Source organism: Psychrobacillus sp. INOP01, assembly GCF_018140925.1.
Classification (GTDB): Bacteria; Bacillota; Bacilli; order Bacillales_A; family Planococcaceae; genus Psychrobacillus.
In genome coordinates this window covers 4209239-4266909 of record NZ_CP073315.1, presented here as the reverse complement: position 1 = coordinate 4266909, position 57671 = coordinate 4209239, and the positions used below count along the sequence as shown (strand labels likewise).

The window sequence follows — 57671 nt, the reverse complement described above, 5'->3', positions numbered from 1 at the left end:
CTCTCCTTCTAATTTTCAGGGGGACACCCATTAACTTAATATATTTCCTTTGCATTAGAAGGTAAATTTCTAATATGTTTAAGATATATAGTCATGTTTCTATCATCATCTATTGGATAAGTAAAATTAAAATGTTCAGCAACTTCTTGAGCTAAGATTCTAAATAGTTCACAAGTAACAAATATCGATTCCCACATATTTGTATAATCAGAATTAGAATAAGTTTTTTTGTACATATTCCAATATAATTCTGGAAGATATTTCTTAAAATACTTTCCTAACTTTCCTGTTGAAACCTGAAAATCTTGTTGTATTCCAATCCACCAAGAAACCATTTTATCCAAAGAATCTCTCGTTGTATATTCAAACATTAGTTTTGCATACGGTAGTTCATCACGCCAAATTCCCTTAGCAACGTTTTGTAAACACCACCAAAAATTGTTTGTGTAACTATTATATTCATCTTTAGATGGCATTTTGATATGGTAATCAATATCGGTAGGATATGGGATTGTTGGCAAGAGTTCATCTTTGTTCATTAAGGGAAGCGTGAGCTTATCTATTCCATACTCTTCAAGCATAATCTCTTTTGTTTGAATACGAAGGTCTATACGATTTCCATCTGTAAAAAGCATTAAAAACCCATAAGACCTATCAACATCGAAATCAATTTCCCTGCCAAAATCATTTTTGTCAGGTTCTTGTATCATGATTAAATCTCCAAAATCGTTAATCCATGTCTTATCATCTATAAAAGATGCTGTTTCTGTTACAACATACACAATATCATAATCTTGAAAAATATCTTTTGTAACCTTTGTATTAGTTTTTGAACCATTCATATAGACTGCTCGGATTCTTTCATCTCTTTGTGCAAAGCTTAATATTAAATCCATCATTTCATTTTCATTTCTCAATGCTATTCACCCCGCAAAATAAAATATCCTATTACATTTCTTGTTAAACAAAACTGCTTCGTAAGCTCGATAAGGAAAAAGGCTTTACTCTTCTTGAAGTAAAGCACCTCGTTAGTTGAATAACGTTAATTCATTGACCTTGCAATTTCTAACATTTGTTCTTTCGATAATCTGGAACTATTCATTTCTACAGAAGTACCATCTTGAACCCAATTAAGTAAGCCACCAGTGATGGTGTCTCCATTTTTATCAACTTCGCCACTTTCTTCCCACTCCTGAAAATAACCTTTGTTTCCGTTTATATCAACTTGCTGACGATAAGGAAAATCGTCATCGGATAGTCGAAATCCTTTTCTCAAATCAATAGCGACCATCAACTTTGTGTCCTTGCTGTCCATATAATGTAGCATTATCCAAGGGGATGTTTTGGTATCTAATGTCCAATCATCAGGAATCCTTTTTGGAGTTAAAACGGCAAAGCCAACTTCTTTCTGTATTTCGGATATAGTTTTGCTATTGTGATTATACTTTATTTCTTTAGCCATAATTATCATTGGGTAACAATTTAGCAGGATTAGGACAGTTACTAAACGTATCAAAAATACCAATTTTCTACCTCAATTCTATTTGAAACTTCAGGTATTAGTATTCCCTACTTTTCACTTCTTATTAAACAATCCTGCTCCTATAGTTCAATAAGAATAAAGGCTTACTCCTTCTTGAAGTAAAGCACCCGTTAGTTTAAGTAGAATGCTTCACAAACTTTGGTTATCCCCACCAAACCTGTCATTTCCTTTTGATTTTAAGGGTTTTAGCGAATACATAACCTGTTAATCCTAGTGATGCACTAATAACATAGCATTTATAGTTATCTTTTTGTAATTCTTGTTCGAGTTCATTCGTGTTACCGTACCAGATCGACCAAGCATATAATTTAAAGTTCTCAAATTGTTCTCTGTTCTCTACAAAAAATGTATTCAAATCAGCTTCATCAATATCAAACAAAATACTTCCCGCCATTACATGATGGAAATCATGTGCTAAGTAATTCTCGAATGAAACAGTTACAATTTCATCTGTCACTGTTTCGATATCTAAAATTAATTCATTTTCTAGAAAACTTACTGAGTACCCCATTATCACACCATCGTGAATAGATATTGTAATGCCCATCACCCCCATAAAATGCTTTGTTGTTTGAATAAGAAATAATAATTGCCTATAGCAACCCCACTGATATTTTACTAAAGCACCCGTTAGTTGAAGAAAAAAAGTAACGCTTATTCAACAATTTCTCCCTTTAACGGAATAATCACCAATCCTTATCTAGCTTTATTAATAAGCTCTCTATATTGCATATCTCCATAGCCTACTGTTGGGAACAGAGCTAATAATCTCTTGATTAATTCGGAAGTTGATAAATTCTTATTTTTTTTAATATATTTCACTACTGTATTATCTTCTTTTAGCATATCTAAATATATGACTATTCCTTGATACATAACCGGAAGTAGTTCATTTGATGGCTTAATATGATTGACCAATACTTCTTTATATACAGAATGATAATGTCCTAATTTAAGTTCGGTTTGATTAACTTTAAATTCATCCTCTCTGAAACTATTTAAGAACACTTTCCCCTGATAACCTGACTGTTCAAGATAGGAAAGTATGGTAAGTAGGTTCATTTGACAAAACATGTCTTCACCAAACCATAAAACGATACATTCATACTCCTTGTTAAAAAGATTGGTTAAAGGATCTATAACCTTTTCTATATATTCATCTACTGATTCTTGATGACCAGAAGCACGTGTGTATATATATTCTTCATCAAATACTCGATCTGTAGTCGTGTTCACACACATTGCTTCATTGAATGGAGCATAATCTGAAGCCCCCATTAGTCTGTCATCTTTAAACTCCTTAAACATAACTTGACCATTCAAGATGTGAAGCACGTCTTTGTCAAACAACTCACTCATTTCACTTTTTAACTTTTCAACCTCAATTTTTCTTGAAATATTCATTTCATACCACTCCCCATTTTTATTAATAAAGAGTTTAACAACTGACTGGACAGGCAACTTGTTAAGTTGGAATTCTCTTGGATTGATACCAAAAATTCTTTTAAAAGCTCTGCTATATGCTTCTTGAGAAGAATAATCGTAATCAAAAGCCACATCAATAATCTTCTTGTTATTTGCCAGGTCTTCCGTAGACAAATACAATCTTCTAAGAAGAATATACCGTCTAATACTTATACCTGTTATCTGGTGAAATTTAAATGAACAATAATAAGGGGAATATCCCATATAATTAGATAGTTCATCTAATGAAAATTGATTTTTTAAATTAGCTTCAATCCAATCAACCATGAGCTGTATCTGTTCATTCATTTGTCTCACTCCTATATAAAAATTATAAGAGATACTAATTTCTTATTTTTGATATTTCTTGTGTTCTATAAAAATTAACCTTTAAAAACATTCTTAAATAATTTTTCTAACTATGCTAAATATAACTTTAACCAATATTATTATTTTAAAAAATCAATTCTACTATCCTGCCTCGTTAGTACAATAAGAAAAAGCTACCCTTATAGGCAGCCCTTGTTTAACTAAAGCACCCGTTAGTTGAAGTACAAATATTTACACTGATTGTCAGTGGACTGCTATTGGGTAAGTACCTTACAAGCGATAAGAATAAAAATCCACGAGTTTACAAATTCGTGGATTTTATTTTTTTATATGAAAAATAATTGTATATAAAATCGAATATTGATACGAAATAGGCTGAACCAGCAAATAAGAATATAGGGGAATCATAAGGGTCGCTAATAAAGCCTTGTAAATCAATAAAGTCTTGTAATTCTAGATAAAGTAACCAAAGTGTTGTTATGACAAAAAGAGAAATATCGTAAGCGATACTTAGTGGGCGTTTAATCTTTTTTAGAGCGAAAATAAAAACGACAATTCTAAAAAAAACAAATAGGAATAAACAAATTTGATAAGCGAATGTAACATAAATGATTGATGGCTGTATTGATTCTGGTATCGTCAGCATCAGCATAAACCCCTTTGAATAAATTTATTAATAGTTTATCGATTGGAGTTGTTATAAAGTAGGAAACGAAATTATGATTCTATAATTGTTATATAATACAAAAAGGTATGATTTTTATATTGCATACGAATTAGACGAGCAAAAAGAATCATTATTGAACTAACCTGCTTCGTTAGTTCAATAAGAAAAAGCACCCTTACAGGCAGCCACTTGTTTGCTAAAGCACTCGTTAGCTTAAAAAATAAATACTGCAATTGCTTTAAGAAACAAAATTATATCATCAGGAGAAAAGGCACAAATGCGTGTCTTATTTCTTCTTCACCTTCTGCTTTTTCAAGCTTTCTCCTATAACCTTTCCAAGCAGAAAAAACGCTAAAAAGTCATTAATCCTTCTTGGTTCAATGCAACACCATTATGTAAATAATTTAATTACAGCAACCAAAATTAGAATTATAGAAATAGTTATGAATATATAACCATATTTTGCTTTTTTGTCTTTTTTAAATTCATCTAATCCTGACAGAAACATCGAAGTACCTAATGACAACATCATAAATGGTATTAACTCAAGCGGAGTTATTAAATCTAAAAATCCAAAAACTACAGCACATATTAATAACGGTATTCTTAATCTGTTTAGCATTATTCGCCTCTCTTTTTAACGTTATTGTTAGATTCAAAATGGTGGTATAAGAATCAATACTTTTCGTTATTTAGTATATAAATACCTCTTTACTTGTACCATTCTTCATTACTTTCATTATTTCCTTCTTAAACTAACCTGCCGCTTTTGTTCAATAAGAAAAAAAAGCTTTACTCCTTCTTGAAGTAAAGCACCCGTTAGTTTAATAAGAGAGACCAAAGTTTTTAATTGAAGGTCACTCTCTTTTCATTTTACATCAACATCAAAAACAAAAGTCTCTTTTCCTTTATCCCATATTACTTTAAGTTCATAAATATAGTACCCTTCTTTAAATGGCATTGTTATTTCATAATCTTTCATTTCAACATTTTCAATTGTACCATCTTCATTAAGTTTAGTTATTGTTATGGAAGAAGGATTCTTTTCAATTTCAAATTTTAATATATCGCTTTTTTCTACTTCTAAAGTTTTAAAATCATCGGCTAATTTATATATATCACTAGAACTAATATCTTTTATTTCAACATTATCTTCTTTCCATTCAAAATCATTAGGCATCATAGTATATTTTTCGCCGTTCACAATAACTTTGCCTTCTGGTTGAATAATAGTACCTTTTGGAAATCCATTGCATCCTGTCAAAATAATAGCTATTAACGTTAATATAATAAATTTTTTCATTGTAATTTTCTCCTTCTTTGTGAAATTACAAATAACGTCTTATTGAACTAAAGCACCCGTTAGTTGAATAAGAAAGGCAATTGGCGTTTCTTTTTATTGTCTAGCAAAATCGGCAAAGGCAGATAAAAATACCGTTTTTGTTTGGACAATAAGTTCTATTGGTTTTTGAATATTCTTTTCTTGACTTGGATTTACTGGAGTTATCCCTTTATACCAAGTTCTACCAGTACGGGATGTTTTAATTTCTTCGTCACCTTCAAAGTAAATCTCTGAAACATTTATTGCTTTGTAGTAATCAATTAATTCCTTCTCACTGAGGTTGGATGACAACTTCATGTAGGCAACCGCAGTTATATAATTTCCATTAGCTAGTGGTGTTCCACCATAAGAGCTTCCATAATCATAACCTTTTTGAATAACTTCTGTTTCTGGAGGTAAAGGATAAGAGTAGAGTTTATCTGCAAAATCCTTCGTTTCCCGCTTATCCTTTTCAAAAAACCATAAAGACAGCCCTATTAGTAGAAGAATTGATAAAAAGAATATACTCATTTTTTTTGTTCTTTTTGTCATATAATTTCCCCTTTTTAAATGAATATGGCTTTATCTAACAAGAAAAAAAGCTTTACTCTTTTTGAGTAAAGTACCCGTTAGCTTTATAGATTCAACAAAAAAGCTGTAATCCATCTTGAAGTGATATCAAAAATAGTTAATCTATATAGATGAACGTTTCTATTTCCTTAACTTTTTTCCCGTCTAATTGGTGCGTGAACCCGAATGTTTCGCCCTTTCCGTCGTGATTTATTACAATGTCGATATCGTGAACTAGTTCTGTGAAATACCTAAAAGCTTTTTTTAATTCGTCATAGGTTTCCACCGTTTCAATCCCTTGCTCTTCTGCTACCGAAATAGAATAATCAAGATTACCCATCAAAGTTTGAAGCACCTCCAAATTATCAAAGTCTTTTTGAAGGTCGTCACCTTGAATCCGAAAATATTTCAACTCATTTCTGAGGCGTCTTGCCCTCGGGTAATATTCTTTCACGTCGGTTGTTTTGCCAATATCTTCAGCGTGATAGGCAATCCAAGCTTCCAACGTTGGTTCTATTCCATAACTGTTGAAGCCTTCTGGCGTTGAAACGTCTTTCCAGGTCTTCGGGTCGTTGACTTCGGCTTCTGTTTTTACTGGTTCAACTTTCGTTTCTTCTGTTTTAGCTTGTTCAACCTTCGTTTCTTCCTTCGTACACCCTGTTAATATTCCACTTACCAATAATCCTGTAAATGCTAATTTTATTAGCTTCATTATTCTCCCCCCCTGTAATTGAAAATCCTTATACTTGAAATCATCTATTAATTATTTATATTTTACCATAAAAATCCCAATTCTTTTCTTCAACTAAACTGCCGCGTTAGTAAAAATACACCCTATGTCTATAATTCTATTAAATTGGCAATAATCCTTTTAACATTACTATTTTAGGGGGAATGGGGAATTGTTACTGTCAAAAGCATGGTCTTCGTTTGAAGCGGATAAGCGAATAGAGGGTTTTTCACCACAAACGTTAAAGGCCTACCAGGTACAGTCCTTGCTACTAATTGGTTATTTTAAGGATGTAGAAATGAGTTTGCTGGATACAAATCGACTAAAGGAATATCTTGCTATATCCGGCAAGCATTTAAAACCAGCTAGTCTTGCACATCGTATCCGATTTATGAAGTCATTTTTTCGTTGGTCCCATGAAGAAGGCTACCTGAGTAAGAATCCAACTTCCAAAATTAAAGGACCTAAAGTGGGTAAGCGGATACCCAAGTATTTAACCGAACGGGAGATTGAACACCTTCGTGAATCCTGTCATTCCCCAATGGAAAAAGCAATTTTTGAATTCATGTTTTCTACCGGTTGTCGAATTGGAGAAATAGTTGCGTTAGAAAAGAACCATATTAATTGGTCCAATCAATCCGCAATCATTAGAGGAAAAGGCGATAAGGAAAGAGAAGTTTATTTTAATACACGTTGTGACATATGGCTTAAACGCTATATGGAAAGTCGTACTGACCATAATTCAGCCATCTTTGTAACAGCAAGACAGCCACACAAAATGAGTGTCGCCCAAATGCGATACATCATCAAGCGGATCTCCAATCGTGCGGAAATTAATAAAGAGATTCATCCACACCAACTTAGACATAGCTACGCAACCCATTTGATGAATAATGGAGCTCCTATTGAAGTCATACAAAGTCTTATGGGGCATGAGAAGAGTGAAACCACCAAGATCTATGCTCAGTTGAGCGGAAGATTAAGAAAAGAGTATTATCAGAAGTACTTTTAAATGAATAAGGAGCAACGTTTTAAAAGACGTTGCTCTATTTTACTAAAGCACCCGTTAGTTGAATAAGATTTGTTAGCATATAATATATTGTGGTATAGTAAACTTTAGAAAATCTATTACTAATTTATAATATATATATTGCCCACATTATAAAGAAAGGGAGTGTCCATACCATGAAAAAGAAAATACTTGTGTTTTTATCTATGGGTTATGGGTACTCGACTGCTGTTTTCTATTAATTAGATAATAATTGGTGAGCTCTGTCTAAATAATAAGAAAATAAGCAGAAAATTTATAGTGAGTGAGGTATTATTATGGAAAAAATTATTAGAAATAACCCTGAGTTCATGCCCAAACCAGTAGGAAACTACAGTCATGTCACTAGAGTACCAAAAGGTGCTGGTTTAATAGTAACATCGGGTCAAGTAGGGACAGATATGAACGGCAACGTCCCTCAAAATCTAAACGACCAAATAACTAATACTTTTGCTAACATGAAAAAGGTTCTTCAATCAGAGGGGTTATCACAAGATAGCGTCATTAAAGTTAATATTTGGGCGACTGAAGAAATAGACTGGGATTATCTATACCTTAAATGGGATGAATTTTTTGAGGATGAATACCCTTCAATGACAATTGCATATATTTCAGCATTAGGCTTGCCTGAATTGAAGATAGAAATAGAATTATGGTGTGCTGAAGTTTAAATTTAAGAAAGGAACAGTTTTTTACTGTTCCTTTTTTAATACTCTTTTAGTGCATCCACCCATTTGAGCTAACCTGCTGCGTTAGTTCAATAAGAAAAAGCTACCCATACAGGCAGCCCCTTGTTTAACTAAAGCACCCGTTAGTTGAATAAGAAAATTTTTTATTCGGGTCGGATACGTCTTAGGACTTCATCCACCGCCCAAAAGAAAAATGAAGTCATAATTCCAGCAATAAAATTTAGTTCCCCTTCTCCTACCCAATAGTTATTAAAGTTTGAAAAGAAATCACTTGATTCAAAGATTATGCCATAGACAAATGCAAAAGAAATAACAAAAAACAAATGAATTAGTAGTGCTAAAATCACTCTTTTAAATCCTTTGAATCGTTTGGATAAATAATCAGATAAAAAAGTTACAGGAACACCATAAATTAATATAATCGGTGAAAATAGTAAGCTATAAATCCCAATCATAGGTATCAATTCAAATGGTCTTTCCCATTCGCCGAAAATAAAAATTAAGATGAAAGTAATCGACAAAATTGTTGCAAAGAAAAAAGTTATAGCTTTCCTTTTAATCAACCATTCTCCCCCTTTTAGTACAATAACTTTGTTATACTAACCTGTTGCATTACTTCAACTAACGGGTGCTTTACTCCTTCTTGAAGTAAAGCACCCGTTAGTTTAATAAGGTTTAACTATATTTAGTTCTAAATCGGTACGATATAGCATTGTCTCAACCCAATTATGAAACATTTCATAGTCTTCTTGGTCTGTTTGAACATTACCTAAGAATACGCCCTTAAATTTATTACAAAAAAAATCATTAAAGAACACATCTATAATTTTATTTAAAAGTTTGTAACACAGTACCTTGACCATTATCTGATTCAACTTCAGCGAATGCTCCATTTATAAAAGTCATTTGTGGTGGAACATGACCGCAATCAATATCGTACAAAATAGGAATTTGAAGCTCTTTAGAAAGTTCTTTATAAACATCTTCAACTGTATAATTTGTAACAGCTGGATTTGCTGGACTTCTCCCAAACATAATGCCACTACAATCCTCAAACCAACCTGCTAATTTCATTTGCACGAGGGTCCTACGCAATTCAGTTGTCGATAACTGCAAATTTTCGAGATACCAAATAACAGAATCTCCTTCAATATAATTCTCTTTAAAATTTTGTACATTCCCATATGGTGTACCAATCAGATGCCTAATTATATCAATACAACCACCAAGTAATCGCCCCTGTATCTTAACTTTTTCGTTTACAGTTGATTTCCAGTAAGTTTGTTCTGTTAGATTGAAAATATAAGGAGTAGGGTTATCAGGTTGCCATTCTTTTTGATATTTTTCTGATGAATGTTGGAGAATTGATTCATTCATTTTGGTAGACAATACTGTTCGCCACATTGCTGTCGTATCATCAGAATACTCTCCTCTTAAATCCACTAAGTTGGTTCCGTGTGCTGTAGCAGTACCCGTTTTCAATGTAATTGCTAACAGTAGCAGACTTATATCAGAATAACCTAATATCCACTTACTTTTTATATTTTCAAAGTCAATATATTCAAGTGTCTCAATAAGTAGCTCTCCGCCCCAAGGAGGAATAATAAGTTGAATATTATCACTAAGCATCATTTTATTGAACTCTTCTGCACGCTTTTTAGCAGATGCAGACTTTTCCTTATCTTGTGTCCATGCAGTTTCTCCGCAGATGAAGTTAAAACCTTTCTTTTCCACACTTTTGAATGCAGATTTCAACAAGTGATGTAATTCACTTGGGACTCCAGATGATGGTGCAGTTACTCCTATTGTTGCACCTTTTTCTAAGATTGGATATTTTATCATGCTTAGCCACTCTCCCAACGCTTTTTGTAAAAATAACATTTTATATGTTATTAAAAAACACTTCTTTTATTACACTAACCTCCTTTTTCATAAAAAAAGCCGTATACTGTTCTATCTCAATTCGAGATGAAAATTCAAGCCTGATTAAACATTTATTTGCTAAAGTCCCATCGGGAACCTCTATAGTTTTTGACTATGCAGATGATACACTCTATGAAGAAAAAAGCATGTCTAATAGAGTTGGAAATATGGTTAAAATGGCTTCAGCAAGTGGCGAATCGATGAAATCCAGTTTCACAAATAACGAAATTCAAACCATGTTAGAAGAATCAGGTTTGCTTATTTATGAACATTTGACACCTAATGCAATACAGGAACTTTTCTTTAGAGATCGTACAGATTATTTATGTGCTTTTGAGACAGTCCATTTTATCCATGCTGTAAAGAGGTAATATATAATTTTAAATACTTTTCATTGTCTGGATTATTGAGCGGTATTTTTTGTTTTTCTTATTGAACTAAACTGCTGCGTTAGTTCAATAAGAAAAAAGGCTATACCCCTTCTTGAAGTAAAGCGCCCGTTAGTTGAATATAAACTTTTGTAAGTATTCTTGTATTACTGGTAAATCGGGTGGGCTAATGTTGGACGGAAGTTCGTTGAAGCGAAAGAAATGTAATTCTTGAACTTCACTATCCTCTTTTTTTAATACTCCTTCATAATCATCATTACATATGTAAGCTGTTACCACATTATAAACCTCATCACCATGCGGATATTTATAGTAGAACTTTTCGCCAGAATAGACATTGAATAACGTTAATTTATTTGCAACCAAACCTGTTTCTTCAAGTAATTCTCTTTTAGCTGCTTGTTCTAAAGATTCCCCCATTTCTAAAGAACCACCAGCTAATCCCCAACAATTATTATCCTTACGAAGTTGCAAGAGTAGACTATTTTCTTTATTTATTACAATGACACAGGCACCAACCATAATAAGCGGACGACTACCTACTAACTTTCTTAAATCCATAATATAGTCCATATAAACCTCCAAAACTAAGTTTTCACATTAATTTCGCATTTTAATTATATCTCTATCCCTTATTCAACTAAACTGCCGGGTTAGTCAAAACACCCCCTATGTCTATAATTCTATTAAGTTGGCAATAATCCTTTTAATATTACTATTTTAGGGGGAATGGAATTGTTACTATCAAAAGCATGGGCTTCGTTTGAAGCGGATAAGCGAATAGAGGGCTTTTCGCCACAAACGTTGAGGGCCTACCGATTACAGTCTTTGCTACTAATTGGTTATTTTAAGGATATAGAGATGAAATTGCTGGATACAAATCAACTGATGGAATATCTCGCTATATCCGGCAAGCATTTAAAACCGGCCAGTCTTGCACATCGTATCCGCTTTTTGAAGTCATTTTTTCGTTGGTCTCATGAAGAAGGTTTCCTAAGTAAGAATCCAACTTCCAAAATTAAAGAACCCAAAGTAGGTAAGCGAATTCCCAAGTATCTAACCGAACGGGAGATTGAACACCTTCGTGAATCGTGTCATTCCCCAATGGAAAAAGCGATTTTTGAATTCATGTTTTCTACCGGTTGTCGAATTGGAGAAATAGTTGCGTTAGAAAAGAACCATATTAATTGGTCCAATCAATCCGCGGTCGTTAGAGGAAAAGGCGATAAGGAAAGAGAAGTTTATTTTAATACACGTTGTGACATATGGCTCAAACGGTATATGGAAAGCCGTAAAGACCATATTTCAGCAATCTTTGTAACAGCAAGACAGCCACATAAAATGAGTGTCGCCCAAATGCGATACATCATCAAGCGAATCTCCAATCGTGCGGAAATTAATAAAGAGATTCATCCGCACCAACTTAGACACAGCTATGGAACTCATTTGATGAATAATGGAGCTCCTATTGAAGTCATACAAAGTCTATCGGACATGAGAAAAGTGAAACCACCAAGATCTATGCTCAGTTAAGCGGAAGGTTAAGGAAAGAGTATTATCAGAAGTACTTTTAAATGTAAAGGAGCAATGTCTTAAAAGACGTTGCTCTACTTGACTAAAGCACCCGTTAGTTGAAAAAGAATTTTTTAGTCAGAGATAATGATTACATTTTCTGCAACTTGCTTTTGGTCAGTAGAATTTGGTTTTTCAACTAAATCAAAGGATACTTTTTGACCTTGTTTAAGGAATCTGAATCCATTTGGAAGTCTTTCTTTATCAGGTAAAATCGAACTAAAATGAACAAAAACATGATTTCCATCCTCACCGTCAAGCATAATACGACCATACCCCTTTTCTTCTTTAAACCATTTAACAATTCCCTCTCGTTTCATATCTGTTCGACCTCCAATTCATTTTTTTACTCAACTAACCTGCACCGTTAGTTCAATAAGAAAAAGCACCCTTACAGGCAGCCACTTGTTTGCTAAAGCACTCGTTAGCTTAAAAAATAAATACTGCAATTGCTATAAGAAACAAAATTATATCATCAGGAGAAAAGGCACAAATGCGTGTCTTATTTCTTCTTCACCTTCTGCTTTTTCAAGCTTTCTCCTATAACCTTTCCAAGCAGAAAAAACGCTAAAAAGTCATTAATCCTTCTTGGTTCAATGCAACACCATTATGTAAATAATTTAATTACAGCAACCAAAATTAGAATTATAGAAATAGTTATGAATATATAACCATATTTTGCTTTTTTGTCTTTTTTAAATTCATCTAATCCTGACAGAAACATCGAAGTACCTGACAACATCATAAATGGTATTAACTCAAGCGGAGTTATTAAATCTAAAAATCCAAAAACTACAGCACATATTAATAACGGTATTCTTAATCTGTTTAGCATTATTCGCCTCTCTTTTTAACGTTATTGTTAGATTCAAAATGGTGGTATAAGAATCAATACTTTTCGTTATTTAGTATATAAATACCTCTTTACTTGTACCATTCTTCATTACTTTCATTATTTCCTTCTTAAACTAACCTGCCGCTTTAGTTCAATAAGAAAAAAAGGCTTTACTCCTTCTTGAAGTAAAGCACCCGTTAGTTGAAGAAGAAACTTACTTTTCATTTTTATTATTGACTATAAATTTCCAAAATAGTAATTCTATTTGGTTCTTATCTAGGTTAACGAAAATGCCCTTGCTAGTCCAAATATATAAAAAAAGCTCTCCATTAAGGAAAGCCTTTTTAATTTGTAATCAAATTTTATTCTCTTGAAGAAATTTTTTATTTAATATGTTCTGTCATAGTAACAAATCACATTAGTATTTTGATAAAATATCAGTCAATACATTTCCATCTATATTACCACCGGATAAAACAAGAGCAATGTTTTTCCCTCCAATTCGCTCTCTATAATCCATAACGGCAGCTACCGTAGTGCAGCTACCTGCTTCCACAATATACTTCTCCTTTTTTGCCATGAAACTAACTGCTTTAGCAATAGATTCTTCTGATACAGCTATAAAATCATCAACGTAATCTTTGGCCAAATCAAAGCTGAGTTTACCGATCCCTCCAACAAGAGCATCACATAATGATTCCTCGCTGTGAAATTCTTCATAAAAAATATTGTCTTCGTAAGATTTTATCATAGCAGGACATGCCTCTGTTTGTACTCCTATGATACGAATCTCTGGTTTTATAGTTTTAGCGGCAACAGCTATTCCTGTAATTAGCCCACCTCCCCCTATCGGCACTACGATGGTATCAATGTCACTATTTTGCTCAAGAAGTTCAATCGCAACTGTACCCTGACCACCATAAATTTGAGGATCACTATAGTAAGCATCAATATAAATTAATTTATGTTCTTTTATAAATTCCATCCCTAATGAATGAGCTTCATCATAATTATTTCCTAATAGTATTACTTCACCTCCAAAATATTGAATTTTGTCTATTTTGCTTTGTGGGGTACTTTTAGGAACAATGATTTTCACATTATTTATTCCAAGAATCGAAGCTGCATAACTTACGGAACTTCCATGGTTGCCTGAAGAAATTGCAGCAACACCATGACTCATTTCCTCCTTAGTTAAAGTCATCATTTTATTTAATGCTCCTCGGATTTTGAAGCTTTTTACTCTTTGTAAAGATTCGAGTTTAAAGAAATATTTTTTACTTTCATCTCCCAAGTAAAAAGATTCCTCAAGTGGTGTTTTTGTCACATTATTTTTGATACGTTCATAAGCGTCTTTAACATGATTATAATTAAAACTCAGCAATTATATTCCACCTTCTAAATTTCTGATTTTATCCCAAAACCTTTTTCTTCGGCTGTCTGTAGTGCAATTTTTGCTGTATAGAGATCTAAAAGTGCCATTCCTGTAGCATCAAATACAGTTACTTGTTCATCGTTGGACCTTCCCTTAATTTTCCTCAATATTAAATCACCAATCTCCCCAGTGATATTACTCTCCGTAATTATGCCTTGCTTAAGAGGTAGTTCAATTTCACCAACTTGTACACAATGTTCCATATCATCTACATAAATGCTAGCTTTTGACATGATTTCAGATTCTATTTCTTGTTTACCTACCATATCCGCCCCTATGCATGAAATATGCGTTCCTTTTTGTACCCAGTTATTTTTTATTAACGGTACTCTTGAAGACGTCACAGTGATGATGATGTCACTGTTTTTTACAGCACTTTCTAAACATTCAACTTCTTCAAATATTATTGTTTCTGTATCGATTCCAAATTCTTGTTGTAGTCGTTGTGAAATACTGCTAATAAAACTTTCTAGTTTAATTTTATTTCTTGCTGATATCATTACTTTTTTTAGATTTGGCAATGCTGTCAGTGTAGCTGCAATTTGAAAAATTGCCTGGTTTCCGGCTCCAAGAACTAATAGATTCTTAGAATTTTTTCTAGCTAAGTATTTAGCTCCTATAGCACCAGACGCTCCAGTTCGTATTCCTGTAATGAACGCAGCATCCGTTATCCCTAAAGGTTTCCCTGTTTCAGCATCAAATACGACAATCAAACCTATTAAAGTTGGTATGCCCTTTTCTTCATTCTCACCAAACCATGTTACTGTCTTATGTCCAAACAGCTTTTCACTCTTTAAATAACCTGATTTAATGTCCATATCTGCCTTACCCGGTTCAAAATCATAAAAAATGGTTGGCCATGTTTCAGTTTTACTCTCACTTTTAGATTTGTAAACTGTCTCAACTAAATCAATCACTTGGTTAACTTTTAATACTTGTTTAACGATATCATTACTCAAAACTCTAAATTCAAACATTGACTTTACCTCCTTATACTTGTCTAAATAACAATGGTTATAAAAAACAAAAAGCATTGAATCTCACCCCGCCTATAAATAGGCCCTAATGGGAATGAGACTCAATGCTTTATTAAATGTTTTTACCCGGGGATAAAAACAGCACCATGTTATTTTATTTACATTAATAATAACATAAAAAAGTCCAATGTAAATATTTATTCTTATTGAACTAACCTGCTGCGTTAGTTGAACAAGAAAAAGAACAATTAGATGCTATTTCCTCGAACAGTATTTTAAAAAACTATCCAAATTCTTTTAATTAGAATGCATAATATATTATTGCCACAGTTAGAGTTCTTCTCGACAAATAAGCCCTGATACAGGGTTTAACAGCCCCTACAAATTTTTATTTACAAGTTGAAAACAAAGGAGTATTATTACTCTCAGTTTCATATTTCTACATCGCTTAATCCATTTGGAACGGGGGACCCATGTAATCGTGGCTACTCTTGCCGCTTGGGGTGAATCCTACGTTTGTAGGTAGGGCTACTCTTTTAGCCCGAACCCGACAGCTAACCTCGTAAGCGTTATAAGAGAGGAATTTGAACTAGTGAGAATGCAATTAAGTCCACTAGGCTATTTCCCGATGCCTTGTGGACTTTTTTTGTCTTTTTTTATAGTTCAGCATCACATTAAGAGTTATCTTTTCGATAACTCAGAGAAGAAAGAAGTGGAATACATGTTATCGGCAGTAAAAAGGTTTTTAATAGGTCGTCCTTTAAAGTCATCGGAACTTTGCGAACAAAAGCTTAACAAAACGAAAGCTTTGGCAATCCTTTCTTCAGATGCCTTATCGTCGGTTGCCTATGGTCCAGAACAGATTCTACTTGTGTTGGTTTCAGTGAGCACAATCGCATTTTGGTATTCAATTCCGATTGCAGTAGGTGTCCTTGTTCTATTAATGGCCCTTATTTTATCGTATAGACAAATCATTTTTGCTTATCCTCGAGGTGGCGGTGCCTATATTGTGGCGAAAGAAAACCTTGGAGAGAATGCGGGATTAATCGCAGGCGGTTCTTTGTTGGTGGATTATATTTTGACTGTTGCTGTGAGTGTCTCTGCCGGAACTGATGCCATTACATCTGCGATTCCAAGCTTACACGGTCATAATGTGATCATTGCAAGTATTCTGGTCATATTCGTTACCATTTTAAATTTGAGAGGCATTACCGAGTCTGCTTCGATTCTCGCTTACCCAGTCTATTTGTTTGTGGTAGCTTTGTTTATCCTAATCGGTGTAGGACTTTTCCATATTATCACTGGAAGTGTTTCATCTGAGTTACACGCACCACTCGGAACTCCTGTAGCGGGTATCACTTTATTTTTATTACTTAGAGCTTTTGCTTCTGGTAGTTCAGCTCTAACTGGTGTTGAAGCTATCTCTAATTCAATACCAAACTTCAAAAATCCTGCAGCTAAAAATGCAGCTAAAACCTTAATGATGATGGGTTCATTACTCGCCTTGTTATTTGTGGGAATTGTCTTTTTAGCCTATTACTATGGAATTACACCTAAAGGTGAAGAAACTGTTATTTCACAAATGGCTTCTGAGATTTTCGGAAGAAACTATATGTACTATTTTATACAGGGAACGACTGCCATGATTCTTGTGCTCGCAGCAAATACTGGATATTCCGCATTCCCACTTTTAGCGTTCAGTCTTTCCAATGACAAATATATTCCTAGTATGTTTAAGATGAGAGGCGACAGATTAGGTTATTCTAATGGGATTATTACGCTTGGGATTACTTCCATTCTTCTCATTATTGTATTCCAAGGGCAAACGGAACAACTTATCCCACTTTATGCTGTCGGGGTATTTATACCTTTTACGTTATCACAAACCGGAATGTTGGTTAAATGGATGAGAGAAAAACCGAAGGGCTGGGTCATCAAATTAATAACTAATTTTGTTGGGGCATTCATCAGTCTTGCAGTAATGATGATATTCTTTATCACAAAATTTGGACAGGTCTGGGCGGTTCTAGTCTTTTTACCATTACTTATTTTACTTTTTCATAAAATAAAAAAACACTATGTTTCTGTAGGCCAACAATTAAATGTATCTACTTGTGAACCTCCTTTAACAATTAAAGGGAACGTTATTATTGTTCCAGTAGCGGGTATCACGCATGTTGTAGAGAATTCATTAAACTATGCCAAATCACTTAATCCCGCCAAAATCATTGCCGTATATGTGGCTTTTGAACGGAAAGATGAACGTATATTTGAAGAAAAGTGGAATAAATGGCAGCCTAATATTCGGTTGGTAACATTACATTCCCAATATAGAAGTATTACTCAACCTTTAGCAAAATTTATCAGTACCGTGGAGTATAAAGCCAATGAATCAGACTATCGTGTGTCTGTCTTGATTCCTCAGTTTATTCCCAAAAAAGGATGGCATAATATCCTTCATAACCAGTCTAGTTTACTAATCAGAGCAATCTTGCTTTACCGTAGAGATGTCGTGGTAATTACAGTACCTTATCATTTTAAGAAGTGATTAAATAAGTTGTTTATAATCTATCTCTGGGAGTGTTCATATGCAGGTAATTAAGAAGAAAAGAAAATCAGTTTCACCCCCTGTAGTTATTGCGGGAAGTTTCTTGTTATTAATTATTTTTGGGACACTTTGTTTAAAACTCCCGTTCGCAACTACCACACCCATGGTTATGTTTGTTGGACGTATTGGTCCTTTAACTTTATTTTTCTTGTTAATGAAACCTAAAAAAGTTCACCATCGCTATCCATACGATCAAGTATTTACAGGATAAGTAGAGAGAGGAGTGGAAGAAATGACAAAAAAGGATAAGCAGTTCGCTGTTATTGGCTTGGGCAGATTTGGAGGTAGTATTTGCCGAGAATTGCATACGCTCGGTCATGATGTGCTTGCCATTGACCATGATATCGAAAGGGTGGAGGAATTTGTTCCGTACTCCACCCACGCAATACAAGGGAACGCTACGGAGGAAGTGTTCTTAAAATCAATCGGTATCCGAAATTTCGACCATGTTATTGTCGCGATTGGAGAGGATATACAAGCTAGTGTCCTCACGACGCTCAATCTAAAGGAATTTGGCGTCAAAACAGTTTGGGCAAAAGCCCAGAATGTGTACCATCAAAAGTTGTTAGATAAAATCGGTGCCGATCGTGTCATACATCCAGAAGTGGATATGGGGATTCGAATCGCCCAATCCATGTCATCGGACCATTTACTTGATTATATTAATTTATTTGAGGAATATAGTGTCGTAGAAATTCGTGTCAATCAGCATATGCATAATCGGACTTTACTAGATTTGAATATTCGTGCAAAATTCAATGTCACCATTTTGGTCATTAAAAGAGAAAATGAGATTAATGTATCTCCTCTACCAAGTGATGTCATCTACTCAGGTGATATATTAGTAGCAATGGGTCTAAATTCAAACTTAAAACGATTGGAAGATAAGTTGTTGTAATTATTTCTTTATTAGGAAGTCAATGATAAGTACCAAAATAACCGAAAAAAGATGGAAATATTACGCTGAACTTGAGTTCAGCGTTTCTATTGTTTAATAATTGAAATCTGGTATACCCTCCTTCAACTAAATTTATTAAAAATAGTTTGAAAAAAACTTTACAAACCTTATTTCACGACAAACAAAAAGAAGCCATTTTAAAAGGATAAATCAAAATGACTTCTTAAATGTTATTAGTTATTTCGTTTTTATAAAAAAGTAAGTTCAATTTTTTAATGTGCCTTCTTCAACTAAAGCACCCGTTAGTTTAAGTACATTCCTTCACAAACTGTTTTATTCACTCTTGCTTACTGAGTTATTAAAAATGCTTAGCATGAGTGTTAAACCTGCAACAATTTCAATCAAATTTGAGCTTAAAACTTTTAGTAACCAAATACCACCTATTGAAAAAGAAATTGGGAAAGTTGCTGATAATGGCATAATTAACGATAAGAGAAAACAAGGAATGAATACGCAAATTAGTAAAGGTAGATTTATTGTAATTGACCATTTTTTTATAAAAATAAGTGATAGATAGATACCCCATATAAAGAGAACAATAAAACTAGTCCAATAAATCATAAAATCATATCGAAATGTGAGCTATTTTTAATTTGATTTTTAATATCAAAACTGATGTTTATTAATAAAAATAATCCAATAACCCAAATTAATTTCCATATATAAGTTGACCACTTTTTCATGAAAAACACCCCCTTGGTGTTTTAATTTTATAATTGTTAATACGTTCCAAAATAATCCTCCTAAATAAATTAGACTTCTTCAACTAAACTGTTGCTTTAGTTGAAGAAAGAAAAAGGCTTTACTCCTAAAAAGGTTTCACTCCTTCTTGAAGTAAAGCACCCGTTAGTTGAATAAAAAAAATCAGAACTGGTATTTCTGTCTCTGGGTCTGGGAAGTAATCCTTCGCTAGATTACTGCGTAGTAGTTTCTTGAAAACGCTTTACCTGTGTGTCACAATCAATAAGGGATACATAAGCAGAATTTCCCATTTGTCGTATACATCTACCTTTGCCACAGCGTGGAAGAAAAGTTCAAACTCATTAAATGAAATTACACAATTACAATCAAGGAGGATATAACATGAGGACTATGAAACTTGGAAAAAGTACTTTAGAGGTGCCGGTTGTTTCAGTCGGCTGTATGCGCATTAATTCTCTGAAAAAGGCCGAGGCTGAGCACTTTGTCCAATCAGCGCTTGAATTAGGTGCAAATTTCTTCGACCATGCTGATATTTATGGGAGTGGAACATGCGAGGAAATATTTGCTGAAGCCATCCATATGAACGATGATATTCGTGAAAAGATTATTTTACAATCTAAGTGCGGTATTCGAGAAGGAATGTTCGACTTTTCAAAAGAACATATTATAGAATCAGTTGACGGAAGCTTAAAGAGATTGAATACAGATTACCTAGATATTCTGCTGCTACACCGTCCTGATACTTTGGTAGAACCAGAAGAAGTGGCGGAGGCTTTCGATATTCTTGAAAGTTCAGGAAAAGTTCGTCACTTTGGTGTTTCCAATCAGAATCCAATGCAGATCGAATTACTTAAGAAGTCGGTGAAGCAAACAATCGTTGCTAATCAACTTCAATTAAGTATTACCAATGCAAACATGATCTCTAATGGATTTAATGTGAACATGGAAAATGATTCTGCTGTGAACAGAGATGGTAACATACTTGATTATTGCAGACTGAACGATATTACCATTCAGCCATGGTCCCCTTTCCAATACGGGCTCTTTGAGGGAGTATTCCTAGGTAATGACAAGTTTCCTGAATTGAATCAAAAGATTGATGAAGTCGCGAACAAATATGAAGTAAGCAACACAACCATCGCTATCGCGTGGCTATTGCGTCATCCAGCAAACATGCAACCGGTTATCGGTACGATGAATGAAGGCCGTTTTAAGGATTGCTGTAAGGCAAGTGATATCCTTCTTACTCGTGAGGAGTGGTATGGCATCTATCGTGCTGCAGGAAATGTACTGCCTTAATTGCTTTTTTCTATAATTTATTCAAATGTAAATAAAGAATCCAAAACAGGTCCTATAAAACCAAGCACCCTAAAGTCATTGTTGGCAAAGGGTGCTTGGTTTTTCAATCGACATGTTGGTCTTGTTTAACTAAGCACCCGTTAGTTGCATAAGAAAAATACCTATAGTCATACCGGACAAGTTCACACTCATAAACTTACTCTGTAGATATTAACAGAGAGAGGTCTTCCATCTTATGCCTGAAAAGATAAAATTACAAAAATTCGTGGATGAACTGCCTATTCCAAACATGTTATCTCCTAAGAAGAGAAGTTATAATATTTCATATTACGAAGTGACAATGGAGGAGTTTTCTCAGAAGCTACACAGGGACCTCGGACCAACACGTTTATGGGGTTATGAAGGAACATTTCCAGGTCCTACGTTCGAAGTGATGAATAATGAAACAGTGTTTGTTAAATGGATTAATAATCTGCCCAATAAGCACTTTCTTCCCATCGATACAACCATTCATGGTTCCGAAATAACTCTTCCAGAGGGTAGAAGCGTTGTACATTTACACGGAGGAAGGACACCTTCCCATAGTGATGGTTACCCCGAAGCATGGTTCACGAGAAATTTTGAACAAACGGGACCTTTGTTTGAAAGAAAAATATATACTTATCCGAACATTGAACGAGCAACTACACTATGGTATCACGACCACACGATGGGAATTACCAGATTAAACGTTTATGCGGGACTCGCGGGCTTCTATCTCATTCGCGACTTTCATGAACAATCACTTAATCTTCCGAAAGGAAAATATGAAATTCCTCTTTTAATTGTGGACCGCTCGTTCAACCCAGACGGTTCACTTTACTACCCCAGCAAACCAGATCAAAACGACATAGGTCTTCCTCATCCTTCTCTTGCCCCACCTTTTGATGCATATACGATTCTTGTAAACGGGAAGGTTTATCCATTTTTAGACGTTGAACCAAGAAAATACCGATTTCGAATTTTAAATGCATCCAATAGTCGAATCCTTACATTAAAAATGGACTCTAATCAGTCTTTGTATCAAATTGGCACGGATGGGGGCTTTCTTGAGACAAGAGTATTACTAAATGAATTTATACTTATGAGTGCCGAGCGTATAGATGTGATAATTGATTTTTCTCAAAACTACGGACAGACCATAATTCTCAAAAATGTCACTAAGAGTGCATCCCCCGAAACAACAGATGTCATGCAATTCAGAGTAACTGTTCCGTTAAAAAGTACAGATACCAGCTCTCTTCCTTTCTATTTAGGGCCGATAAAACGACTTCCAAGAAGTATGGCAAAGAGAACAAGAGATTTAACACTCGTCAGAACCAAGGATCAATATGGTCGTTCCTTGAATTTATTGGACGGTAAAATGTGAATAGACAGAGTTTCCGAAAGAATTGAAGTAGACACCGTTGAAATTTGGCGAATTATTAATATAATCGATGATGATCCTCATCCTATCCATATCCATTTGGTTGACTTTCAAATTCTTGAACGACAACAACAAGTTCAAATAAAATCATCAAAAATCAATAATACTAAATAAAATTGCTAGAAATAATGACGTTTTCACCTTACTTTGTTTAGCTATGAAAAATTGCGAGATACAAAGAACAATTCCTATTACAATCAACAGATTATCCACAATCTTCACCTCACTTATTCGATTTAATTAAAATCGACTTTTATTACGGTTTAACACGAAACTATAACTTCCTTGTTCACCTCTTCTGCTGCTTATAAGAAAAAAGGCTTTACTCCTTCTTGAAGTAAAGCACCCGTCAGTTTAAGTACAAACCTTCACAATATCTATAAAGTAATAATACACTTGTTGAGTTTGTTACTCTTTTTCCTTTTTTGACAGTATATATAGCCATACAAATATTACTGCAATGATTGAAGTGATAATAGAATATCTAAAAATATGAAAGAAAAACTCTGAATAAGGCGTTACAACATATGAAGTCATCCCCTCAAAATCAGTTGTGCTTTCTTCTCTTTTCATAAAGACTACTTATAAGAAGAAAGATAAAACCAATGAATATATCCCTGTTTTTACTAAGATTTTTTCCATTTAAAATCCCCCTAAAATGTAACGTTCTTAGCTCAATAGAGGAAGCTGAACAAAAACATTTGAGTTATTATTTATTTTACCATATTCATCCTAATGTACCTTATTCAACTAAACTGCGGCTTTAGTTTAAATAAGAAAAAAGGCTTTACTCCTTCTTGAAGTAAAGCACCCGTTAGTGAAAAATCTTAATTCTGGCTGACTATTCAGTGGCATTCTTTAAAATCTCAAAGAAGTCGCTATCATTTTCGATTGTATAGTATTCGTACGTATCAATGAACATTAGTAATTTTTTATCCGATTCAACCCACATTGCTTATCCAGTATTTAATGTAATATTGATTCGGTAATCATAATCAATTGCACCATTTGTTACTTTTTTAAATTTCGCATTTTTGTCATTGTATTAATATATGAACATTTTTATTTTAATAACTGCCTGTGTAGGGTAGCGAATTAGCTATCCGTAAGAACTAGAAATAGTCTAGACTATAAATCATGAGTAACTCCATATTGTTATCGAATAAAGGGGGGTTCTTCTATGGCTAAGCCTTTCTTCTAATGAGTGCTTCAGATAAAATATAATACGCCAATGGCTATTCCTAAAAGCCCGACACCTAAATAAATAAGTGATTCAATATTCCTGTCTTTACTTTCTTTTCGTCTACGCTCTTCTTTCAATATGGGATACTCTTTTTCGAAATTTTTCATTATTTTTCCTCCTTTGTCTTTTATCCCTAATACGATTGTATCTAAAATAAGTTCCGATTAAGCTGATTATTCTGTACCTTATTATAATTGAAAATAGCTGCTACAGTATGCTTTTAATAAAAGGCTTTATTAAAGATAAAGGTTAATTTAAAATGCACATATAAAATGAGCTGGGATATTTTCTCCAAGCTCATTTTATTTTGATGTCCTTTTTTACTAAAGCACCCGTTAGTGAAATAAGAAAGATTGAGTTGTAAATGAATTACAATAGAAACATCCAAGTTATACTAAACATGATATAGGTAGCTGAAATAGTCATCCAAAATGTATTTTTAGAGGTACTAGCATTACTATCACTACTAACTTTTTTGATTAATGCTACTAAATTTAAGCAAAATACTATTGCTAAAATTGGATTTAAAAAAAGTCCTGCTTGAATTAAAAATTCCATATTGTCACCCCTCATTTGTAAAAGAAAATACTCAAGAACTACACTAATATTGACTAATTCGTCATTCTTCTAATAATACCCTCTAATTGAACTAAACTGCTACGTTAGTTCAATTAGAAAAAAGGCGTTACTCCTTCTTGAAGTAAAGCACCCGTTAGTTGAATATTGCACTTTAATTCTCCTCAGAATATTCTTGTGTGTAATACTCGACACCTTCTGGGTCCTGGATAATTCTTAATCCTATCTTTTCAAACTCTAACTTAATATTTTCTTCAAGAGTTATATAGTATTTAGAACCAACTGTCTTAATCGTAGCGTCTTTATAAATTTTATTAAATTGTTGGTTAAGTGGAATATTTTCTTTTTCAAGAACCTTATCAATATTGCTTTTTTTGTCACTCTGTCCCCTAAGAACATGGCTATCAATCATTATTCCCTCATCTAATAAAACAATGATTTGACCAGCTTTATTTTTAAACCCTGAGTTTTCAAAATCTGAGACATATGCTTTTAATTCATCATTCTTGGAACTATCAGTACAAGCAACTAAAAGTAAAGCTGAGAAAAACAATAACATTATCTTTATCTTTTTCATCACGATTCCTCCCTTTAAAGTATATACGGATTAAAAAACGGAAAGGTTTCAAAAAATTGGGAATTATATGAAATCTGTTCTCGAACTAAGAATTATGAAATACCGCTTATTCAACTAACCTGCCGCGTTAGTTTAAGTACATTTCTTCACAATCTTTTTAGTGATATTAACATGAATATCCAATAAAAAAATTATCTCACCTCTTAGAAATCTATAGAGGATAGGATTTTAAATCAAACTTTATTATAAATGAACAACATTTAAGCAAAAGACCAGGGCTCACTGCATTAATGAGTACCTGGTTTTAATTTACGAAAAAATCTTCAAATAATGGTCACTTATAGCGAAACAATAATATTTTATTGTTTTACGATAAAAAAACATTGACTAAGGGTGTATCATCCGTTATTCTAACATTAGAAAGTTGAGAAGGCGGTGAATCATTGAAACAGAAGGAATTAGCAATAGGTTAAAGTGTATAAGTGTTTTAGCAATGACAGAAGGCGTTTTATATGTTATCGCATTACATTCTGTATTTATTAGTGGCAAATACAACACTAATCTATTAATGATTCTTTTGCTATTCTATTTTTTGCAATTGTTATTTCTGTATTTACTTCTTTACTTTCATATTGCGTAAAGCAAGTGATATAAAGCAGGATAACGAATTAACGATTTGAGGTGTAACATGGTTATCATAGTTAATCTTGATGTAATGCTGGCAAAGAGGAAAATGAGTGTTACTGAATTATCGGAAAAACTGGGTATCACAATGGCAAACGTCTCAATTTTAAAAAATGTAAAAGCAAAAGCTGTCAAATTTTCAACATTAGAAAAAATATGTGAAGTATTAGACTGTCAGCCAGGTGATATCTTGGAATATAAAAAATGATTAAACTAACTTTTATGGAGGAAAAATGATATGAAGAAAAAATATTTTATCGCATCAACACCAATTTTTTTAGGAGTAATCTGCTTTATTGCAAAGGCTATCATTGGAAGTAATGTAGCACCAGATGGTACCTTAGAAGAGCCCTTCTTCTTAATCCCAATTGGATTCTTATTGTTCTTCTTAGGGATTGTTTCTTTAATTGGAATGGCGCTAATTTCAATGATGAAAAAAACTCAAGTTTCGAATTAATAGTGTTTATTAGTTCTTGAATATGAGAGGCTACCAACCGTTACATTAAATTCATCTAAAAAAAGACCAGGTAATCACAAAAATTTGTGAGCCTGGTCATTTTTTATTGCCAAAATAAGAGCGTTAGTTCTTAAATAAAAAAGAACCCACGTTCTTGTTCGGTTAGCGAGAAAACTGTACAAAGTGTGATGGCGATTGTTGTCATTATTAAATAATTGACGACCTCTAATCTACCCCCTATTATTTAAACTCCCAATAAATGAGGCATGTCCATTAAAATCATTACTATACCAATTGCAAACAAACCGATTCCCTTTTTTTACCATACATCTCCCTCTACACTTATGATTAAAAATTCGACTTCATTTTGGCTATTCCCTTTTTTTACTAACCTGCGGCGTTAGTTTAAGTGCAAGATTTCACAATCTTAATAAGGACTGTGAATTTAAGAAAGAGCCATGGATTTCTCAGCAGCCCCTCATTTTCTTATCTACTGCATCTTATACGGCCGTGTGGGCAGGATATGGTCTATGTTTGTCCCTGTCTTTGTCTTTTCCTCTCTATTTTAACTATGTGCGACCCTTTTTCATACAGTTCTTCTAATAGGATTCGTCTCGTTTTAGCAGTACCTTCAATTAGTTTAATTTCTGTTTGCATGGCATCGAATAAAATGCCTTCTATATTTAGATTTATATAATAATAAAAACCTACCAACCAACGGCAATTCATCATACCTTCATTAAAATTGAACTTTTCTGTTCAAACTTCCAGAACCATTTTAGTTATGTTGAATTTAATAGATTAAAGCTGCTACTTTTTCATTGCAAAGTGTTTCTTAGGAAATGCAAACTATGCACCGCTTGGGGGGAAGTACAATTTTCTAAAAAACACCCCAATCATTAAGCGTCCAATAATTGGGGTGCGGTTAACGGTTCATTTCTCTTTGCAGTATTTCAAAAAATAAACACACATGATAGCCATCTACTGTTGCATGATGTACCTTAACATTCACCGGCATTAGCAATTGTGTCCCAACTTTTTCGTACTTTCCAGTAGTAATCATTGGTGTTATATTATTTTTGATAGCTCCTGGATGAGATGAAAAATGTTCAAAATGCATCCAAGGAATTGATGAAATATTCACCACGTTGGGTGGAACAGCTCCCATTGGCGCGATATCTGTTGTGTTTGCAAAGTCTTTTATAAGCTTTTTGTACTCACGGTCAACTGATTTATAATCTGTTAACCCTTCCAACCATAAACTATAAAATAACTCTGTTTCTTGATTAAAATTCGTAAACGTTGGCACTAATTCTTTCCATTCTACTAATTGCTTATTTTTGTGGGCATACCTAAAATTCGGAATCTTGTTAACCGATTTAGTCAAATTAAAAATGGAGTAAGCATAAAAACTTATAGATTCATCTTTGCATTTTTTAACTGCTCGTGTAACATCAATTTTTACTGTCATTTCAAACGTTGTGTCTGTCGCCATAAAATACTCATAATAATTTTTTCTTGCAAAACTTTCTAAATCAATGATTTGATAAGATGTCATCTATTTCAACCTCTCATTTAAAATATTATTATAATTTCACTACATTGTTGGCAAGACAGCAAGTATAAAACTTTGCATAATTATCTTCAAAATTTATTTTGCCTTTTATGATAAATAAAGCCTTCACAAGTCATTTTAAGCCACTTAAAATCAAAAATACGAAGTTTTTTAAAGGGAATAAAACTGCAACTAATACTCTCGGATATTTAGCTCTAATAACGAAGCAAATTGTATCGCTTGAGACGTTGATACTATACATCCTTTTAAGTTCTCAATTGAAACAGTTAAATAATCAAAATCGGATGAGCTTATATCAATACCTTTTAATGGTGTCTCTTCAAAGCTCGCTCCATTAAGATTGCATGAAAGAAATTCTACTTTTTTAAGCTTACAGTCAAAAAGGTCAGCGCTTTCTAACATAGCATCATCAAAAATCACCTTTTCAAGTTTTGAGTTACCGAACGTAACCATATTAAGAATTGATTCCCTAAATCTTGTATTACCGATATAAGACTCTGTTAAGTTGCTGCCAAGTAACTTACAATTGAGAAACTCAACTCGATTCATGGAGGCATTACCCAAATTAGCATTGGATAAATCACAATTCTCAAAGCGCACATCAGTAAGATCAATTCGGCTAAAATCCGTATTTGCGAAATTACAATTCCTAATCACTGTTTTATATAGTCTCAATCTTTCAAGTACTTCGTTGGCAAATTCTGAATCGGTAACCAAACACATATCAAATTCCGGATATTCCTCGTAAAAAATATCTGTAAATCTTCTTTCTGTTAGATCTTCAGGGATCTTGGGTGTGTCAATCTTCACTGTATACCTACCTACTTTCAAACTAATTTAATTCCTTTATAAACTATCTAGATACAAATATAAGGAAACGCACGTTCTTTTACAAGGTTTGACTTTTATGCATTTTCTGATACATAAGATTCATCAACACGCATATCTTAACTGAAATTGTTTGCATGGAATCGGATAAAATGCCTTTATGAACTACTGGCCGTTCAGTCTGTTTGATGCCAAAAAATGTTTATCAAACAAGAAAAAGAAGATTAATTTAACTTAATTTATCTTCTCTTGGTAGAGTATATGATTCTCTATACAATGAATAAATTCCTAAAAAGTAGTTGACTACTTCTGTTAAGATAAATAAGCGTAGTTATATTCATATAAATACACAGTTAGTCTATCTTTGAACTGTTCAAAAATGATTTCTTGTTCATTTATACGTTTAAATTTTTTACTATCATAGAATCCATAATTACACTCACTGTCGGTGAAAACGTATATAGAATTTACTCTCATACTTTTCATGTAATTGGTCAAACTATTAAGTAACTCTCCACCTACTCCAAGACCTCTAGATTCCTGTGATACTATAAACAATTCGATACTTCCTTGAAAATTCTTTTCTTTTCCTTGAAACATTTCATTATAAGCTTTTTGAATCTTCCAGAATACATTAATCGCTTTTTTGTTTACCTTAGATATGAAAATACCTTTCATTAAAGTACATGCAATACTTATAATATTATAAGTATTCTTCAAACGATGTTTGTCTTTTAGAGCATTTCCGAGAATAATACCAATTACTTTATTATCTTTTTCAGCTACTTTACTAAAAGAACTACTAACAATACAATCTTGTAGATAAAATTTTAATACTAAGTCTAAAACTTTTTTATCTTTAATAAATCCATTGATATTAAAAGCATTATTAATTAATTGTTTTATTTGTTCGTAATCATCTTTCTCAAGATTTCTATATTTTATAGTACCCATTATTTCACTGTCCTTTTTTTTTCTATACAATAACATTAATGCCTCCCCTAAGGGTAGAGTCAACAAAAAGGAGGAAGATAAAATGAAAAAATTATTTTCTATTGGTGAAGTTGCTGATATTAAAGGGGTTACAATAAAAGCTTTAAGATATTACCACAAAATAGGTATTCTGACCCCAGCTTATATCGATGAGGAGACCGGTTATAGATATTATTCATTAGAACAGTTTATTTACATTGATATAATCAAAGTTTGTAGATTCTTAGGAATCAGTATTAAAGAAATGCAAAAAATTCTTATTGAAGGTAATACAGAGAACTTATTAAAATTTCTTGTTTTAAAAAGATATGAAACAGAACAAAATATGAAAAAAATGAAAGAAGTACTGGACACCATAGATAAATTAAATGACAGCGTAAAGTACGCTAAAAAAGTACTAATACATGAACAATTAACAATAAAGCATTTTGAAAAACGTTATATAATCACTGCTTCATGTAAAGAAGTAGGGGGTTTAAAAGAAATTCTTTATTATTCGGATTTAGATAGAGTGATTCAAGAGAGAAATTTAGCAACAACAATGGAGAGTGGCATAATATATTCCATCAACTCTAAAGGAGACTATGAACCAAGGTATGTTTTTCGTGTGTTAATTGAAAATGATGATATACACAAAGAACAAAATATAGATATATTGCCAGAAGGTAAATATTTGACACTTGCTTTTAGCAAGAATAATGAAGAGAAGAGCATCGCTAAATTACACGATTATGTAAAAGATAATAATCTGAAAATCAATAAATACATTGAAGTAGACCTTTTAGATGATATTTTTAATACTGATTCCTATAGTTGCCAAATACAATTTCTTATAGAAGACGAGGTGGGGTGTTAGATACCCTACCCATTTTTTTATCAAACAATGTTTAATGGTATCCCTCATATGCATTCATATATCACCTTTTCTACTTCCTTTAGATATTTTTTATTCAACTAAAGGCTGCGTTAGTTCAATAAGAAAAAGCTACCCTAAGGCAACCACTTGTTTAACTAAAGCACCCGTTAGTTGAAGAAGAACGGAGATGTCAACGTAAAAACTAATTTACTTTGAAGTTAATTAGTTCTTCATATTCGCCTGTATTAGTCCGCCATTTAATTTCAACAGTAGCGTGGTTTAACGATATAATTGCTTCATCTTTAGTAGCTGGAGGATTATTCCCTCCGCCCGTCCCAAAGGATATGGCAGTTTGTTCTTCTTGAGGTTCAATTTCCCCACCAAGTCCTCCTTCGTCCGTAACGACTGAATAAGTGACATATAGGAGTTCCTCATCTCCTGTATATTGGATTCCTCCTCTGTGAAGGAGATCGGTATCGGTCATCTCGTATATTAGTTGTGCATTCCACAAGTCGCCTTCACCAGTAGCTTTAATAGTTTCTTGATTTGAATAACAAGCAGTTAAAAACATGATAGTAAATAATAAAGTGAATATTTTTTTCAACATAACTCCCCCTAAAATGCGGATTGAATTGTCCCTAAGTAATAACTATTTCGACAATTGTATATAAATACCTCTTATTACACTAAACTGCCGCGTTAGTTCAATAAGAAAAAGCTACCCTTACAGGCAGCCACTTGTTTAACTAAAGCACCCGTTAGCACAACAAGGAAGTAATAAACTGGAGATTGACCACCATGACATAACACTATAAAATAAAAACATACTAAATTGGAGGTTTTTGTTTGTTAAACTTATGTTTAGAGCTGGGTGTGTAACACTTTCTTAATGACTTCGTGCATAAAGAAAGTGCCATTTATAGGATAAAAAATAAAGTATATAAAAAGAACAGGAGACTATAAATGGATATCATAATTCGACCAGAACTCAATATAGAATATAATTCAACTGAAGAAATTATTAAAAAAGCCTTTTTGAATGAAGAATATAGCGATAAGAGAGAACATCTACTTGTAAATAGGATTAGAAAATCAGATGCATTCATTCCTGAACTTTCATTAGTCGCATTAAATAAAGGAAAAAATATTATAGGTCATATTCTTCTATCTAAAATAAAAATTGTAGATGGTGATAACGCAGTCGATTCTTTGGCACTTGCTCCAGTTTCTGTTACTCCTGAGTATCAGAAAAAAGGAATTGGAAGTCAGTTAATTCACGCTGCGCTAAAAAACGCAAAAGACCTTGGATATCGTTCAGTAATTGTTTTAGGACATAAAGATTATTATCCTAAGTTTGGTTTTAAACCAGCTAGCTTATGGAATATTGAAGCCCCATTTGAGGTGCCTGATGAGGTATTTATGGCTCTAGAATTAACACATAATTCTCTTGAAAAAGTGCAAGGTGTCGTTCATTATTCAAAAGCTTTTTTAGAGTAAAACTTTTGAATGATTAGATTTTGATAAAAAAGAGGTTGTCCGAAAATTGTTTTATAAAATTTTCTATGGACTGCCTCTTTTTTATATGGATAAATCACTTAAAACATTTACATTTCTTCTTCAACTCTACTGCTCCTTTAGTTTAAGTGTAACATTTCACAATGCATATCTGAGATCAACTTAATATTTTGGACATAAAAATAGACCATCGAAATGATGGCTATATTTTGCTAAAGCACCCGTTAGTTGAATAAGAAATCTAAATATTCTTCTGTAATAATTCTTTCAGACCATTGGGATAAAGTATCTTCTTTTCATCAATAATTTCTTCTAAGGAAATCCATTTTGTAAATGTAGTTTTACTTCCTTTTATAACTTTAAAACTTTCTTTTTCATATAGATTTTGGTCTATAAATTCCACCAAGTAAATCTGAGTTATTTCGTGACCTATACTCCCTTCTATTCTAAAGATGTTTTCTAAACAGGCAATATAGCGTTTAACCACTATGTCCACTGCTATTTCTTCTCTATATTCTCTTATGATAGTTTCGCTGGACTTCTCACCAAGTTCAATTGTGCCACCAATTGGTCGATAATATGTACCTGTTCCCTTTGAATGCTTACCCTCTTGTTCTTCCAAAAGAATTTTATTCTTGTTTATTATTATCCCTAAAGTATTTGCTCTTGGATACATAGAATCCCCCCTTAATAAAACCCACAACAAAATGACGTTCAGCATATTAAATCTTATTGAACTAACCTGCGGCTTTAGTTTAATAAGAAAAATGCTTTACCCCTTCTTGAAGTAAAGCACCCGTTAGCTTAAGTGAAATCCTTCACAATTCAATATTCATACAAGGCAATAACAACTACTATTGCGTTTTTTCCTTTCTAGGAAAAGAAATAAAAATACCAAACATGCTGGAAATTAAAAACGAAATAACGCTAGGGAGTCTTGCTAAGGAATACGACCAATCAGATGAAATAAGTTCCCAACTATAAACAATAAAAATCACTAAAAAAATAAAAAATGCAACCCACCTTATCATTTTTTTGTTTTTCATATTTTCTATCCCCTCAATTCATTAGTTTATAAATAGATTCTTCTTACTATGTATATATTCCTTCGCTCACTAAACTGCAGCTTTAGTTCAAGAAGAAAAAGGCTTTACTCCTTCTTGAACTAAAGCACACCGTTAGTTGAATAAGGAATTATTCTTTTACCATCCAAGTTATTGATTCAATAATAATATCTGGTCGATCAACATGGATTAAATGACTCGCCTCTTGTGCTAATATCAATTTACTATTTAGAGAAAGATTAACTTGGTCCATAATTAGTTCTTGCCACTTTTCTTCAAATAATCTTAATTCCGACTCGGGTAACCCATCCTCAGTTCCCAACCTAATATTATGTTCTTTATCTCTACCAATTACAATTAAAGGGACATCGGGAAATTTCCCTAGGATTTTTATATTATCTGCGTCCTGCTTCCAATTGCTAATTTCAGAATGCATCGCTTTGTATAACGAAGGATTAATCTGGAAATTTATTAAACGTTGTTGTATATCAAGAGGGAGTTGTTTTTGTTTTCTTGTAAGAGTAGGATTAATTATTTTTCTTAATTCTTCCTGACTCATTAGAGAATAAGAATTACATTTTTCCTTCCAAATATCATCAGTTGAACCTTCATTCAAAACTGGTATATCCAACTCGTCTATAACCTTTAAATCAACAGAAGTTGAATCTACTAATACTATTCCTGCAACCTTTTTAGGGTGTTCTTTCACAAAATGTTGGGCACATAACCCACCATATGAATGACCAACTAATAATACGGGTTCAAGTATTCCAAGTAGAAGCATCAACTCATTTATTTCTTTTACGACCGCCTGTGTATTACGGACTTCATTTCGAATTTCACTCTCACCAAGTCCAGGTCTATGAAACATTACTACTCGATTAGATTTACTTAATGAATCTATTACATCGTACCACTCATCAAATGAGCAACCCATCCCTGTAAGGATAATTACAGGTGTCCCATTTTTTCCTTTTTGAAGAATCTCAATTTTATTATGATTAATTGTTAAAAATTCACTAATATTACTCACCCCTTGCTTTATCTTATTATTGAAAGATAGATGCTCTTATTCAACTAAATGCAGCGTTAGTTTAACAAGAAAAACTAAAGTGACCTATACATCTTCTACTCGGATAGCTCACTTTAAATTTAGAAGAATAGATTGAAAATTACACTTATCAATATTACTCCAACAACAAAACCAATAATACCTATAGTTCGATTACTAATTTTACTCATAAAGTATCACCCCTCAAACATAATTGATTTAGATGTTTTCAACTAATCTGTCGCGTTAGTTCAAGAAAAAAGTGCCACTCCCAGACTGAAAGTAAAGCACCCCGTTTGTTCAATAATTTTCATATATTAACTTATTCAACACAATCGCAAAAAAACCTGCTTATTCAACTAATCTGCTTCGTTAGTTTAAGTGTAATGTTTCACAAACTTTCATAACGAATGGTTTCTGATTACAGATTATAGTTCTTTCAAAGTCCTATTAGCTCAATCAGAAAAACTATATTCAGAGTTACCTTATTTATAAAAGAGTTACACTATCTACATTAATGATGCTTCGATCAAAAAACGTTACTTATCTTTATCATTTTATGTTAAGGTTGTAAATCAAATTAGTTAAGTAAATTATTATCTTTCAAAAAATAAAGCATAATCTTCCCACCACAATAAATAAAGCATAAACTTTCCAAACGGAAGGTTTATGCTTTATTTCACAGCCCCGAACATCGTTTTAGTTCTTTTCAGCTCTTCGAGATAATCAATATTTTATCACTAAAAAATTATAATGTTTTATATAGTTTTAAGTATATTTTTGCCTAAAATAAAATTAAGTATATCCTTGCCATAACGGCAAAGATATACTTAAAGTCACAAAACGCAATTTCTAGCGATAGTTCTTATATGTGGAGACGGTGGGAGTCGATCTGCTGTCTCTTAGAAAAGCATTGCGGAGATACAGTTTCTTAAGTTTCCAGAATCAACACTCAGATTTATTTAGCAGTTTCATCAAGAATTTTATCTGGTTCACCACTCTCTCGACAAACTCATTCAAGACAGTCCATTACTTCATATTCTTCTTTACTTGGGCTGGATTTTTCACCTTTTTGCGTTAATCCTTCTTTCAACAACATTAACTCCTAAACAAAAACGCCCAAAACCTTTATAAATAAATGTTTGAGCGTTTCATAATACTGGCATATTTTCGTTAATGTAATTTAAAATAAAATATATTACTTATTCAAAGGCATATGAATTGGTTCAATAGTGTATGGTTCTTTAACCAGTTCAAGTAAAGTATCATTATCTTTCTTTTTATATATATTAACAATTGGTGTGATGGTTAGAGATGTTGCTTCCTCATGGAAATTTGTAGTAGTTAATCTAGGATAGCTACGACGAGTCTTAGGGAAATCTGTGCTATGGCCTATATCTCTATAGTGAATAGTGTTGTATTTATTTCCTAAATTATCAGATACAGTGTATTCAATTAGTACAACACGAAGTTCTTCATCTTCTTTTGCTATTAATCGTATATCAACCGCTTCTGAAAAGTAAAGTGTTGTAGAAATAGGTGTTTCCGTCATTTTTGTAACTAAGATCTCAATACCTTCCTCTTCAGTTATTATACTACCACCAGTGAATTTTTGTGTTTCACTTTCAAGTGCATTTAATGTAAATTGAAATGACCAATCTCCTAGAAAAGCATTACTTACATTATTTAAATCTAGTATTGTGTCGCCTTCCCAAGTAATATGAACCTCATCTGGTTTGGGACCTTTGATTAATTCGTAGTTATATACTACTACATATTCTTTTTCGCTTATTTTTTCTATTATATAATTTTCAGAGAATCCACTATGCTCATACTTGTCTTCAAATTCATCTGCAACCAATTTTCCTTCTAAAATTGGTCTATCTCCTAAATCCTTTTCACTTTTAATAGTATATGCTACCGTAATATTTTCCCCATCGTAAACAGCATCTGTTACCGTTACATTAATCCCATTACTTTCTTCGGATAACCCAATATCTGTTGAGTATGTATTATGTTTTTCAAACACATACTCCTCATCGTTATTGAATAATTCGAATATATCTCCCATAATAGGAAGTTTTGCTGCTATGGTAGGAAATGCAAAACTAAAAGTGATACTTGAAGCAACTAAAAGGGCAGCTGCTACAGAAAAGTTTCTTGAAATATGTCTTTTCTTTTTACCTTTCATTAAATTTTTTTTAACCCTTTCCTTCTCGAGATCACTTACTTCCATCGGTTCGAGATCCGTTTCAATATTAAGGTTATTAAATTGTTTATATAGTTTTTTCAAGTCAATATACCTCCCAAACGAATTTGTTGTAATCTTTTCTTCCCACGATATATTCGATTATCAACAGACGCCTTTGTTAAACCAAGGTGCTTGGAAATTTCTTCATTATTCAAATTTAAAAAGAATTTCATCGTAAAAATATCACGGTCTAATGGTTCTAATTGCGTCATCATTTTTAATAAATCTTCTGTTGATGACCTTATCAAAAATTCCTCTTCTGCGGACTTCACTGCATTCTTAATTTCAGTAATTTCAGTAACTATTTCAGTTTTTGACAGTTTTCTTTGTTTATCAATAGCTTTAAACTTAGCTATGGTACAAATCCATCGTCTGAAGTCTTCCTTATTACCCACAAATTGTCTAGAATTATCAAAGACACCTAAAAATGTATCATTAATACATTCTTCTACCGACTGAGGATCATTGTAGGATTTGAGGGAATTGTAGATAGTTGCTTTTACAATTCCGATATATTCCTCAATTACATATTCAAGTGCTTCTTCTCTCTTTTTTTTAAGATATTTTATAAAATTTTCACTTGTAATTCTCATACAACCACTCCTACCTAAATTGTAAAGGCCCTTACACTTAATACATCGTTATAATTTGGATATATTCTCATATTTATTAAAAATAGTTTGATTAATCGGCATTTTCAAAACCAGATTCAATTTAGTGCTTTTTAAAATATACTGCTGCGTTAGTCTAAGTAACATTTGACAATGGTTCATTGACATCTACTTGAGGGTTCGGACATAAAAATAGACCATCGAAATGATGGTCTTCTTTAACTAAAGCACCCTTTAGTTATTAAATTTTAAATGTTTGAATTAGGCATAGTTCATCATCAATCAGGTCTTGTCTTTCATCGGTTTCAATATTTAATTCATTATAAACTTTTTTCCAAAATGCAACAGCGCGCTTATTTTCAACAACCTGCAATACAAAATATTGCCCTGGTTTCTCTTCAAATATTTTTCCTACAGCCTGCACAGCCAATCCTTTACCTTTGTACTTGTTTAGTATAAAAAAGTCGTTTATGCCATAATCATAGCTTTTTTTCAAAAATGGGCGTTCTAATAGTAATAGAAAACCGATAATTTCATCATCCAACTTTATAAAATATGGCGATAATCCATCTATGTCCCAGAATTTATCCAATTCCTCATAATGAAAGGCACCATCTTCTCCAACATCTAAATTCGTAGTGAAATTTGAAAGCTCGTGAAGATACAATGAGTAAAAGTTACGCAAAATAGATTTTTCTAATTCCAAAACTTTTTTAAGTTTAAGAGTCATCGTATAATACCCCTTGTCTTTTTCAATATTGTAAATATTATACCATATTTTTATCCATTTTTTGAATATTTTAATATTACTTCTTATTGAACCAACCTACTTCTTTAGTTTAATAAGAAAGGATCCGATACTTGAGAAGAAATTTTTATAAATTACATATATCTTTCTTTTCAATAAAGTCTTCCTCACTTATTCCATTCTTATCAGTTAGCAACATGGATTGGAATCTTGCGAACAGTTCTTGAATCTCTTTTTTTTCATTTATAAAAGTCATACTTTTAACGTATTCTATTTCATCTTTATATCTTGTAATTTCTATCCATTTGGTTTCATCTTCTTTGCTATTGATATACATGGTATGAAAATTTAAGCTTTTGCTATAGATTTCTGATACTTTTTCTTGAAGACTTAGAAATTCTTCAACCTTATCTGGTTGAACATAATACTGATAAATTTTAACAAACAAATTTTCTCCCCCTTTATTTTCTCTATTTTACAAACCTGTCGCTATAGGTTAATAAGAAAAAAAGGCTTCACTCCTTCTGAAGTAAAGCACCACGTTAGTTTAAATAATAAATTTCGTTTAGAAGAAAATTAGAAGTAATGCTCCTACGATGAAACAATAATATGTGAAATAAACCAGCTTCCCATTTTTCATAATTCCCATAAACCACTTCATTGCAAAATAGGTCATTAAAAGTGTTGCAATAAATGCAGCTAAATACGGAATTGCTAAGTCTGCTTTATTCTGTTCATTTAGAAAATCAGAAAGACCTAGTATAACCCCTCCGAGGCTAACGGGAATATACAACATAAATGAAAATCGAAGTGCAGTATCTTGTTTCATTCCAACAGCAACTGCTGAAATAATCGTTGCACCTGAACGACTAATTCCTGGTGTTAATGCGACAGCCTGCCCTATTCCTACAATGAAAGCATCCTTTATCGTAATATCACCCTCGCCTTTATTACCTTTCAGATTGCGAATTAACCACAAGGCAATCCCTGTTACGAAGAGCATAAACGCAATCGTTGTCATACTAATACTTTCTGCAATAAAATCGCTTAATAATATCCCCAGTGCACCTGCTGGGATAGTACCAATTACTATAAAGAAAACAAAACGGAAGTCACTCTTATAACGCAGATTTTTCGTTTTCAAATAAAGAATTGAATTTCTTGCAAGTCTTACGATGTCTTTTCTATAAATATAAAGTATCGCAAATAGTGAAGCTGTATTTGTTAATATAGCAAAAGTAAATCCTTGTTCACCTAACCCCAAGATTTCACTTGCAATCATTACGTGCCCACTAGATGACACAGGAATTGGTTCTGTAAAACCTTGAACTAGCCCAATTATTATCATTTTTACTATTAATACAATATCTAATTCTCCCATTTTTACCTCCCTAAAATACTCATTCTTAGCTCAACTACTATTGAACCTTCTATTTCTAATTTTAAATATATAAAACTAAAATTAGAAAAACCATCGATTAATCTAACAATTTGATGGTCTTATGTTACATTTTAGTCACTTTAGTCTTTAGGTAGAAGTTAAAACCATTATTTTTCTTAAACTAAACTGCTGCGTTAGTTTAAGTGAAAAATTTCACACTGTATTGCTGAATCTTCTTGATGTTTTTGGACATAAAAATAGACCATCGAAATGATGGTCATATTTTACTATAGCACCCGTTAGTGAAAAAAAATTCAGGTTAACTATTTTATTTTTGTGAAATTCTTTAAAATCTTGAAGAAATCACTATCATTTTCGATTGTATAGGATTCGTTCGTATCAACGATAACAAGTAATTTTTTATCTGAATCAACATACATTGCATATCCTGTGTTAAATGTAATTTTGATCCGGTAATCGTAATCACTTGAAATATCTGTTACTCTTTCAAATTTAGCATTTTTAAAGGCATCTATAAGTTCCCGTTGCGTTTCTTCTGGAATATCAATCGATGTGAATATATCCTCTGTTTCAAAATCGATACTTGCCATGCTTACAAATGGGTTTTCTGCATTTAAATCAGCATAATCTCCTAATACATCTGATGCAGAATAAGTCCTATTAGCAAAGAAAATATTGTCATTTACATTAATTGCTATTGCCTCTTCGATATTTATATCCTTTATTTTAAATATTTTACTCGGACTTTTATATGGATTTTGGTCTTCAGAGTAAGACACAAGTTCTTGAATTTGTGTAATTTTGCCTATTTGTTTTTCAACCTCATTAGTAGCTAAAACTTCATCGGTCATTCGATAGGTTAAGTTGTCTATTTTAATTACGCCAGGTGTAGTGTTATTAAATTCAGCATTGCTTAATTTGTTCGTATTACATCCTGAAAGCAAAATAGAAACTAAAATTAAACCAATTGTTATTGCTTTCTTCAATGTATCCCCCTTACTACACACTTTTTAACTTCAATAACTTTCCATAAATATACCACTTTAACATTCAATTAAAAACATCTTCTAATTCAACTAACCTGCTGCTTTAGTTCAATAAGAATAAAAGCTTAACTCCTTCTTGAAGTAAAGCACCCGTAGTTTATGTGTAATTCGTCATAAAAGAACTGAGTGAGAAATAATGCTCAGTTCTTTTTCAGGGATCCAGTTTCATAACTGTACGATTATATTATTTCAGTACACCTACAAAGATAAAGGGAGCTTAATGCCATAACGTTGCTATAAAATTGTAAGTCAATGTAGTTGCTAGAGTATTATACAGTGGAAATTCACATGGAAATCATAGGACTACAATCACAGGCTAAATAAGAAAAAAGCTTCCTTATGTATCCCGTGAGAATATCAATTTATTAATCATAAAACCTTAAAATCTTTCATACTTTCTCCAAGAATATAGTGTGAAAACCACATCAAATTCTGCTTCATAATAGCCACATTAATTCCTGGCTGGTCAGAACTATATGCCATTCCTTTAAAAATAATTAATTCTGTATCAACTTCCATATCCCTTAATCCTTGATACAGCTCATATGCATTTGGAGTTGGAACTCTTGCATCCTTTTCGCCATGTTGGATTAAAGTGGGAGTACAGGCTGATTTAATATAAGTCATTGGTGATGTTCTAGTATATATCTCTGGATCATTCCATGGATTATTTCCTAAATACATCCTAATAAAGTATGGTATATCTGTATTTACATAATGGGTACTCCAATTAGTAATTCCACCTCCAACTGAAATAGCTTTAAATCTACTACTAAATGTAGAACAGAAAGCTGATATATATCCCCCGTTGCTCCATCCCATAACCCCTACTCTATCTTTATCTGCAATTCCTTTGTCAACTAGTTTATCCACTCCAGATATAACATCATCGTAGTTAGCAATTCCCAGTTTTCTATAGTTTGCCTTTAAGAATTCATTACCATATCCAGAACTTCCCCTGTAGTTTGGTTCTAAAACTATAAAGCCTTTTTCGATAAACTGTTCAATAGGATATTTCTCATTAAAACAGTCTGAAAATATTGGAAAGGATGCCCAAGCTGGACCACCATGGATTACCACCAATAAGGGATATTTTTTATTTGCGTCAAACTCTACTGGGGTTGATAAAACTCCCTCTATTTCAAGACCATCACTACTTTGCCATGAGATTATTTCCCTGTTACTTTTAAGCCTTCCTTTGAAAAAGCAATTTTCATTCGTTATTTTTTTATCGTCTAAATAGATTTCAAAGGTTTCATTTGTTGTAGCCTTATTATAGGATATAAAATTTCCATCCCTTGTTATAGAAGCATCCAATATAAAGCAATCTTCTTTTTCGCTTAACATTTCCACAGTGCCATTCTCAGATAACAAGCCAATAAGATAATTAGTTTTATTCTGCCATCTAATTAAAATCCCTTTAGCTGTCCACCGTAATGGAATAACCGTACTATCAAAATCTAGTAAAGGGTGAATTAGCTCTCCATTATTAATATCATAGATCTCTAGTGTACTGTCTTCTATATGGGTCTTATAGTGATCCTTCTCCATTATGCTTGCTGAATAACATATTTTACTGCCATCAGGAGAAAAGCAAACGCTCCCTCCCAACAACTTGTCTATATTCATCTTTTGTAGTTCTCCAGCTCTAATATCTAGTATGTATAGATCTCCATTAATGTAATCTCCCATATTTGGGCTTGGTGTAGCCATAATTACAACCTTTTCCCCATCATTTGAAATATCAAATTCATGGATCTGAAAATCCTTACCATCAGTTAGTTGATAAACAACGCAATTTTCATGTTCATATTTATCATTTTGTATCACTTTTTCCATTTCAATGTAATATAAACAATTATTTTGGTATTCCTTACCTATATGTAGGAAATCTCCATATAGTTCCTTACGTTTCTTTATCGCAGCAGATTCTGACTGTGCAACATAATAAAAACCCTTGCCAGTAGGCTCCCATTTGAAATTACTGACCCCTTCTTTCTCATCAGTAATTTGAACCCCACTATAACCATCTATTGTCTTAACAAAGATCTGATTTTTCTTATTATCCCCGTCACCAACTGGGCTAAGGTATGCTATATCTCTAGAATCTGGAGACCATAATGGGTATGTACTATCTACATCCCTAGTTGTTAATGGGTAACACTGCCCCTTATCTTTTTCATATATCCATACATGATTCCTATATTTATTGTCTTTCCAGTTAGCTGTCTTCTTGACAAATGCTACGTTTTTGCCATCATCACTTATGTTTGTACCTGATAAGGTTGGTAATGAAATAATCTCTTCTATACTTAGATATGTTTTTTCATTCATTTTCATTAATAATCTCCCTCGAACTATCATCAAATAGGCATAATCAAAAAATTAATTTATCATTTCTTGTTGCAAACTAGTTAATGACAAAAAATTCTCTATATTATTTTTGTCTAATTTATTATATTAACCACCTTGCTCAACTGGGGTGGAATTCTCTTTGTACAAATCTGGTCTTACAAAACTGTACATTTCATGAAACTGCCTAAATAAAGGCAACAAAAAATCGTAATCGGTTGCTCGGCATTTCGAATAGATATATCCATATTTTTTTCTACACCTTATTAATTGTTTAATTCATATATTACTTATTCAATACGATTGCTACATAACCCTTCTTATTAAACTAACCTGCTGCTTTAGTTAATTAAAAAAGAGTTGCCTAAGCAACCACATGATCTTGAACTAAAGCACCCGTTACCTGAATAAGGCTAGAACTATTACATTTCGTAAAAGTTATCCCTTTCTACTTTGCATACTCTTAGTGCGAAGTTTTTGTACCATTCATTTTTACCTCTATCCTGTGCAACTTGATGTACTGAATGTTCCTTCCAGCTCTTTATCGCATCTAAGGAATCCCAATATGAAACTGTAATTCCTAACCCTTCATCTCTTGCACTTTCTATACCTAAGAATCCCTTCTGCTGACAAGCTAACTCCACCATTTTTTCCGACATTTTTCCATAACCTTTGTCACCTTCAGTTCGTTTTGAACAAAATATAACCGCATAGTAAGGTGGTTGAGGAGTTTTAGCAATTCCGCTCAATTTTAATTCCCCCAATATATGTTTAATTTTCAAAAATTCCTAATGTAAAATTTAAACACAATTTCAGGTTTCCTTATTCAACTTACCTGCTGAGTAAGTTAGTTCAGGAAGAAAAAATACTTTTCCCCTTCTTGAAGTAAAGCACCCGTTAGTATAAGGTTTGCACCTGTATCTCGGTAAAAAATATTAAACTAAGAAATTTGATTTAAGCAGTGAAATCAACAATATTTTCAACCACTTCTATTTTCCCGTCAATTAAGAGTTCAGGAAGCTCGTGTTTCCCATTACAATTCCAATACTCTCTAGCTTGTTCAATTTTTTTAGAGAATGGAACTCCATCTTCCTTTGGTAAAAGGTTTCCATCCCCCTCAAAAGAATTTCCAATTACTCGAAGTTTAACAATCTGCAAAACCTTCCGATTATATGATTCAAATAATTCTTTCCATTTCAATGCGTTTTCATAGTTTTTTGTAGCGTATAAACAAGACATTATTGAAGGGTATTCTGGATATTCTTGTAGTCTGACCATTTCTACTATCACTTCTCTGATAGCTCTTATTGTTTGGTCTGCATACTTAATAGCTACATCGGCATTTTCTTTATTCAAGTACAAGCCATCGTTGGAATAATGTTCATGTAAAATCCGAAAAAAGTCTTCTCCTTTAGAATTTAATTGTTCACTTTCAAGAAAGAAGCTATATAAGGTATTTCTCTGGTTCTTGTCAAAGCTTATTATTTGACCTAGACTCATTTTTTTCCTAGTAACAATGTGATAAACATACAGCTCATTCTCTTTCATAGTCTATCTCCTATCTGTACTCACAAAAATAATTCGTACCAAAACAAAGGGTACCTTGTTAAACTAACCTGCTGCGTTAGTCAAAAAACACCCTATGTCTTTAATTCTATTAAGTTGGCAATAATCCTTTTAATATTACTGTTTTAGGGGGAATGGAATTGTTACTGTCAAAAGTATGGGCTTCGTTTTGAAGCTAATCAGCGAATAGAGGGCTTTTCGCCACAAACGTTGAAGACTTACTGGATACAAATCAACTGAAGGAATATCTCTCTATATCCGGAATGCATTTAAAACCGGCCAATCTTGCACACCGAATCCGCTTTATGAAATCATTTTTTCGTTCGTCCCATGAAGAAGGCTACCTGTGTAAGAATCCATCGTCCAAAATGAAAGAACTCAAAGTAGATAAGCGGATACCCAAGTATTTAACCGAACGGGAGATTGAACAACTTCGTGAATCCTGTCATTCCCCAATGGAAAAAGCGATTTTGAATTCATGATTTCTACTGGTTGTCGAACCGGAGAAATAGTTACGTTAGAAAAGAACCATATTAATTGATCCAATCAATCCGCGATCGTTAGAGGAAAAGGTGATAAGGAAAGAGAAGTTTATTTTAATACACGTTCTGACATATGGCTTAAACGCTATATAGAAAGCCGTAATGACCATAATTCAGCAATCTTTGTAACAGCAAGACAGCCGCATAAAGTGAGTGTCACCCAAATGCGATACATCATCATTTAAATGTAAAAGGAGCAACGTCTTTAAACACGTTGCTCTACTTTACTAAAGCACCCGTTAGTTGAATAAGGTCACCAAATTAATTATGTTAAACTTTGCCGACGATTGCATAAAGAAATCCAATAAATAAAGCACCTAATGAAATGGAAAGTAATGAGATATACTTCATAAACCATTTTTCTTTCTTAGTTAATTGTACATCAATTTTCATCAGATCCTTCTCAAAGGATAATATTAGATATAAAAATTTCTTTAATCACTCTCCTCATACATGGCCCTAAAATTGAAAACGAGCACTCATCCTTGTTCTTAATCAATTTTCACTGGTTGAATCATTTCAAACAAAAATGAAGTATTATTTAAATAGTTTCTTATGTACGCTTGGGCGTACTTTTGCTCATCAATTAAACCGGTTGTTTCTCTTGGATCTGATGCATGATGGCAGTAATTCTCGATCATGAACATGATGAAGAAACATTCTATATCTCGAACATAGTTTCCTTCTAGTTTTCTAACACTCTCGTATCCTTGGATAAACATCCTTCGATGCTTCGGAGTAAGTTCTAATAATGTACCTGCAATATCGTACAGATAATACCCGTAACCACACCTTCCGAAATCAATCGGATAGGGTTGGTCGTCCTTAAAAACGATATTTCCGGTATGTAAATCCGCATGAATAAGCCCATAGTTATCGTTGTTCCATGGAATTACAGCGAGTGTAGATAAGACTTTCTCGGCTGCTGCTTGATATGTTCTCCATCCCTTACCTGATAAAAAACATGCATAATGGCGTTCCAACTTAGTCATTTCACGTTTAAAACTTTCTGCCCCCCAAATAGGTCGAACAAAACCGGTTGGAGGGGCAAAACTTGTTGCTACTTCATGAAGTCTCCCCATCAATACTCCCATATTATATACACAGTTATCCGTATATTTCCCATTGCCATGCTCCCCCTCAATCCAACGCATCATGGTGACACATGGTCGACGATAGCCATCTTCTGTATCTATTTCTAATACATAAGAGCCATCAATACTTACAATACCTTCTGGAACAGTCAGATAATCCGATTCGTTCAATGCCTGAAGCAAGATAAGTTCTGAACGGATTTCCTCTTTACTCAATATGTCCGAATGGATACGAAGTAAAAAGCTTTCGTTTGACCCTGTTTTTATTTTGTACGTAATCGTATCGGATAATTGAATGAACTGAATGCTCTCCCATTCTATGTCATACTGCAGTAAAGATATTATAGCAACTTTCCTCGCCCTTATTAACAAAGTTCGCCTATTTTCATCAGTATCAAATTGAAAAAAATTAAGCATATCCTGACCTCCTAAACTGTATTAAGTATCATCCTTTGTACTTATATATGTAATTATAATAAAAGCAATCCAGTGAAAATATATAATGAACAATTATAAATTATACTTTACACAAAAAAGTCACATCAGATTTAATCCAATGTGACATTACAAACTATTTTTTTGAGTAAACTATTTTTTTAATACTATCGCGAGAAAGAAAGAATCGATCTGAAAGTTGATCTATCTTTATGCCGGTAGAAAATTGTTGACGGATCTCATGATTTCTATCGTTCAAATAAGTTTTACTCCCAGAGTTTTCACCCCATTTCTTCCGTGATCCCTTAGAAATAGGGATGTAAACCATTTCTCCATTAACATACTTCTGTATTTCAATCAGTAATTCTACTGGAAAGATGCTTTCTGCATTTACATATTTCATGTTAGCTTCGCTCCTTAAAATAGATGAAATTTTTAAGGTAGCAAAGTTATTACTATAAACAATAATTACTTTTCAGGCGGAAACCAATTTCTAGCTCTATACAAACAACCACCTTGTTCACAGTATAAACTTTGCATAGAGCAAATCTTTAAACTTCTCATTTTTCTTGTCATAGTGAACCTCCCCCTTTACGTAATACAACCACAGTTACGTTCCTATTAATAATTTCGATACGGACTTTCCGATATCCTTCGAAGTGTTAGACTAAATCCACGTCAATAAGCTAAACTCAATTATATGTTCTAAAGTAAGTTACTCAACAATCTGGCCAGATTGTTGAAAACAATTTAAACAACACTGTTCAACTAACCTGATGCATCAGTTCAATAAGAAAAAGCTACCAAAGCTACCCATACAGGCAGCCACTTGCTTAACTAAGCACCGTTAAATATTCAAAGCATAATAAATGAAAAGCAATCTCTGACCATTCAATTCGAATTCTTCACTACTAGTACTTATTCTCTCAAATCCATTTTTCTCTAAAACTCTTTGGGATGCTATGTTATTGGTTGTTGTTTTGGCTTTGATCTGTTTTACGTCTTCGTTAGTTACTGTTTCTACTAATATTTTCAATGCTTTATTAGCAATTCCTTTACCAGTATGTGCTTGCCCTACCCTATAACCGAGATAACCGATTTTATCAGATTTATCAATATCCACTAAATTTATTCTTCCTAGAATTGAGCTATCTTTATCTTTAATTAAATAGAAATATGAACCTCCTTTAACTTGTTCTTCAAGTAAAGTTTCATGTCTTTTTATAAAAGTCTCAGGGTTATAGTATTCATCTCCACGCGTCGGAACCATTTCCTCAAAAAAAGTTCTGTTTTCAAGTTCAAATTTAAACAAATCTTCTGCATCTGTAACATGTAATTTTTCAATAAATATATGCATTTGTACAAACCACCATTCAATTTTAATCGATTTCTTCTTCAACTAAACTGCACCGTTAGTTCAATAAGAAAAAGAGTTGCCTAAGCAACCCCTGTTCTTTTACTAAAGCACTCGCCAGGTCAATTAGCCTCCTCAATCTTTTCTTTAACTTCCGAATATATATAATGGACCTTATCAAAAATAAATACTTCTTTTTCCTTAAAAAAACCAATCTTTTCTGCCACACGAATTGATGGAACATTGTTAGGGTCAATAATACTTATTAGCTTATTTAAACCCAATTTATTAAACCCATACTCCTTGCACGCTTTGGCTGCTTCAGATGCAAAGCCCATTGACCAATATTTTTTGTTTATGTGGTAACCTATCTCAACTTCAAAATTGTCATTAACTTTTTGTTTAACAAGACCACAATTACCTATAAATTCATTTGTATCCTTCAAACAAACAGCCCATAATCCATAACCATCATTCTTGTATCTATCTTGATTTCGATTAATCCAGTCTTTTGTTTGTTGAAAACTAAAAGGTGCAGGGTAAAACTTCATTGTTTCTGTGTCAGAAAAAATACTATGCAAAGGAATAATATCCTCAACTTTATACTGTCTTAAAAGCAACCTCTGCGTTTCAAGAACAAACATTTCTCATCACCCTTCCTTTGTTGTAATCCCTAGTTTTAACAATTACAGTTTGGATATTGATTAGATAGCTTATCCAATTAAACTGCTTCGTTAGTTCAATAAGAAACAAGAGCTGACTATGCAACCAATTATCTTCAATTAGAGCGCCCGTTAGTTCAATAAAAAACAAAGGAGATATGTATTTCGAGTATCAATTTTTCTATATTCCCCTTCTTATATCAAAGTAGTCTGTAGTAAAGAATCTACTATCAAATGATGCCTCTTGTTTACTAAAGCACCCGTTAGTTGAATAAGGTTTTGTCACTCTATAGATTAACATTGTACTAATCCTAAAAAAGAGGCATCATTGTTAAATGATGCCTCTTTTTTAAATAATTCAGGGAATTCTTTTTACAAATCTCCAAAAGTATAATTCTTCTGTTACTTTATACATTTCCGCCCCTGATTTTTCTAAAACCCTATGTGATGGAATATTATCTTTATCAGTATCAGCAATAACGTACATAACATCGGACTGATTTAACAACCAGTTTTTCAAATTAATAATAGTTTCCGTCATATAGCCATTTCCTTGATATTCAAGGAGAGTATAGTAACCTATTACTACTTCACCATTTTCATTTGGAAGACCTTTTAACATTATTCCACCAACACTACAGTTTTTATCTTTCGACACGATTAACCAATTTGTATACCAAATATAATTTTCCTCATCACCTAACAATTTTGAAAGTCTTATTTCCATAGCTTGTTTAAGTTCTGGACTAAGAAAACTATCTGAGTCAATTAAAGATAACCTTTGTTCCATTTTCTTTGGATTATCAATTAGTAATCTTAGATTTTCTGCCCTCAGTGGAATTAATCTTAATCTTTCTGTGTCTAGTTCAACCATCATTACACTCCTATCATAATTTTGTACGTCATTTTATAGACAAAAACAAATTTTAAAATAGGTATATGTTATTGGCAACTTCTCCCATTACATTTAATCCAAAATACAGGAGGCATCACACTTTGCAATCCAATATTAAATGGTTACTAAAGTTTATCATTCCAGAAATTTCATGTAAACTATCTCAGTAGATTAACCCAACAAATTGAATAAAATACTCGATATTATATATAAAAATTAAACCTAATATTAGAAAAATAAGTGTAGTAACATATTGCTTGGAATATTCAGGTACTTCCATCCCAAATAGACTGAAAACGCAATAATTATATCCATAACGGTTTTTGGTATTTCAACAATGTCTTTCCAAATTTTCTCGTTTTCTATTTAGTTAAATGTGGTTAACTCTTCTGAAACAGAATTTAAAAAGTCTTTCTCAAACATAATATAGTATTTACCATCTATATTTTCCGATTTCATTCCATCACTTAAAGATAATGATTTTATAGAATTTATTTGCATTTTATTCTCTAACAAATGATCAATTGATATATTGGCATCTATTTTAGTAGTAAGTTCTTTTAATTGTGTTTGTGGGATTTCGTTTTTTGTTTTATTAATAACAGCATTAATGAGGTTTAATAGGTCTTCTTCATCCAAAATTCTTCCTACTGTAGCATCCATCATTAATGCCACAACCTCTTCTCCATTTAAACGATTCGTTCCCTTTTTGAATTCAAATGACGCTCTAGATATACCTCTTACTTGAATATCTTCTTGCAAGTCGTAATCTATACCATTCACTGAATCAATCACCTTTGAAAAGGTTTCTAGATCCATAACAGCATAATAATCAATTGTTAAATCAAATAGCTTAGAAACCGTTGTTCTTACACTTTCAGCTCCTCCCGAACCGTAATCATAAGCAAATGTCAATTTATCATATGAAGTAGTTCCATCATTCTTATCCAATATCGGAGCATAAGTATCACGGGGGATAGATAGAACTTTCATCATCTTTTTATCTTTACTATGAGTAAGTAAAAGGTTAAAGGGAATTCTATTATTCTCATCTTTCACCGTAAATAGAGTGGTTAATATCTCGTCTTCTTGAAATACTGATTCACTTGTATTACTTTTATTTTCGTTATTAATGTTTCCAGGAAGAATCGATGGAATAAACAAAAATATACACAAGCCTACCACTAATAATGAAACTGTAAGTGGAGCGAATTTTTTTGAAGAAGAAACAAGAGATTTTTTTTGTGTATTATTATTCTCCATTTTATTAATTTGTTCAAACACTTCATTACGGTCTTCTTTCGTGAATCTTAATTCTTGATCAGACATATTATTAAATTTATCTTTTATTCGTTTATCGTCCATTAAATTCTGCCTCCTTTATCATCAACTCTAATCTTTGTTTTGCTCTTCTTAATCGAGTTTTCACTGTATTAACTGGAATATCCAAAACTTTGGCAATTTCCTCTGTCTTTAATGAATCATAGTAGTATAGATAAACCACTTCCCGATACACTTTTGGAAGAGAAAAGATAGTATCTTTAATTTCTTCATTATTGTATTTATCGATAACTGTTTTTTCTGTTGATGGTAATATTGACTTTGCCGTTTCATTTATAAAACTTCTTACCTGTACCATTTTGTAGTTCCAACTTTTTAAATAATCTTTACATTCGTTAATTGTTATACGATAGAGCCATGTTTTTATTTGTGCGTCAAATCGAAACGAATCAAGGTTTTTGTAGCATTTTATAAACGTATTTTGAACCATATCCTTAGCAATTTCGGTATCTTTCACATAAGAAAATGCCAATCGTACCAACTCATTTCCATATTCAATCATCATTTTTTCTAATATGAAATCTTTTTCATCTCTATCCAATCTACTACCCTCCCTTTCAACCTACTTCAAATTCTGCTATTAGACGATTATCAAATCATAATAGGTTCAATTTTAAAAAATATTAATTATCAAACATACAATGATGCTCTTTTTTATGGGCGTCAATTGATTTTCATTATATTTTCACATATAAAAAAGCATCATTTAAGATGCTCTACTTTGCAAATCTTCGATATCATTGCCATAACCAAGTTTTAAGTTTATTAATGACAATTTTTTATACGCTACATATATGTAATTCTATATTAATCATTCTATAAGTATTAAACACCGTACTAAAAATTATTTATACAACAATTTCTTATTCCACTAACCTGCACCGTTAGTTTAAGTGTAACATTTCACACAGTATCACCGAAATATACTTGATGTTTTATACCTAAAAATAGAGCATCGAAATGAAGTCATGTTTAACTAAAGCACCCTTTATATTAATAAGAGAAATTAGTTTTGTAGCAAGTCTTATATTGGGCTTTAATTAACAAACTTTGATTGCCAAGTTAGCTGTAAATAACTAATTATCGAGTTGAACCTGAAAAGTCAATCTGTTTACTATTTAACTTCTTTACCCATTCACTATCGTTCCAAATATTAGGATTATCAATTGTTAGATTTTCTCCGCGCACCATGAAATCATAACTATCTTTTGCACCAGTATACCAATCAACAATGATTAACTTGCCGTTTACATTACGCACGAGAAATTCAGTGGCTTCACCATAACTACCTACTGTCTTTTTAATTTCCGCAGGTAATTCTAAATAGAGAAAACCTCCATCCACATCATCAGTATACTCCACTTCCCAAGCGCTAATCTCGATATTTTGCACCATATCATTAAATTTTCCATACACGTCATATTGGGATTGAATTTTCTTTTGTGTATACTCTTTAAGGCTTTCGTTATCGATAAATGTATCCAATTCAATATCCGAGCCGTTCCAGACCGCTTTATAATAGTCAGTCAGCGCTCTCACACACATTTCATAAGCCGTTTCAGAATCCTGAATAGATAGTTCCCCTTCATTATTAGCTACATATTTGGGGGAATCCTGTAATACATTCTCTTCCGTGCTGGGGGTAATTTCTGTGCTTATATCACTATCTGTGCTGCTATCTACCGAGACTACAGGCGTATTTTGAGTTGTACTTTCATCAATATCACCGGTAGTATTATAAACTTTTTTATCATTATCACTACAGCCAACTAATATTAATACCAGCATAAATGTAAAAATAGAAAATTCGATATTTTTATTGATACTGTTCACCCCTTTATTATATTAGTCACCATTTCATAAAAAAAGTTACAACTCACCGAACTAATAATTGAAAATTCTTATAATTATAGTTATAATAACTGTAATATATTTGAAAGGATGATGAATGGACGATGAACAAATAATTCTATTTTACACGTAAAATGTATTCGCATTTTCACTTAAAATAGGATTAGTCTGCCCATTTATTATACCTAATTTAGCCCTTTACAGGCTTATTTGATAATGAATTCTAATCCTTCTGAATTTTTTCAGAAGGTTTTTATTTGTTTATGCGTATGCATTTCAAAGCAAACGATTGGAATGATAGTATGCAAAATAAATATAAAATCATCTCCAATAGCTTTGGCAATAAATAAAGTTGGAGGAGATCTTATAATGCCAATAGAAATAATAAATCTGAATTTCGGATTTGATGCTCTTGATCAACCGATATTTCAACAAGTCAATTTAAATATAGATACAAAATGGCGGCTTGGTTTAATCGGACGAAATGGTCGTGGTAAAACAACACTATTAAACTTACTTATGCAAAACTATCCATATGTCGGAGAAATCATTTGTGATGTAGATTTTGTTTATTTTCCTCAATATATACCAAACAAGGAAAACTTAACGTACTATGCGATTGACGAAATTATACCAGTAGAATTGTGGAAGCTTGAGCGAGAGTGTCAATTACTATCGTTAGATAAAGATATTTTATGGCGACCATTTGAACAATTATCTGGTGGTGAGCAAACGAAGGTATTATTAGCTGCACTATTTTGTGAAGAATCCAGGTATCCCTTATTAGACGAACCAACGAATCATTTAGACATCGAAGCGAGAAAAATCGTATCTGAATATTTGAAGAAGAAGAAAGGTTATATTGTTGTAAGTCATGATAGAAATTTTGTCGATGAAGTTGTAGACCACATTTTAGTTATTGAAAAAAACCAATTATCAATCTATAAGGGACATTTTTCTACTTATGAGAAACAAAAAGAAATGCGAGATCAATATGAATTCGCCCAAAACAAATCTATCAAAGCAGAGATAGAACGGTTGAAAAAAACTTCAAAAGAAAAAGCTGATTGGGCAATTCACAAAGAGAAAACATCTGGAAATGATGCGTTTGCAAATGCACAAGCTGCTCGTATGATGAAAAGGTCCAAAGCTATCGAAAAGCGCACGATAACCAAAATTGAAGAAAAGACAAAGCTCTTAAAAAATATTGAAACGATTAGCGCTTTAACAGCGAACAGTATATCCAGCCATCGAAATCCCGTTCTTCGTGTTCAAAACTTTACATTAAGTTATGGTGAAAAGCCGCTATTTCATCCCATTACATTTGATATTAATCAGGGAGATCAAGTAGCTCTTGTTGGACAAAATGGCAGTGGTAAAACATCCATTTTAAATTATATAATCCAGCAACAGTTTGCAGGCACAATTATGGGGGAGATGGTAATACCTCAAGGACTCTCCAAAAGCATCATTCGTCAAAATCATGATGACAATACCGGCTTGTTAAAGGATTTCGCTCATGACCATAATATTAACTACACACTATTTCTCAATAACCTTCGAATATTAGGCGTTGAACGTGATGTATTTAATGTTCCGGTTGAATGTATGAGTAACGGTCAAAAGAAAAAGGTGGAGTTTGCGAAATCTTTAGGAATATTAGCTGAGTTTTATATTTGGGATGAGCCATTAAATTATTTGGATGTCTTTAACCAAACGCAAATTGAAACGATGATATTGGAATATAAACCTACACTTTTATTTGTAGAACACGATCTAACGTTTCTCTCTAATATTGCTTCAAAAACCGTAGAAATCATTTCGTATTGAATTTTATAGTTTATAAATTTTTTATAAAAACTTAAATAACTTTACTTTAGTAGTCCACTGTCAGTACATGTGATAGTGGACTCTATTATTTATATTCAATTAGAAGTAGGTAGATTATTTTTATAGACTTTATCATGCTCAGCCTTTACGCCACCAAATAATAACAGGTATGAGAAATAAGGCTAAAAGTCCACCACTCAAAGATAATGTAGTATAACTTGTATTAGCTACTACCATTCCTGAAAGAGCTCCGCCAGAGGCTCCTGCTAATGCAATAAAAACATCAAGTGTTCCTTGAGTTTTAGCACGTTTTGAAGGATCTGTAGAGTCAACTATTTGAGCAGTACCACTGATTAAGCCAAAGTTCCATCCTAATCCAAGTAAAGAAAGTGCAATTACTAAAAGAATCATTGAATCGCTTGGTGCGAATGCTGCTAATAATCCAGCGAATAACAATGTAATGCCCGAGGCTATGCTCATAGCTGTTGTACCCACTTTATCTACAAGGACGCCTGTGATAAGTGAGGGAAGATACATTGCCCCAATGTGAAAACCAATAACAATTCCAACTTCGGCTAAACCATGACCGTGTTGTGTCATATGTACCGGTGTCATAGTCATAATTGCCACCATTACAATTTGGGTAAGAACCATAACCATGGCACCGACCATTAAACCTCTATTATTTTTTGCTTTATCATTAGACTCCGTTTTATTTACACACTCATATTCTTGTTTATAGGCTGCTATCCTGTTTGCAATATCTAATGGGTCGGGACGTAACATAATTAAAAGTACAAGTCCCGCTAAGATAAATGCAGTAGCTGATAATATGAATGGACCTGCAAGTGACGGAACACCAATGAAACTAGCAAATTCACCCATAACTTCTACTAGATTTGGCCCTGCAACGGCACCGAATGTTGTCATAACCATCGTAGTACTAATAGCAGTTGCTCGTTGTTTTTTGTTTGCTAGATCAGTTCCTGCATAACGAGCTTGTAAATTTGTCGCAGTCCCTGCCCCATAAATCAGTAGGGAAGCAAATAATAAAATTACACTACTCATCATGGCAGCAATCACCACTCCAATCGCACCGAGTCCACCTACAATAAAACCTGTTGATAAACCTGTACGGCGTCCATATCGTTGTGAAAGTCTCCCTACAATTAAAGCAGCTCCTGCAGAACCTAAAGTAAATAAAGCTGCCGGCACTCCTGCATAAGCATCAGTCCCCAGCATTTGTTGAGCCAATAGGGCACCTACTGTAACTCCTGCAGCAAGCCCTGCACCTCCGAAGATTTGTGATAGACTTACAACAAACAACACACGTCTATATAAGCTCTTTAGTTTTTCTGGTGAATCTATATAACTCTCAATGGAATCTCGTGCTTTATCAGACACTTATAAACACCTTCTTCTATTTATTTGCTTATTTCTATTATAAAAAGTAACTATTCTTTCAGCCCATTCAACAACCTTCACAAATCATTCATTGGGAATTATCATGTGGGTGGTACTTGCATGTAGATTAAATGGTGCAGGTCGCAGTCTTTCTCCGACTTCAAGCAGTTTCAAAGGTACGACTTCAGTTATGCTATCTTCAAAAATTGAAGAGCTTTATACTTAATTTTTTCAAACCCTATTTTTACGATAATTAGAAGAACCATTTTGAAAGTTTCATTCTACGAAATTAGTATGCACAAATGAAAACCACGTATTTTGTATTTAAGTACCCCTCCCCAACTTATGTATATTCTTCATCCTTATTAAACTAACCTGCTGCATTACGTTAAGTGTAACATTTCACACTGAGTCACCGAAATCTACTTTGTGTTATACGTAAAAATAGACCATCGAATTGATGGTCATGTTTGAATACTGCCTATTATTTTAGTTAATTTTACTTTTCAACTATCGTTTATTCTTTAATCCCAACAGTTGAAAATTACTTCGCCGATTGAACGGGGTTGCCAATAGGCAGCCTGTCTCAACTCAACTTCATCTAAATCATGTTCCTTTTTGGAGAATGGCAAATTTAATACCTTTTTTGTGAGGACAGTATAATATTCTTTGAAGCCTCTCGTTAATGTTGGTAAATCCGTAAACTCAATCACAACGTCTTCCCATTTTTTAGCAAAAGCAAGATATGGATAGTATTCATTTAAAAGAATATAAAATAACTCTTCATTTATACGAATTTGAACTTTAAAGTAATTATGTGGATAGAGAGGCCCCTCCCATTTAAGAATTTCTCCTTTAGCCTCTCTCAATACTTCATAACAAATTTTTTTAAATTGTTGTCCGTCTATCACTTCCTCAATATCATCAATAAATCCTGTAATACCTTTAGGAAGTCTCAATAAAATCACCTCTCTAACTAATTTTTCTTCCTCAATTATAGCCTAAGCTTTTTCCACTAAACTGCCGCGTTAGTTTAAGTGTAACATTTCACAATAGATCACCAATATCAAATTGATGTTTTGGACATAAAAATAGACCATCGAAAAGATGGTCATGTTTAACTAATGCACCCGTTACTTTAAGTATATTTTTCACAAACTGATTAAAAGAGTCGTTTCACTATAAGAAAAACGACTCTTTTGGATAAAGCTTTTCAACATTGTATGAAGGTAAACACTTTTAAACTATATCGGAATCCAATTTTTCTTCCTTCACTTTGTTACGTTTTAAAGTAGAAGCAATTATGACAATCATACTTACCACTCCTATCCAAACAAGCACAGAAAGTGAAGTGTTCCAAGTTAACCCTTCACCAAAGAAGAATAAATTTCGTAAACCTTCTATCATAAACCGCATTGGCAACCATGAATAAATCCAATGCCTATAAAATGGAGACATCATTTCAGGTGCCATTGCTAGTAAAGGCCAATCTGCTTCATTAGTGCAATAAGAATAAAGAATCGCTTAATCAACCTATGATCTTTTACTCAAGCACCCGTTAGTTTAATAAGGTCCAAATTCAATTGCACTTTTAATATATAACTACTAAATTAATGTTTGGTATAATTGTTATAAAATTTCATATTTTAATCTAAGTCTAAATATGAATGAAAGAGGTAGAAGTATGGATCAATGGATAAATGTTCAAACTCTTATTTGGTTGTTTCCTATTTTTTTTATTTTTCATGACTTCGAAGAAATTATTATGGTAGAAAGTTGGCTAAATAAGAATAGACATGAAGTTTATAAAAGATTACCCCAAAAATTAGCTGATCGAGTAGTTAAACAATTTTCTATGTCCACTGCACAATTTGCTTTTGCAGTATTAATTATATTTTTATTTGTTAGCAGTTCTACATTTATGGCTAACCAATACTTAACTCACGGAGCATTTGCTAATATCTATCTTTTTACAGCAGTAACATTAACTTTTTTCATCCATGCATTTACCCATATTGGACAAGCAATATTTTTCCGTTCCATAACTCCAGGAGCGATAACATCGTTAATAATCATACTTCCATACAGTTTAGTGTTATATAAAGCTTTATTAGTAAATGAAGTCATAACGTGGAAGATTATTATTATAAGTCTACCTTTTGGTTTTCTAATAATTCCCCTTGTTTTATTTGCTCATTGGTTAGGGAAAAGAGTTATATAAAATATATTATAAAGTAAATTAATTCTCAAAAGTCACTTGATAGTGGCTTTTTAATTTAGAAAATTAGACCATCTAGTTGATGTTCATATTTAATTAAAGCACCCGTTAGTCTGACTCCAAC

The 57671-nt window shown here is 32.8% G+C and carries 62 protein-coding genes, 3 pseudogenes and 1 riboswitch; of the genes and pseudogenes, 17 read left to right on the top strand and 48 right to left on the bottom strand.

Annotation, left to right across the window (positions count from 1 at the left end; genetic code table 11):
• Positions 1 to 35: 35 nt before the first annotated feature.
• The 9 genes from KD050_RS20965 to KD050_RS20925 all read right to left on the bottom strand — a co-directional run bounded on the left by KD050_RS20965 (position 36) and on the right by KD050_RS20925 (position 6607).
• On the bottom strand, positions 36 to 917 hold the full coding sequence (locus KD050_RS20965; RefSeq protein WP_211894212.1) for an aminoglycoside 6-adenylyltransferase: 882 nt from the start codon (positions 915 to 917) through the stop codon (positions 36 to 38).
• A gap of 125 nt (positions 918 to 1042) precedes the next feature.
• Positions 1043 to 1525: a DUF4367 domain-containing protein gene (locus tag KD050_RS20960; RefSeq protein WP_235753873.1), complete on the bottom strand. Its 483-nt coding sequence runs from the start codon at positions 1523 to 1525 to the stop codon at positions 1043 to 1045.
• A gap of 178 nt (positions 1526 to 1703) precedes the next feature.
• Positions 1704 to 2090: a hypothetical protein gene (locus KD050_RS20955; protein ID WP_211894211.1), complete on the bottom strand. Its 387-nt coding sequence runs from the start codon at positions 2088 to 2090 to the stop codon at positions 1704 to 1706.
• Between the two features lie 149 nt (positions 2091 to 2239).
• Positions 2240 to 3316 carry a helix-turn-helix domain-containing protein gene (locus KD050_RS20950; protein ID WP_211894210.1) on the bottom strand — a complete coding sequence of 359 codons (1077 nt, stop codon included), beginning with the start codon at positions 3314 to 3316 and terminating at the stop codon, positions 2240 to 2242.
• A 322-nt stretch (positions 3317 to 3638) separates the two neighbouring features.
• Positions 3639 to 3983, bottom strand: coding sequence for a hypothetical protein (locus tag KD050_RS20945; protein ID WP_211894209.1), 345 nt, complete (start codon positions 3981 to 3983; stop codon positions 3639 to 3641).
• A gap of 412 nt (positions 3984 to 4395) precedes the next feature.
• Entirely contained in the window at positions 4396 to 4626 is a 231-nt protein-coding gene (locus KD050_RS20940; protein WP_211894208.1) for a DUF3953 domain-containing protein, read from the bottom strand.
• 246 nt (positions 4627 to 4872) lie between these two features.
• Entirely contained in the window at positions 4873 to 5307 is a 435-nt protein-coding gene (locus KD050_RS20935; RefSeq protein ID WP_211894207.1) for a lipoprotein, read from the bottom strand.
• A 93-nt stretch (positions 5308 to 5400) separates the two neighbouring features.
• Positions 5401 to 5877, bottom strand: a complete 477-nt coding sequence (locus tag KD050_RS20930; protein WP_211894206.1) for a hypothetical protein — start codon at positions 5875 to 5877, stop codon at positions 5401 to 5403.
• Between the two features lie 136 nt (positions 5878 to 6013).
• On the bottom strand, positions 6014 to 6607 hold the full coding sequence (locus KD050_RS20925; protein ID WP_211894205.1) for a hypothetical protein: 594 nt from the start codon (positions 6605 to 6607) through the stop codon (positions 6014 to 6016).
• A gap of 190 nt (positions 6608 to 6797) precedes the next feature.
• Here KD050_RS20925 and KD050_RS20920 point away from each other — a divergent pair, with 190 nt between their 5' ends.
• Both KD050_RS20920 and KD050_RS20915 read left to right on the top strand, forming a co-directional pair.
• The gene (locus KD050_RS20920; RefSeq protein ID WP_211894204.1) at positions 6798 to 7637 is read left to right on the top strand and encodes a tyrosine-type recombinase/integrase; all 840 of its coding nucleotides are present in this window, start codon (positions 6798 to 6800) and stop codon (positions 7635 to 7637) included.
• Between the two features lie 314 nt (positions 7638 to 7951).
• Positions 7952 to 8344: a RidA family protein gene (locus KD050_RS20915; protein WP_211894203.1), complete on the top strand. Its 393-nt coding sequence runs from the start codon at positions 7952 to 7954 to the stop codon at positions 8342 to 8344.
• Between the two features lie 161 nt (positions 8345 to 8505).
• On the opposite strand, the gene KD050_RS20910 is transcribed toward KD050_RS20915, so the two are convergent.
• Positions 8506 to 8925: a hypothetical protein gene (locus tag KD050_RS20910; RefSeq protein ID WP_211894202.1), complete on the bottom strand. Its 420-nt coding sequence runs from the start codon at positions 8923 to 8925 to the stop codon at positions 8506 to 8508.
• Between the two features lie 265 nt (positions 8926 to 9190).
• Positions 9191 to 10204: a S66 family peptidase gene (locus KD050_RS20905; RefSeq protein WP_211894201.1), complete on the bottom strand. Its 1014-nt coding sequence runs from the start codon at positions 10202 to 10204 to the stop codon at positions 9191 to 9193.
• Positions 10205 to 10332: 128 nt separating this feature from the next.
• Between KD050_RS20905 and KD050_RS20900 the strand changes: the two are divergent.
• Positions 10333 to 10656 (top strand): annotated as a pseudogene (locus KD050_RS20900) (SAM-dependent methyltransferase); the annotation flags it as partial.
• Positions 10657 to 10785: 129 nt separating this feature from the next.
• On the opposite strand, the gene KD050_RS20895 reads toward KD050_RS20900, so the two are convergent.
• Positions 10786 to 11247, bottom strand: a complete 462-nt coding sequence (locus KD050_RS20895) for an NUDIX hydrolase (protein WP_211894199.1) — start codon at positions 11245 to 11247, stop codon at positions 10786 to 10788.
• 162 nt (positions 11248 to 11409) lie between these two features.
• On the opposite strand from KD050_RS20895, the pseudogene KD050_RS20890 reads away from it, so the two are divergent.
• A pseudogene (locus tag KD050_RS20890) lies at positions 11410 to 12248 on the top strand (tyrosine-type recombinase/integrase).
• Between the two features lie 72 nt (positions 12249 to 12320).
• Here KD050_RS20890 and KD050_RS20885 read toward each other — a convergent pair.
• The 4 genes from KD050_RS20885 to KD050_RS20870 all read right to left on the bottom strand — a co-directional run bounded on the left by KD050_RS20885 (position 12321) and on the right by KD050_RS20870 (position 15493).
• Entirely contained in the window at positions 12321 to 12566 is a 246-nt protein-coding gene (locus KD050_RS20885; RefSeq protein WP_211894198.1) for a cold-shock protein, read from the bottom strand.
• A gap of 287 nt (positions 12567 to 12853) precedes the next feature.
• Complete coding sequence (locus tag KD050_RS20880; protein ID WP_211894197.1) at positions 12854 to 13081, bottom strand: DUF3953 domain-containing protein; 228 nt, start codon at positions 13079 to 13081, stop codon at positions 12854 to 12856.
• A gap of 418 nt (positions 13082 to 13499) precedes the next feature.
• Complete coding sequence (locus tag KD050_RS20875; RefSeq protein WP_235753872.1) at positions 13500 to 14465, bottom strand: threonine ammonia-lyase; 966 nt, start codon at positions 14463 to 14465, stop codon at positions 13500 to 13502.
• A gap of 14 nt (positions 14466 to 14479) precedes the next feature.
• Complete coding sequence (locus KD050_RS20870; RefSeq protein WP_211894196.1) at positions 14480 to 15493, bottom strand: ornithine cyclodeaminase family protein; 1014 nt, start codon at positions 15491 to 15493, stop codon at positions 14480 to 14482.
• Positions 15494 to 15928: 435 nt separating this feature from the next.
• A riboswitch (cyclic di-AMP (ydaO/yuaA leader) is annotated at positions 15929 to 16078 on the top strand.
• Positions 16079 to 16214: 136 nt separating this feature from the next.
• Between KD050_RS20870 and KD050_RS20865 the strand changes: the two genes are divergently transcribed.
• The 4 genes from KD050_RS20865 (at position 16215) to KD050_RS20850 (ending at position 19576) form a co-directional block, all read left to right on the top strand.
• Positions 16215 to 18041: an APC family permease gene (locus KD050_RS20865; protein WP_211896389.1), complete on the top strand. Its 1827-nt coding sequence runs from the start codon at positions 16215 to 16217 to the stop codon at positions 18039 to 18041.
• A 40-nt stretch (positions 18042 to 18081) separates the two neighbouring features.
• The gene (locus KD050_RS20860; protein WP_211894195.1) at positions 18082 to 18312 is read left to right on the top strand and encodes a hypothetical protein; all 231 of its coding nucleotides are present in this window, start codon (positions 18082 to 18084) and stop codon (positions 18310 to 18312) included.
• Between the two features lie 21 nt (positions 18313 to 18333).
• On the top strand, positions 18334 to 18999 hold the full coding sequence (locus tag KD050_RS20855) for a potassium channel family protein (RefSeq protein WP_211894194.1): 666 nt from the start codon (positions 18334 to 18336) through the stop codon (positions 18997 to 18999).
• Positions 19000 to 19363: 364 nt separating this feature from the next.
• Positions 19364 to 19576 carry a hypothetical protein gene (locus tag KD050_RS20850; protein WP_211894193.1) on the top strand — a complete coding sequence of 71 codons (213 nt, stop codon included), beginning with the start codon at positions 19364 to 19366 and terminating at the stop codon, positions 19574 to 19576.
• Positions 19577 to 19616: 40 nt separating this feature from the next.
• On the opposite strand, the gene KD050_RS21435 is transcribed toward KD050_RS20850, so the two are convergent.
• Positions 19617 to 19742: a hypothetical protein gene (locus KD050_RS21435; RefSeq protein ID WP_255553348.1), complete on the bottom strand. Its 126-nt coding sequence runs from the start codon at positions 19740 to 19742 to the stop codon at positions 19617 to 19619.
• A 400-nt stretch (positions 19743 to 20142) separates the two neighbouring features.
• Between KD050_RS21435 and KD050_RS20845 the strand changes: the two genes are divergently transcribed.
• The 3 genes from KD050_RS20845 to KD050_RS21590 all read left to right on the top strand — a co-directional run bounded on the left by KD050_RS20845 (position 20143) and on the right by KD050_RS21590 (position 22639).
• Positions 20143 to 21060, top strand: a complete 918-nt coding sequence (locus KD050_RS20845) for an aldo/keto reductase (protein ID WP_211894192.1) — start codon at positions 20143 to 20145, stop codon at positions 21058 to 21060.
• A 235-nt stretch (positions 21061 to 21295) separates the two neighbouring features.
• Positions 21296 to 22468, top strand: coding sequence for a multicopper oxidase family protein (locus KD050_RS20840; protein ID WP_235753871.1), 1173 nt, complete (start codon positions 21296 to 21298; stop codon positions 22466 to 22468).
• Positions 22469 to 22639 (top strand): multicopper oxidase domain-containing protein, encoded by a 171-nt coding sequence (locus tag KD050_RS21590; RefSeq protein ID WP_370627245.1) that lies wholly within the window; start codon positions 22469 to 22471, stop codon positions 22637 to 22639.
• Between the two features lie 1095 nt (positions 22640 to 23734).
• On the opposite strand, the gene KD050_RS20835 is transcribed toward KD050_RS21590, so the two are convergent.
• The 3 genes from KD050_RS20835 to KD050_RS20825 form a co-directional block, all read right to left on the bottom strand.
• Complete coding sequence (locus KD050_RS20835; protein ID WP_211894191.1) at positions 23735 to 23875, bottom strand: hypothetical protein; 141 nt, start codon at positions 23873 to 23875, stop codon at positions 23735 to 23737.
• Positions 23876 to 24137: 262 nt separating this feature from the next.
• Positions 24138 to 24326 (bottom strand): hypothetical protein, encoded by a 189-nt coding sequence (locus KD050_RS20830; RefSeq protein WP_211894190.1) that lies wholly within the window; start codon positions 24324 to 24326, stop codon positions 24138 to 24140.
• A 172-nt stretch (positions 24327 to 24498) separates the two neighbouring features.
• Positions 24499 to 24921: a hypothetical protein gene (locus KD050_RS20825; RefSeq protein ID WP_211894189.1), complete on the bottom strand. Its 423-nt coding sequence runs from the start codon at positions 24919 to 24921 to the stop codon at positions 24499 to 24501.
• Between the two features lie 688 nt (positions 24922 to 25609).
• Between KD050_RS20825 and KD050_RS20820 the strand changes: the two genes are divergently transcribed.
• Entirely contained in the window at positions 25610 to 25813 is a 204-nt protein-coding gene (locus tag KD050_RS20820; RefSeq protein WP_211894188.1) for a helix-turn-helix domain-containing protein, read from the top strand.
• Positions 25814 to 25843: 30 nt separating this feature from the next.
• The gene (locus tag KD050_RS20815; RefSeq protein ID WP_211894187.1) at positions 25844 to 26062 is read left to right on the top strand and encodes a DUF3955 domain-containing protein; all 219 of its coding nucleotides are present in this window, start codon (positions 25844 to 25846) and stop codon (positions 26060 to 26062) included.
• Positions 26063 to 26987: 925 nt separating this feature from the next.
• Here the strand turns inward: KD050_RS20815 and KD050_RS20810 are convergent.
• From KD050_RS20810 to KD050_RS20800, 3 genes are all read right to left on the bottom strand, one after another.
• Positions 26988 to 27620 carry a CatA-like O-acetyltransferase gene (locus KD050_RS20810; protein ID WP_211894186.1) on the bottom strand — a complete coding sequence of 211 codons (633 nt, stop codon included), beginning with the start codon at positions 27618 to 27620 and terminating at the stop codon, positions 26988 to 26990.
• Between the two features lie 189 nt (positions 27621 to 27809).
• Positions 27810 to 28448: a pentapeptide repeat-containing protein gene (locus KD050_RS20805; protein ID WP_211894185.1), complete on the bottom strand. Its 639-nt coding sequence runs from the start codon at positions 28446 to 28448 to the stop codon at positions 27810 to 27812.
• Positions 28449 to 28778: 330 nt separating this feature from the next.
• Positions 28779 to 29420, bottom strand: a complete 642-nt coding sequence (locus KD050_RS20800) for a GNAT family N-acetyltransferase (protein WP_211896388.1) — start codon at positions 29418 to 29420, stop codon at positions 28779 to 28781.
• 82 nt (positions 29421 to 29502) lie between these two features.
• On the opposite strand from KD050_RS20800, the gene KD050_RS20795 reads away from it, so the two are divergent.
• Positions 29503 to 30315, top strand: coding sequence for a MerR family transcriptional regulator (locus KD050_RS20795; protein ID WP_211894184.1), 813 nt, complete (start codon positions 29503 to 29505; stop codon positions 30313 to 30315).
• 202 nt (positions 30316 to 30517) lie between these two features.
• Here the strand turns inward: KD050_RS20795 and KD050_RS20790 are convergent, their stop codons facing one another.
• Positions 30518 to 30919 carry a hypothetical protein gene (locus KD050_RS20790; protein WP_211894183.1) on the bottom strand — a complete coding sequence of 134 codons (402 nt, stop codon included), beginning with the start codon at positions 30917 to 30919 and terminating at the stop codon, positions 30518 to 30520.
• A 359-nt stretch (positions 30920 to 31278) separates the two neighbouring features.
• Between KD050_RS20790 and KD050_RS20785 the strand changes: the two genes are divergently transcribed.
• Positions 31279 to 31812 carry a GNAT family N-acetyltransferase gene (locus KD050_RS20785; RefSeq protein ID WP_211894182.1) on the top strand — a complete coding sequence of 178 codons (534 nt, stop codon included), beginning with the start codon at positions 31279 to 31281 and terminating at the stop codon, positions 31810 to 31812.
• Positions 31813 to 32071: 259 nt separating this feature from the next.
• On the opposite strand, the gene KD050_RS20780 is transcribed toward KD050_RS20785, so the two are convergent.
• From KD050_RS20780 to KD050_RS20685, 21 genes are all read right to left on the bottom strand, one after another.
• Positions 32072 to 32506 (bottom strand): NUDIX hydrolase, encoded by a 435-nt coding sequence (locus tag KD050_RS20780; protein WP_211894181.1) that lies wholly within the window; start codon positions 32504 to 32506, stop codon positions 32072 to 32074.
• Between the two features lie 178 nt (positions 32507 to 32684).
• Entirely contained in the window at positions 32685 to 32876 is a 192-nt protein-coding gene (locus KD050_RS20775) for a hypothetical protein (RefSeq protein WP_211894180.1), read from the bottom strand.
• A gap of 148 nt (positions 32877 to 33024) precedes the next feature.
• The gene (locus KD050_RS20770) at positions 33025 to 33927 is read right to left on the bottom strand and encodes an alpha/beta fold hydrolase (protein WP_235753870.1); all 903 of its coding nucleotides are present in this window, start codon (positions 33925 to 33927) and stop codon (positions 33025 to 33027) included.
• A gap of 1216 nt (positions 33928 to 35143) precedes the next feature.
• Positions 35144 to 36238 (bottom strand): DUF4179 domain-containing protein, encoded by a 1095-nt coding sequence (locus KD050_RS20765; protein ID WP_211894179.1) that lies wholly within the window; start codon positions 36236 to 36238, stop codon positions 35144 to 35146.
• Positions 36235 to 36789: a sigma-70 family RNA polymerase sigma factor gene (locus KD050_RS20760; protein WP_211894178.1), complete on the bottom strand. Its 555-nt coding sequence runs from the start codon at positions 36787 to 36789 to the stop codon at positions 36235 to 36237. Before KD050_RS20760 ends, KD050_RS20765 begins: the two co-directional genes overlap by 4 nt.
• A gap of 259 nt (positions 36790 to 37048) precedes the next feature.
• Positions 37049 to 37537, bottom strand: coding sequence for a GNAT family N-acetyltransferase (locus KD050_RS20755; protein WP_211894177.1), 489 nt, complete (start codon positions 37535 to 37537; stop codon positions 37049 to 37051).
• 145 nt (positions 37538 to 37682) lie between these two features.
• Complete coding sequence (locus KD050_RS20750) at positions 37683 to 38003, bottom strand: hypothetical protein (RefSeq protein ID WP_211894176.1); 321 nt, start codon at positions 38001 to 38003, stop codon at positions 37683 to 37685.
• Between the two features lie 117 nt (positions 38004 to 38120).
• Positions 38121 to 38936, bottom strand: coding sequence for an undecaprenyl-diphosphate phosphatase (locus tag KD050_RS20745; RefSeq protein WP_211894175.1), 816 nt, complete (start codon positions 38934 to 38936; stop codon positions 38121 to 38123).
• 323 nt (positions 38937 to 39259) lie between these two features.
• A complete protein-coding gene (locus KD050_RS20740; RefSeq protein ID WP_211894174.1) occupies positions 39260 to 39943 on the bottom strand; it encodes a hypothetical protein in 684 nt (227 codons plus the stop codon).
• Positions 39944 to 40372: 429 nt separating this feature from the next.
• Entirely contained in the window at positions 40373 to 42343 is a 1971-nt protein-coding gene (locus KD050_RS20735) for a S9 family peptidase (RefSeq protein WP_211894173.1), read from the bottom strand.
• 434 nt (positions 42344 to 42777) lie between these two features.
• Positions 42778 to 43104 (bottom strand): antibiotic biosynthesis monooxygenase family protein, encoded by a 327-nt coding sequence (locus tag KD050_RS20730; protein WP_211894172.1) that lies wholly within the window; start codon positions 43102 to 43104, stop codon positions 42778 to 42780.
• 205 nt (positions 43105 to 43309) lie between these two features.
• Positions 43310 to 43903, bottom strand: coding sequence for a DUF2441 domain-containing protein (locus tag KD050_RS20725; protein ID WP_211894171.1), 594 nt, complete (start codon positions 43901 to 43903; stop codon positions 43310 to 43312).
• Positions 43904 to 44733: 830 nt separating this feature from the next.
• Positions 44734 to 44856: a hypothetical protein gene (locus KD050_RS21430; protein WP_255553345.1), complete on the bottom strand. Its 123-nt coding sequence runs from the start codon at positions 44854 to 44856 to the stop codon at positions 44734 to 44736.
• A 98-nt stretch (positions 44857 to 44954) separates the two neighbouring features.
• Positions 44955 to 45974, bottom strand: a complete 1020-nt coding sequence (locus tag KD050_RS20720) for a phosphotransferase enzyme family protein (protein ID WP_211894170.1) — start codon at positions 45972 to 45974, stop codon at positions 44955 to 44957.
• Positions 45975 to 46128: 154 nt separating this feature from the next.
• Positions 46129 to 46395 carry a CD3324 family protein gene (locus KD050_RS20715; RefSeq protein WP_211894169.1) on the bottom strand — a complete coding sequence of 89 codons (267 nt, stop codon included), beginning with the start codon at positions 46393 to 46395 and terminating at the stop codon, positions 46129 to 46131.
• 444 nt (positions 46396 to 46839) lie between these two features.
• Positions 46840 to 47349, bottom strand: a complete 510-nt coding sequence (locus tag KD050_RS20710; protein WP_211894168.1) for a GNAT family N-acetyltransferase — start codon at positions 47347 to 47349, stop codon at positions 46840 to 46842.
• 119 nt (positions 47350 to 47468) lie between these two features.
• Complete coding sequence (locus tag KD050_RS20705; RefSeq protein WP_211894167.1) at positions 47469 to 47990, bottom strand: GNAT family N-acetyltransferase; 522 nt, start codon at positions 47988 to 47990, stop codon at positions 47469 to 47471.
• A gap of 376 nt (positions 47991 to 48366) precedes the next feature.
• The gene (locus tag KD050_RS20700) at positions 48367 to 48882 is read right to left on the bottom strand and encodes a GNAT family N-acetyltransferase (RefSeq protein WP_211894166.1); all 516 of its coding nucleotides are present in this window, start codon (positions 48880 to 48882) and stop codon (positions 48367 to 48369) included.
• Between the two features lie 387 nt (positions 48883 to 49269).
• On the bottom strand, positions 49270 to 50268 hold the full coding sequence (locus KD050_RS20695; protein ID WP_211894165.1) for an LCP family protein: 999 nt from the start codon (positions 50266 to 50268) through the stop codon (positions 49270 to 49272).
• Positions 50258 to 50785: a sigma-70 family RNA polymerase sigma factor gene (locus KD050_RS20690; RefSeq protein ID WP_211894164.1), complete on the bottom strand. Its 528-nt coding sequence runs from the start codon at positions 50783 to 50785 to the stop codon at positions 50258 to 50260. The genes KD050_RS20695 and KD050_RS20690 overlap by 11 nt, the downstream gene beginning before the upstream one ends.
• Positions 50786 to 51324: 539 nt before the next feature.
• On the bottom strand, positions 51325 to 52077 hold the full coding sequence (locus tag KD050_RS20685; protein WP_235753869.1) for a hypothetical protein: 753 nt from the start codon (positions 52075 to 52077) through the stop codon (positions 51325 to 51327).
• A gap of 384 nt (positions 52078 to 52461) precedes the next feature.
• Between KD050_RS20685 and abc-f the strand changes: the two genes are divergently transcribed.
• Positions 52462 to 53925: a ribosomal protection-like ABC-F family protein gene (gene abc-f / locus KD050_RS20680; protein ID WP_211896385.1), complete on the top strand. Its 1464-nt coding sequence runs from the start codon at positions 52462 to 52464 to the stop codon at positions 53923 to 53925.
• A gap of 138 nt (positions 53926 to 54063) precedes the next feature.
• Here the strand turns inward: abc-f and KD050_RS20675 are convergent, their stop codons facing one another.
• The 3 genes and pseudogenes from KD050_RS20675 to KD050_RS20665 form a co-directional block, all read right to left on the bottom strand.
• A complete protein-coding gene (locus tag KD050_RS20675; RefSeq protein WP_211894163.1) occupies positions 54064 to 55329 on the bottom strand; it encodes an MFS transporter in 1266 nt (421 codons plus the stop codon).
• Positions 55330 to 55853: 524 nt separating this feature from the next.
• Positions 55854 to 56288 carry a hypothetical protein gene (locus KD050_RS20670; protein ID WP_211894162.1) on the bottom strand — a complete coding sequence of 145 codons (435 nt, stop codon included), beginning with the start codon at positions 56286 to 56288 and terminating at the stop codon, positions 55854 to 55856.
• Between the two features lie 280 nt (positions 56289 to 56568).
• Positions 56569 to 56814 (bottom strand): annotated as a pseudogene (locus KD050_RS20665) (phage infection protein); the annotation flags it as partial.
• A gap of 199 nt (positions 56815 to 57013) precedes the next feature.
• On the opposite strand from KD050_RS20665, the gene KD050_RS20660 reads away from it, so the two are divergent.
• Positions 57014 to 57550 carry an HXXEE domain-containing protein gene (locus tag KD050_RS20660; RefSeq protein WP_211894161.1) on the top strand — a complete coding sequence of 179 codons (537 nt, stop codon included), beginning with the start codon at positions 57014 to 57016 and terminating at the stop codon, positions 57548 to 57550.
• Positions 57551 to 57671: the final 121 nt, after the last annotated feature.

Bases quoted from the DNA above. Each gene is read 5' to 3' on its own strand.
- KD050_RS20700 (WP_211894166.1), bottom strand. From the start codon at position 48,882: ATGGTTGAACTAGACACAGAAAGATTAAGATTAATTCCACTGAGGGCA.
- KD050_RS20705 (WP_211894167.1), bottom strand. From the start codon at position 47,990: ATGTTTGTTCTTGAAACGCAGAGGTTGCTTTTAAGACAGTATAAAGTT.
- KD050_RS20775 (WP_211894180.1), bottom strand. From the start codon at position 32,876: ATGAAAAACAAAAAAATGATAAGGTGGGTTGCATTTTTTATTTTTTTA.
- KD050_RS20835 (WP_211894191.1), bottom strand. From the start codon at position 23,875: ATGAAAAATTTCGAAAAAGAGTATCCCATATTGAAAGAAGAGCGTAGA.
- KD050_RS20955 (WP_211894211.1), bottom strand. From the start codon at position 2,090: ATGGGCATTACAATATCTATTCACGATGGTGTGATAATGGGGTACTCA.
- KD050_RS20725 (WP_211894171.1), bottom strand. From the start codon at position 43,903: ATGAAAGAGAATGAGCTGTATGTTTATCACATTGTTACTAGGAAAAAA.
- KD050_RS20880 (WP_211894197.1), bottom strand. From the start codon at position 13,081: ATGCTAAACAGATTAAGAATACCGTTATTAATATGTGCTGTAGTTTTT.
- KD050_RS20695 (WP_211894165.1), bottom strand. From the start codon at position 50,268: ATGGACGATAAACGAATAAAAGATAAATTTAATAATATGTCTGATCAA.
- KD050_RS20950 (WP_211894210.1), bottom strand. From the start codon at position 3,316: ATGAATGAACAGATACAGCTCATGGTTGATTGGATTGAAGCTAATTTA.
- KD050_RS20800 (WP_211896388.1), bottom strand. From the start codon at position 29,420: ATGGGTACTATAAAATATAGAAATCTTGAGAAAGATGATTACGAACAA.
- KD050_RS20780 (WP_211894181.1), bottom strand. From the start codon at position 32,506: ATGTATCCAAGAGCAAATACTTTAGGGATAATAATAAACAAGAATAAA.
- KD050_RS20830 (WP_211894190.1), bottom strand. From the start codon at position 24,326: ATGGAATTTTTAATTCAAGCAGGACTTTTTTTAAATCCAATTTTAGCA.
- KD050_RS20850 (WP_211894193.1), top strand. From the start codon at position 19,364: ATGCTTAGCATGAGTGTTAAACCTGCAACAATTTCAATCAAATTTGAG.
- KD050_RS20660 (WP_211894161.1), top strand. From the start codon at position 57,014: ATGGATCAATGGATAAATGTTCAAACTCTTATTTGGTTGTTTCCTATT.
- KD050_RS20715 (WP_211894169.1), bottom strand. From the start codon at position 46,395: ATGAAATATGTAAATGCAGAAAGCATCTTTCCAGTAGAATTACTGATT.
- KD050_RS20940 (WP_211894208.1), bottom strand. From the start codon at position 4,626: ATGCTAAACAGATTAAGAATACCGTTATTAATATGTGCTGTAGTTTTT.
- KD050_RS20855 (WP_211894194.1), top strand. From the start codon at position 18,334: ATGACAAAAAAGGATAAGCAGTTCGCTGTTATTGGCTTGGGCAGATTT.
- KD050_RS20755 (WP_211894177.1), bottom strand. From the start codon at position 37,537: ATGACTCTTAAACTTAAAAAAGTTTTGGAATTAGAAAAATCTATTTTG.
- KD050_RS20745 (WP_211894175.1), bottom strand. From the start codon at position 38,936: ATGGGAGAATTAGATATTGTATTAATAGTAAAAATGATAATAATTGGG.
- KD050_RS20905 (WP_211894201.1), bottom strand. From the start codon at position 10,204: ATGATAAAATATCCAATCTTAGAAAAAGGTGCAACAATAGGAGTAACT.
- KD050_RS20735 (WP_211894173.1), bottom strand. From the start codon at position 42,343: ATGAAAATGAATGAAAAAACATATCTAAGTATAGAAGAGATTATTTCA.
- KD050_RS20710 (WP_211894168.1), bottom strand. From the start codon at position 47,349: ATGCATATATTTATTGAAAAATTACATGTTACAGATGCAGAAGATTTG.
- KD050_RS20935 (WP_211894207.1), bottom strand. From the start codon at position 5,307: ATGAAAAAATTTATTATATTAACGTTAATAGCTATTATTTTGACAGGA.
- KD050_RS20895 (WP_211894199.1), bottom strand. From the start codon at position 11,247: ATGGACTATATTATGGATTTAAGAAAGTTAGTAGGTAGTCGTCCGCTT.
- KD050_RS20845 (WP_211894192.1), top strand. From the start codon at position 20,143: ATGAGGACTATGAAACTTGGAAAAAGTACTTTAGAGGTGCCGGTTGTT.
- KD050_RS21435 (WP_255553348.1), bottom strand. From the start codon at position 19,742: ATGAAAAAGTGGTCAACTTATATATGGAAATTAATTTGGGTTATTGGA.
- KD050_RS20925 (WP_211894205.1), bottom strand. From the start codon at position 6,607: ATGAAGCTAATAAAATTAGCATTTACAGGATTATTGGTAAGTGGAATA.
- KD050_RS20815 (WP_211894187.1), top strand. From the start codon at position 25,844: ATGAAGAAAAAATATTTTATCGCATCAACACCAATTTTTTTAGGAGTA.
- KD050_RS20945 (WP_211894209.1), bottom strand. From the start codon at position 3,983: ATGCTGACGATACCAGAATCAATACAGCCATCAATCATTTATGTTACA.
- KD050_RS20795 (WP_211894184.1), top strand. From the start codon at position 29,503: ATGAAAAAATTATTTTCTATTGGTGAAGTTGCTGATATTAAAGGGGTT.
- KD050_RS20865 (WP_211896389.1), top strand. From the start codon at position 16,215: ATGTTATCGGCAGTAAAAAGGTTTTTAATAGGTCGTCCTTTAAAGTCA.
- KD050_RS20820 (WP_211894188.1), top strand. From the start codon at position 25,610: ATGGTTATCATAGTTAATCTTGATGTAATGCTGGCAAAGAGGAAAATG.
- KD050_RS20915 (WP_211894203.1), top strand. From the start codon at position 7,952: ATGGAAAAAATTATTAGAAATAACCCTGAGTTCATGCCCAAACCAGTA.
- KD050_RS20825 (WP_211894189.1), bottom strand. From the start codon at position 24,921: ATGAAAAAGATAAAGATAATGTTATTGTTTTTCTCAGCTTTACTTTTA.
- KD050_RS20870 (WP_211894196.1), bottom strand. From the start codon at position 15,493: ATGTTTGAATTTAGAGTTTTGAGTAATGATATCGTTAAACAAGTATTA.
- KD050_RS20810 (WP_211894186.1), bottom strand. From the start codon at position 27,620: ATGACATCTTATCAAATCATTGATTTAGAAAGTTTTGCAAGAAAAAAT.
- KD050_RS21430 (WP_255553345.1), bottom strand. From the start codon at position 44,856: ATGAAAATTGATGTACAATTAACTAAGAAAGAAAAATGGTTTATGAAG.
- KD050_RS20785 (WP_211894182.1), top strand. From the start codon at position 31,279: ATGGATATCATAATTCGACCAGAACTCAATATAGAATATAATTCAACT.
- KD050_RS20840 (WP_235753871.1), top strand. From the start codon at position 21,296: ATGCCTGAAAAGATAAAATTACAAAAATTCGTGGATGAACTGCCTATT.
- KD050_RS20760 (WP_211894178.1), bottom strand. From the start codon at position 36,789: ATGAGAATTACAAGTGAAAATTTTATAAAATATCTTAAAAAAAAGAGA.
- KD050_RS20860 (WP_211894195.1), top strand. From the start codon at position 18,082: ATGCAGGTAATTAAGAAGAAAAGAAAATCAGTTTCACCCCCTGTAGTT.
- KD050_RS20930 (WP_211894206.1), bottom strand. From the start codon at position 5,877: ATGACAAAAAGAACAAAAAAAATGAGTATATTCTTTTTATCAATTCTT.
- KD050_RS20885 (WP_211894198.1), bottom strand. From the start codon at position 12,566: ATGAAACGAGAGGGAATTGTTAAATGGTTTAAAGAAGAAAAGGGGTAT.
- KD050_RS20720 (WP_211894170.1), bottom strand. From the start codon at position 45,974: ATGCTTAATTTTTTTCAATTTGATACTGATGAAAATAGGCGAACTTTG.